At 68.8% G+C, this 57671-nt stretch carries 49 protein-coding genes (1 of these 49 running past the window's edge); 43 read left to right on the top strand and 6 right to left on the bottom strand.

Annotated features, from left to right (window positions below; genetic code table 11):
• The 6 genes from gltA to J1C47_RS24035 form a co-directional block, all read left to right on the top strand.
• Positions 1-613, top strand: partial view of a citrate synthase gene (gene gltA, locus J1C47_RS15440; RefSeq protein WP_207351676.1) — the end only. 680 nt of this gene lie to the left of the window's left edge; only the last 613 of its 1293 coding nucleotides appear in the window; its start codon lies beyond the left edge, outside the window; its stop codon occupies positions 611-613.
• 99 nt (positions 614-712) lie between these two features.
• Entirely contained in the window at positions 713-1330 is a 618-nt protein-coding gene (locus J1C47_RS15435) for a glutathione S-transferase family protein (protein WP_207351675.1), read from the top strand.
• A 65-nt stretch (positions 1331-1395) separates the two neighbouring features.
• The gene (locus J1C47_RS15430) at positions 1396-2082 is read left to right on the top strand and encodes a D-lyxose/D-mannose family sugar isomerase (protein ID WP_207351674.1); all 687 of its coding nucleotides are present in this window, start codon (positions 1396-1398) and stop codon (positions 2080-2082) included.
• A gap of 267 nt (positions 2083-2349) precedes the next feature.
• Positions 2350-3552 (top strand): tonB-system energizer ExbB, encoded by a 1203-nt coding sequence (gene exbB / locus J1C47_RS15425; protein WP_207351673.1) that lies wholly within the window; start codon positions 2350-2352, stop codon positions 3550-3552.
• Between the two features lie 5 nt (positions 3553-3557).
• On the top strand, positions 3558-4022 hold the full coding sequence (gene exbD / locus J1C47_RS15420; protein ID WP_207351672.1) for a TonB system transport protein ExbD: 465 nt from the start codon (positions 3558-3560) through the stop codon (positions 4020-4022).
• A gap of 2 nt (positions 4023-4024) precedes the next feature.
• Complete coding sequence (locus tag J1C47_RS24035) at positions 4025-5068, top strand: TonB family protein (RefSeq protein WP_207351671.1); 1044 nt, start codon at positions 4025-4027, stop codon at positions 5066-5068.
• 89 nt (positions 5069-5157) lie between these two features.
• On the opposite strand, the gene J1C47_RS15410 is transcribed toward J1C47_RS24035, so the two are convergent.
• A complete protein-coding gene (locus J1C47_RS15410; protein WP_207351670.1) occupies positions 5158-6957 on the bottom strand; it encodes a chloride channel protein in 1800 nt (599 codons plus the stop codon).
• Between the two features lie 516 nt (positions 6958-7473).
• Between J1C47_RS15410 and J1C47_RS15405 the strand changes: the two genes are divergently transcribed.
• The 10 genes from J1C47_RS15405 (at position 7474) to J1C47_RS15360 (ending at position 16932) form a co-directional block, all read left to right on the top strand.
• Positions 7474-8577: a PAS domain-containing protein gene (locus tag J1C47_RS15405; protein WP_207351669.1), complete on the top strand. Its 1104-nt coding sequence runs from the start codon at positions 7474-7476 to the stop codon at positions 8575-8577.
• 435 nt (positions 8578-9012) lie between these two features.
• Positions 9013-10092: an endonuclease/exonuclease/phosphatase family protein gene (locus J1C47_RS15400; protein WP_207351668.1), complete on the top strand. Its 1080-nt coding sequence runs from the start codon at positions 9013-9015 to the stop codon at positions 10090-10092.
• A gap of 139 nt (positions 10093-10231) precedes the next feature.
• Positions 10232-10672 (top strand): hypothetical protein, encoded by a 441-nt coding sequence (locus J1C47_RS15395; RefSeq protein ID WP_207351667.1) that lies wholly within the window; start codon positions 10232-10234, stop codon positions 10670-10672.
• Between the two features lie 43 nt (positions 10673-10715).
• Positions 10716-11396: a LysM peptidoglycan-binding domain-containing protein gene (locus tag J1C47_RS15390; protein ID WP_207351666.1), complete on the top strand. Its 681-nt coding sequence runs from the start codon at positions 10716-10718 to the stop codon at positions 11394-11396.
• A 297-nt stretch (positions 11397-11693) separates the two neighbouring features.
• Positions 11694-12557 carry a diaminopimelate epimerase gene (dapF, locus tag J1C47_RS15385; protein ID WP_207351758.1) on the top strand — a complete coding sequence of 288 codons (864 nt, stop codon included), beginning with the start codon at positions 11694-11696 and terminating at the stop codon, positions 12555-12557.
• Positions 12557-13882, top strand: coding sequence for a tRNA (N(6)-L-threonylcarbamoyladenosine(37)-C(2))-methylthiotransferase MtaB (mtaB, locus tag J1C47_RS15380; RefSeq protein WP_207351665.1), 1326 nt, complete (start codon positions 12557-12559; stop codon positions 13880-13882). Before dapF ends, mtaB begins: the two co-directional genes overlap by 1 nt.
• Positions 13875-14192 (top strand): hypothetical protein, encoded by a 318-nt coding sequence (locus J1C47_RS15375; protein ID WP_207351664.1) that lies wholly within the window; start codon positions 13875-13877, stop codon positions 14190-14192. Before mtaB ends, J1C47_RS15375 begins: the two co-directional genes overlap by 8 nt.
• Positions 14183-15598 carry a signal recognition particle-docking protein FtsY gene (ftsY, locus tag J1C47_RS15370; RefSeq protein WP_245396604.1) on the top strand — a complete coding sequence of 472 codons (1416 nt, stop codon included), beginning with the start codon at positions 14183-14185 and terminating at the stop codon, positions 15596-15598. Before J1C47_RS15375 ends, ftsY begins: the two co-directional genes overlap by 10 nt.
• Positions 15599-15811: 213 nt before the next feature.
• Positions 15812-16492, top strand: coding sequence for a septation protein A (locus J1C47_RS15365; RefSeq protein WP_207351663.1), 681 nt, complete (start codon positions 15812-15814; stop codon positions 16490-16492).
• A gap of 260 nt (positions 16493-16752) precedes the next feature.
• Complete coding sequence (locus tag J1C47_RS15360; protein ID WP_207351662.1) at positions 16753-16932, top strand: hypothetical protein; 180 nt, start codon at positions 16753-16755, stop codon at positions 16930-16932.
• 246 nt (positions 16933-17178) lie between these two features.
• Here the strand turns inward: J1C47_RS15360 and trhO are convergent, their stop codons facing one another.
• Entirely contained in the window at positions 17179-18057 is an 879-nt protein-coding gene (trhO, locus tag J1C47_RS15355; protein WP_207351661.1) for an oxygen-dependent tRNA uridine(34) hydroxylase TrhO, read from the bottom strand.
• Between the two features lie 233 nt (positions 18058-18290).
• Between trhO and J1C47_RS15350 the strand changes: the two genes are divergently transcribed.
• The 11 genes from J1C47_RS15350 to J1C47_RS15300 all read left to right on the top strand — a co-directional run bounded on the left by J1C47_RS15350 (position 18291) and on the right by J1C47_RS15300 (position 31432).
• The gene (locus J1C47_RS15350) at positions 18291-19664 is read left to right on the top strand and encodes a hypothetical protein (RefSeq protein WP_342591998.1); all 1374 of its coding nucleotides are present in this window, start codon (positions 18291-18293) and stop codon (positions 19662-19664) included.
• Between the two features lie 172 nt (positions 19665-19836).
• On the top strand, positions 19837-20295 hold the full coding sequence (gene rplS, locus J1C47_RS15345; protein WP_207351660.1) for a 50S ribosomal protein L19: 459 nt from the start codon (positions 19837-19839) through the stop codon (positions 20293-20295).
• Positions 20296-20476: 181 nt separating this feature from the next.
• Positions 20477-21298 carry a methyltransferase gene (locus J1C47_RS15340; protein ID WP_207351659.1) on the top strand — a complete coding sequence of 274 codons (822 nt, stop codon included), beginning with the start codon at positions 20477-20479 and terminating at the stop codon, positions 21296-21298.
• A 455-nt stretch (positions 21299-21753) separates the two neighbouring features.
• Complete coding sequence (locus J1C47_RS15335) at positions 21754-23385, top strand: ABC transporter ATP-binding protein (RefSeq protein WP_207351658.1); 1632 nt, start codon at positions 21754-21756, stop codon at positions 23383-23385.
• A 509-nt stretch (positions 23386-23894) separates the two neighbouring features.
• Positions 23895-24398, top strand: coding sequence for a MarR family winged helix-turn-helix transcriptional regulator (locus J1C47_RS15330; RefSeq protein ID WP_207351657.1), 504 nt, complete (start codon positions 23895-23897; stop codon positions 24396-24398).
• A 4-nt stretch (positions 24399-24402) separates the two neighbouring features.
• Positions 24403-25098, top strand: coding sequence for an SDR family NAD(P)-dependent oxidoreductase (locus J1C47_RS15325; protein ID WP_425354570.1), 696 nt, complete (start codon positions 24403-24405; stop codon positions 25096-25098).
• Position 25099: 1 nt separating this feature from the next.
• Positions 25100-26431, top strand: a complete 1332-nt coding sequence (locus tag J1C47_RS15320; protein WP_207351655.1) for an NAD(P)/FAD-dependent oxidoreductase — start codon at positions 25100-25102, stop codon at positions 26429-26431.
• A 36-nt stretch (positions 26432-26467) separates the two neighbouring features.
• Positions 26468-28135 (top strand): peptide ABC transporter substrate-binding protein, encoded by a 1668-nt coding sequence (locus J1C47_RS15315; RefSeq protein ID WP_207351654.1) that lies wholly within the window; start codon positions 26468-26470, stop codon positions 28133-28135.
• Between the two features lie 113 nt (positions 28136-28248).
• The gene (locus J1C47_RS15310; RefSeq protein WP_207351653.1) at positions 28249-29199 is read left to right on the top strand and encodes an ABC transporter permease; all 951 of its coding nucleotides are present in this window, start codon (positions 28249-28251) and stop codon (positions 29197-29199) included.
• Positions 29200-29209: 10 nt separating this feature from the next.
• Positions 29210-30097, top strand: coding sequence for an ABC transporter permease (locus J1C47_RS15305; protein ID WP_207351652.1), 888 nt, complete (start codon positions 29210-29212; stop codon positions 30095-30097).
• A 12-nt stretch (positions 30098-30109) separates the two neighbouring features.
• On the top strand, positions 30110-31432 hold the full coding sequence (locus J1C47_RS15300; RefSeq protein ID WP_207351651.1) for an NAD(P)/FAD-dependent oxidoreductase: 1323 nt from the start codon (positions 30110-30112) through the stop codon (positions 31430-31432).
• Between the two features lie 28 nt (positions 31433-31460).
• Here J1C47_RS15300 and ggt read toward each other — a convergent pair whose 3' ends face one another.
• Together ggt and J1C47_RS15290 are read right to left on the bottom strand one after the other, a co-directional pair.
• A complete protein-coding gene (gene ggt / locus J1C47_RS15295) occupies positions 31461-33113 on the bottom strand; it encodes a gamma-glutamyltransferase (RefSeq protein WP_207351755.1) in 1653 nt (550 codons plus the stop codon).
• A 160-nt stretch (positions 33114-33273) separates the two neighbouring features.
• On the bottom strand, positions 33274-33984 hold the full coding sequence (locus tag J1C47_RS15290; RefSeq protein ID WP_207351650.1) for a GntR family transcriptional regulator: 711 nt from the start codon (positions 33982-33984) through the stop codon (positions 33274-33276).
• 104 nt (positions 33985-34088) lie between these two features.
• Between J1C47_RS15290 and J1C47_RS15285 the strand changes: the two genes are divergently transcribed.
• The 9 genes from J1C47_RS15285 (at position 34089) to J1C47_RS15245 (ending at position 45936) form a co-directional block, all read left to right on the top strand.
• Positions 34089-36179 (top strand): hydantoinase/oxoprolinase family protein, encoded by a 2091-nt coding sequence (locus J1C47_RS15285; protein ID WP_207351649.1) that lies wholly within the window; start codon positions 34089-34091, stop codon positions 36177-36179.
• Positions 36176-37825: a hydantoinase B/oxoprolinase family protein gene (locus J1C47_RS15280; RefSeq protein WP_207351648.1), complete on the top strand. Its 1650-nt coding sequence runs from the start codon at positions 36176-36178 to the stop codon at positions 37823-37825. The genes J1C47_RS15285 and J1C47_RS15280 overlap by 4 nt, the downstream gene beginning before the upstream one ends.
• A gap of 135 nt (positions 37826-37960) precedes the next feature.
• Complete coding sequence (locus J1C47_RS15275) at positions 37961-39490, top strand: ABC transporter substrate-binding protein (protein WP_207351647.1); 1530 nt, start codon at positions 37961-37963, stop codon at positions 39488-39490.
• Positions 39491-39500: 10 nt separating this feature from the next.
• Positions 39501-40457 (top strand): ABC transporter permease, encoded by a 957-nt coding sequence (locus tag J1C47_RS15270; protein ID WP_207351646.1) that lies wholly within the window; start codon positions 39501-39503, stop codon positions 40455-40457.
• Positions 40458-40461: 4 nt separating this feature from the next.
• A complete protein-coding gene (locus tag J1C47_RS15265; RefSeq protein ID WP_207351645.1) occupies positions 40462-42372 on the top strand; it encodes a dipeptide/oligopeptide/nickel ABC transporter permease/ATP-binding protein in 1911 nt (636 codons plus the stop codon).
• Complete coding sequence (locus J1C47_RS15260; RefSeq protein WP_207351644.1) at positions 42369-43364, top strand: ABC transporter ATP-binding protein; 996 nt, start codon at positions 42369-42371, stop codon at positions 43362-43364. Before J1C47_RS15265 ends, J1C47_RS15260 begins: the two co-directional genes overlap by 4 nt.
• On the top strand, positions 43361-44080 hold the full coding sequence (locus J1C47_RS15255; RefSeq protein ID WP_207351643.1) for an SDR family NAD(P)-dependent oxidoreductase: 720 nt from the start codon (positions 43361-43363) through the stop codon (positions 44078-44080). The genes J1C47_RS15260 and J1C47_RS15255 overlap by 4 nt, the downstream gene beginning before the upstream one ends.
• Positions 44081-44119: 39 nt before the next feature.
• Positions 44120-44929 (top strand): creatininase family protein, encoded by an 810-nt coding sequence (locus tag J1C47_RS15250; protein ID WP_207351642.1) that lies wholly within the window; start codon positions 44120-44122, stop codon positions 44927-44929.
• A gap of 74 nt (positions 44930-45003) precedes the next feature.
• Positions 45004-45936 carry a 2-hydroxyacid dehydrogenase gene (locus J1C47_RS15245; protein WP_207351641.1) on the top strand — a complete coding sequence of 311 codons (933 nt, stop codon included), beginning with the start codon at positions 45004-45006 and terminating at the stop codon, positions 45934-45936.
• A gap of 57 nt (positions 45937-45993) precedes the next feature.
• Here the strand turns inward: J1C47_RS15245 and J1C47_RS15240 are convergent, their stop codons facing one another.
• Positions 45994-46338, bottom strand: coding sequence for a RidA family protein (locus J1C47_RS15240; RefSeq protein WP_207351640.1), 345 nt, complete (start codon positions 46336-46338; stop codon positions 45994-45996).
• 234 nt (positions 46339-46572) lie between these two features.
• A complete protein-coding gene (locus tag J1C47_RS15235; protein ID WP_207351639.1) occupies positions 46573-47370 on the bottom strand; it encodes an IclR family transcriptional regulator in 798 nt (265 codons plus the stop codon).
• Between the two features lie 134 nt (positions 47371-47504).
• On the opposite strand from J1C47_RS15235, the gene J1C47_RS15230 reads away from it, so the two are divergent.
• The 7 genes from J1C47_RS15230 (at position 47505) to J1C47_RS15200 (ending at position 57318) form a co-directional block, all read left to right on the top strand.
• Positions 47505-49049: an ABC transporter substrate-binding protein gene (locus J1C47_RS15230; protein WP_245396596.1), complete on the top strand. Its 1545-nt coding sequence runs from the start codon at positions 47505-47507 to the stop codon at positions 49047-49049.
• Between the two features lie 280 nt (positions 49050-49329).
• The gene (locus tag J1C47_RS15225) at positions 49330-50247 is read left to right on the top strand and encodes an ABC transporter permease (protein ID WP_207351638.1); all 918 of its coding nucleotides are present in this window, start codon (positions 49330-49332) and stop codon (positions 50245-50247) included.
• On the top strand, positions 50247-51146 hold the full coding sequence (locus J1C47_RS15220) for an ABC transporter permease (RefSeq protein ID WP_425354569.1): 900 nt from the start codon (positions 50247-50249) through the stop codon (positions 51144-51146). The genes J1C47_RS15225 and J1C47_RS15220 overlap by 1 nt, the downstream gene beginning before the upstream one ends.
• Positions 51146-52792, top strand: a complete 1647-nt coding sequence (locus tag J1C47_RS15215; RefSeq protein WP_207351636.1) for a dipeptide ABC transporter ATP-binding protein — start codon at positions 51146-51148, stop codon at positions 52790-52792. Before J1C47_RS15220 ends, J1C47_RS15215 begins: the two co-directional genes overlap by 1 nt.
• A complete protein-coding gene (locus tag J1C47_RS15210) occupies positions 52789-54378 on the top strand; it encodes a gamma-glutamyltransferase (protein WP_207351635.1) in 1590 nt (529 codons plus the stop codon). Before J1C47_RS15215 ends, J1C47_RS15210 begins: the two co-directional genes overlap by 4 nt.
• Positions 54375-55781: a M20 family metallopeptidase gene (locus tag J1C47_RS15205; RefSeq protein ID WP_425354568.1), complete on the top strand. Its 1407-nt coding sequence runs from the start codon at positions 54375-54377 to the stop codon at positions 55779-55781. Before J1C47_RS15210 ends, J1C47_RS15205 begins: the two co-directional genes overlap by 4 nt.
• A 46-nt stretch (positions 55782-55827) precedes the next feature.
• A complete protein-coding gene (locus J1C47_RS15200; protein ID WP_207351633.1) occupies positions 55828-57318 on the top strand; it encodes an amidase in 1491 nt (496 codons plus the stop codon).
• The last annotated feature ends 353 nt before the right edge of the window (positions 57319-57671 follow it).

Genomic DNA, 57671 nt, shown 5'->3' with positions numbered 1-57671 from the left:
CGCCGATCACGAGCAGAACGCCTCGACCTCGACGGTGCGCCTCGCCGGCTCGTCGGGCGCCAACCCGTTCGCCTGCGTCGCGGCCGGCATCGCCTGTCTGTGGGGGCCGGCCCATGGCGGCGCCAACGAGGCGGCGCTCAACATGCTGATGGAAATCGGCTCGAAGGACCGCATCCCGGAATTCATCGCAAGGGCCAAGGACAAGAACGATCCGTTCCGTCTCATGGGCTTCGGCCACCGGGTCTACAAGAACTACGATCCGCGCGCCAAGATCATGCAGCAGACCTGCCACGAGGTGCTCGACGAACTCGGAATCAAGGACGACCCGCTGCTCGAAGTGGCGATGGAACTCGAGCGGATCGCGCTGACCGACGAGTACTTCGTCGAGAAGAAGCTCTATCCGAACGTCGACTTCTACTCCGGCATCACGCTCAAGGCGCTCGGCTTCCCGACGACGATGTTCACGGTGCTGTTCGCCGTCGCCCGCACCGTCGGCTGGATCGCCCAGTGGAAGGAGATGATCGAGGATCCGCATCAGCGCATCGGCCGTCCGCGCCAGCTCTATACCGGCGCCCCGCATCGCGACTACGTCTCGATCGACGAGCGCGCCTGAGCGGGCCGAGACTCGCCTCTCGCACCGAACATCACGAGCCCCGCCTTTCCGGTGGGGCTCGTGCGTTTCAGAGACCGTAACGGCAAGGGAGGAGCCGCGATGAAGATCTGGGGCCGCAACAATTCCATCAACGTCCGCAAGGTGCTCTGGTGCGCCGAGGAACTCGGCGTCGCCTACGAGCGCGTCGAGGCGGGCGGCGCCTTCGGCGTCGTCGACACGCCGGCCTACCGGGCCCTCAATCCGAACGGCCGCGTCCCGACGCTTCAGGACGGCGAGCTCGTCCTGTGGGAATCGAACGCCATCGTCCGCTATCTCGCCCGCCGATACGGCGCCGGGCGCTTCGCGGCCGACGACCCGGCCGCCTTCGCGAGCGCCGACAAGTGGATGGACTGGGCCTCGACCAGCTTCGGCGGCCCCTATCGCGACGTCTTCTGGAACATGGTGCGGATGACGCCGGAAACCCGCGATGCGGCCGCGGTCGAGCGCGGCCTCGCCGAATGCGGCCGGCTGCTCGAAATCCCCGAGGCACAGCTTTCCCGCACGCCCTATCTGTCAGGCGAGGATCTCGGCATCGGCGACATTCCGCTCGGCTGCGCCGCCTATGGCTGGTTCGAGATGCCCATCGAGCGGCCGGATTTCCCCAATCTCGCCGCGTGGTATGAACGGCTGAAGCAGCGGCCGGCCTATCGCGCCGGCGTGATGACGCCGCTGACCTGAGTCGGCGGCGGCCAAGGCGGCCCGGCAGGTCTTCGCCGCGGCGTCGAGATTGGGAGGAACCAGCGATGAAGCGATCGACGATCAACCAGATCATCCACGAGGGCGACGCCTTCATCCGCTCCTTCGGCTATGTCCTGCCGCCCTTCGCCTATCTGTCGCCGGACGAGATGCGGGCGCGGCGGGGCGAGATCTCCGGCATCGTCGAGGCCGGCCTCGGCTGGGACGTCACCGACTACGGCCAGGGCCGCTTCGACGACCTCGGCCTCTTTCTCTTCACCGTCCGCAACGGCCGGGCCGAGGATCTCTCCCGCGGCCGCGGCATGCTCTACGCCGAAAAGGCGATGATCTCGCGCAGGGACCAGCTCTCGCCGATGCACCGGCACGTGGTGAAGGCCGAAGACATCATCAATCGCGGCGGCGGCAGTCTCGTTCTCGAACTCTTCATGTCGGACGAAAGCGGCGCCGTCGACGAGACCGCCGAGGTCCGCGTCCCGACCGACGGGGTCTGGCGGACGTTGCCGGCGGGCGGCCGCCTGAAGCTCGAACCCGGCGAGAGCGTGACGCTGCTGCCGGGCGTCTGGCACGCCTTCTGGGCCGAAGACGCGGACGTCTTCATCGGCGAAGTCTCGACCGTCAACGACGACCGCACGGACAACGTGTTCCGCGAACCGATCGGCCGCTTCGCCGAGATCGAGGAAGATGAGGCGCCGCTGCACCTCCTCGTTTCCGACTATGACCGGCTGCTCGGCTGAAGCTCGTCCATCCGGATCAGTCTAGAATTACTCCAAATTACTTGCGCCCTCTGGCTCGATTCCGGCGATGGTCAAAAATCATCGCGGGGATCGGCGACGATTTCTGGCGGAATCGTCCGGCAATCGTGCGGTATAAGTTGACGAAAGTCGTCATCTTTCCATAAAGGAGGCGAGACGACCGGGCGCGCCGGGGCCGGCCATGCCGCTGCCGGGGCGAGCGTCCGCCCTCCATGCCGCGCCGAAAGCCTCAGGGACATGCAGTCCGCCATGCGTATCGTATCGATTTCTCCGCTCCTGCGGGCCGCCCTGCTGGTCGCCGCCGCGTCATTCGTCCAAGACGGCGTCGCCCTCGCCCAGCAGCCGGCGCCGACCGCCGGCACCGCCGGCACCGCCGACGGGACCGCTCCCAAACCGGCCGCGACGGACGACACCCCGTCGCGCGGCGATGCCGCTCCGGCGGCGGCGAGCGACGCTGCCGGCGACACGGGGAGCGCCGGGACCACCGGCCGCGTCGTGCCGGGGCCGGACCAGGGCGCCGGAGCCGCGGCTGGAGCGGGTCAGGTGTCGCCGTCCGCTGCCGATGCCCGCACGACGACACCCTCCGTCGACGGCAGCGCACCCGCCGGGTCCGGCACACCCGCCGCCGGCACGCAGGACGCCGCGCCGGCGACGGCGGAGACGCCCGGAACAGGCGGAACGGCAGAGAATCAGTCGGCCGAAGGCCAGGCCGCCGAATTCCGCGAGCCGCGCGACGAAAAGCTGCCGCACGACCTCTCGCCGCTCGGCATGTTCCTCGCCGCCGACTGGGTGGTGAAGGGCGTGATGATCGCCCTCGGCCTCGCCTCGCTCGCCACCTGGACGATCCTTGTCGTGAAGGGCCTCGAAGTCTCCTCCGCCAAGTGGCGGGCGCGGCGCGGGGTGCGCCGCCTCGCCCGGGCTGATTCCCTCGGCGATGCGATCGGCGACGAACGCAGCGGGGCGAAATGGCGGGGGCCGGTCGGCGCCCTCGCCCGCGCCGCAGCCTTCGAATGGCGGCGCTCCACGGGCCTGTCCGCCGAAGGCGTCAAGGAGCGGGTGGCGATCGCGCTCGCCCGCATCGAGGCGAATGCCGGCCGCTCGCTCAATCGCGGCACCGGCCTCCTCGCGACGATCGGCTCGATCGCCCCCTTCGTCGGCCTGTTCGGTACGGTCTGGGGCATCATGAACGCCTTCATCGGCATCAGCGAGGCCAACACCACCAATCTCGCGGTCGTCGCGCCGGGCATCGCCGAGGCGCTGCTGGCGACGGCGATCGGCCTCGTCGCGGCGATCCCGGCGGTCATCGTCTACAACGTCTTCGCCCGCGCCATCGCCGGTTACCGCGGCATCCTGTCGGACGGCTCGGCGCTGGTCATGCAGCACCTGTCGCGCGACCTCGAACGGCGCCAGGCCGAGGCCGAACCCCTGCCCTTCGCCCGGGCAGCGGAGTAGAGCCGATGGCCGTGAAGCTCGACGGCGGCGGCGACGAGGGTCTCGGCGAAGTCTCCGAGATCAACGTCACGCCCTTCATCGACGTGATGCTCGTCCTCCTCATCATCTTCATGGTGGCGGCGCCGCTTTCGACCGTCGACGTTCCGGTCGACCTGCCGATGTCGAACGCCGAACCGCAGGAGCGGCCGGACGAGCCGGTCTATCTGACCATCCAGGAGGACCTCTCGCTCAGCCTCGGCGAAAGGCCCGTCGCGCGCGACGCCCTCGCAGCCGGCCTCGATGCGGCGACCAAGGGCAACCGCGACGAGCGGATCTTCCTGCGGGCCGACGGCTCGGTCCCCTATTCCGACATCATGGACGTGATGAACGCGCTCAGGAATGCCGGCTATCTGAAGATCGGGCTGGTCGGCCTCGAGGATCTCGGCAAGTCGGATCCCGAGGCGGGTTGCCCGGACGAAGCCGGACGGTAGAGATGGCGCGCCGGAACGATCTTTCCGCCGTTCCCTTCGCAGGGTCGCCGCGCGGCGTCCGCGGCGAGGTCTGGCTGATCGCCGGGCTCGCCGTCCTGATCGCTCATGGCGCCGCGGCCTATGCGTTGATGACCGCCGCCCCCGAAGCCCCGCCCCCCGGTGCCCAGCAGGCGCCGGTGCTGATCGATCTGACGCCGCCGGCCCAGTCGCAGGAATCGCGCGCCGTGGAGGATGCCGCGCCGTCGCCGGAAACCGTCGATACGCCCGAGGCGCAACCGAACGAGCAGCCGACGGAGGAGAGCCCGGAACCGGAGGCCGAGACGCCGCCGGAGCCGGAGCCTGAGGCCCCGGCGGAAAAGGTCGAGCAACCGGTCCCGGAAACGCCGGCTCCCGAACCGCAGGAACAGGCCGAGGAGCCGACGCCGGATCCGGAAGTCGCCTCCGCCGAGCCGCAACCCCTCCCCGAACCGGAGGAGACGACGCCGGAAATCCCGGATGCCGTGCCGCTGCCGAAGCCCGCGCCCGAGATCCCGGACGCGACACTGCTGCCCTCCGAGGTTCCGCTGCCGACCGCCCGTCCGGCGCCCCCGAAGGTGCGCGAGGCGGCGCGGGAGGCTCCGAAGCGCGAAACTCCGAAAAGGACGGTGCGCAAGACCCGCAAGACCGCCGAAGCGCCGGCGAAGAAGCCGCAGAAGGTGCGCCAGCGCCAGTCCGCCCGCCCCTCCGTCGCCTCGCGCGGCCAGGCGCGGCGCGAGGTCTCGCAGGGCGCCAGCGTCTCGCGCTCGCAGATCGCCCGCTGGCAATCGCAGGTCCAGGCGCGGCTGAACCGCTATTCGCGGAGCTTCTCCGGCCGGGGCTCCGGCACCACGCGGATCGCCTTTTCGATGGATGGCAGCGGCCGGGTGACGGGCGTTCGCGTCGTCGGCTCCAGCGGCAACGCCTCGCTCGACGGCCTCGCCGTCCAGCTGGTGCGGCGGGCGAGCCCCTTCCCCGCTCCGCCGTCCGGAAACCGCGTGTCGCTGACCGTGCCGGTGCGCATCCGCTGATCGTCCGAAGCAAGCGGCCGGACCGGCGTTCCGGAGCGCGGGCACGCAAATTCGCCCGGAACGAGTGGCGCCTTCTTCGGCCCCGGCCGTCAGGCCCGCTCCCCGAACAGATCCCGCTGGTTCTTCTCCATCTCCTCGGCGTAGCGCTTCCGGACGAAGCTCTCCGAAAGCAGCCCCAGAACCTTGCCGTCCGCCCCGATGACGGCGAGTTCGTCGGCGCTCGCCGCGTCGAAGGCCTCCATCACCTTGGCGATGTCCATCTCCGGCGTCAGCGCCGCATCGGCGAGGACGGCGAGGTCGGAGACCGGCGAGCCGGTGTCGACGCTGTCGGCATAGGCCGTCGGGGTGACGACGATGCCGGCATAGCGGTCGGCCTCGTCGACGAGGACGACGCGCGACGTCGAGCCGAGCGGATAGCGCCTGCGGAACTCGGCGACGGTGAGGCCGGCCGGCGTCGCCCGCGTCTCGCGGCGCATCATGCGGCCGGCGGTCAGGGTCTTCACCCAGCCGACGTCCCGCGCCGAGCGGATCGTCTCGCCTCTGAGATGCAGCCGCCAGGTCGAGAAGGAATAGCCGAAGAAGACCCTGACGAGGGTGCTGGCGACCAGCGCGCCGACGAGGACGACGCCGGTCAAAGAGAGGTTCTGCGTCGTCTCGAGGACGAGCATCGCCATGGTCAGCGGCCCGCCGATGACCGCGACGGCGAGCCCCGCCATGCCGACGAGCGCGGCGTGCGGCGTCTCGACGACGACGTGGCCGGAAAGCAGGAACAGCGTGTCGGCATAGAGCTGGCCGCACAGCGAGCCGACGAAGAGCGAGGCGAAGAACAGCCCGCCGCGAAAGCCGAAGCCGAGCGAGACGATCGAGGCGGCGGACTTCGCCAGGATGACGGTCAGGACGACGAGCGTCGGCAGGCCGCCTGAAATGTCGAGATAGAGTGCCGAATGCCCGGACGAGAGGACCTGCGGGGTGACGAGGCCGAGCGGCACCAGGAGCGCGCCGCCGATCGCCGGCCGCGCCCAGCGGGGAATCTTCAGCCGGCGCGTGACGTCCTCGACGACGGAGATGGTGCGCATCAAAAGGATGGCGAAGCCGGCGCAGAGCGCGGCGAGCGCGACATAGAGAAGATAGTGCGTGAGGTCGATGGCGCCGGAGCCGCCGGAGGCGATGAGATAGGGCGATTCGCCGAGGCTGCGGGCGGTCAGGACGGCCGAGACGCAGGCCGCCGCCACCGGCGCGATGGTCGAGGGCGTATAGGCGCCCATGACGATCTCGAAGGCGTAGAAGGCGCCTGCGAGCGGCGTGCCGAAGGCGGCGGCGATGCCGGCCCCGGCGCCGGCGCCGACGAGGGTGCGCAGGTCCGAGCGGCGCACCGCGAGCCAGCGCCCGGCAAAGGACGCAAAGCCCGAGCCCATCTGCGCATAGGCGGCCTCGAGCCCGACCGAGGCGCCGGCGCCGTTGGAGATCAGCGTCTGGCCGGAGACGATCAGGCTGTCCTTCATCGACATCTGGCCGCCATGCAGCGCATTCGCCTCGACCGCGTCGACGAGGGCCCGGCGGCGGGCGCGCACGAGGTAGGTGAACAGCGCGAGGACGGCGCCGCCCGCCGGCAGGGCGAGAAGCTGGACAAAGGAAAGATGCGGCTGCGTGCTGAGGCGGTCGGAGAGCGAGGGAAGCTGGTAGACAAGCCACTGGATCCCGTGCGCTGCGAGTTGCAGGCCGACGGTCATCGCACCGGCGCAGGCGCCGAGCAGCGCGGCGAGCGCGGTGAACCAGATTTCGCTGGAACGCAGTTCGGCGCGCAGGCGCTCGATCAGCCGCGACAGCCGCCCGCCCTCGTCGGGGGAGGCGTCGCCGGCGGCGGGAGAAGGAGTGTTGACGAGGGACATCGGAAGAACGGTTCGGGCACGCCGGAAGGACGCGCCCGCGGCTTGGCAGGGCGGAATGGATCGGCGTTCCGCGGGAAGGCACGGGCGCCGGCCCGGCATTCATGGCAAAAGCGCCGGCAAAGGTCGACTCCGCCGGACGTGTGCCGGCCGCGTGCCGGACGAGGGAGGATTATGGGCATCGGCGTCGAAGTTTCGAGGCGCGGGGTTTCGCGCGATCGCGTCGACCGGGTCTCCACCGCGGCGGGCCGGCCTGGCGGCCGCTGGCTTTCCTTCGGGCATGTCGGAAGTGAAGACGCGCCGGTATGACGCAGCGGCGTGGTTGAAGAACGGACAATCACCCGCTAGCATGACGGCCATGTCGACACGGCATGCGCGAAATCTTGCGGCGGGATCTTGCCTCATGTCCGACCAGCGTTGCGGAAGAATGAGCCCGATACTGCCCGGCCGGCAGCCACTTCATCCAAGGCCGCGGCGAGATCGGCGCTTCTCGTCCGGGCGCGGGGCATCCTCCGGCCGATGATCGACGTTTCGACGCGACTGACCGCGGCCCTCGACGGCCTCTATGACGCTCTCGCCTCTGGAAGCGACTGGCAGGAGGCCGTCCGTCACGGCTGCGAGGCGACCGGCGCCGACCGGTTCAACCTCATCACCGCCGGCAGCGACGGCACGGCCCGGCAGTTCTCCCACCCCTTCGACCCCGAATCGGCGCTCGAATATCTCACCGCCTATCTGTCGCGCGACGTCCGCTTTCCCCGGCTCCTCGCCCGGCCGAGCGGCCTCGTGACGACGGCGGAGCTGATGAGCCGGGAAGAGATCGCGCGCTGCCCGGTGCATCAGGAATTCTACCGCCGCCATCCGGAATGCTGGAACATGACGATGGTCTTCGGCCGCAGCGAGGGCGGCCTCGTCGCCATCGCCGCGCATCGCGGCGCCAACCGGCCGGAGCCCGGCCGGGAGGACGACGCGAGCCTCGCCGTCTTCGCCAATCACCTCGCCCGCATCGTCCATCTGAAGGACATGCTGCCGGGCGGCACCATCGCCCGCGACGGCGCCCTCGCGGCCTTCGACGGGCTCGACGACGCGATCGCGATCTTCGACGTCAACGGTCTCGTCGTCCATCTGAACCCGTCGGCCGAGAGCCATCTCGGCGCCCGCAGCGGGCTGCGGCTGGTCGGCCATCGGCTCGTCGCGGCCCAGCCGGAGGTGACCGAGGCGATAACCCGGGCCGTCGGGGCGACGATCCGCGTCCTCAAGGCGGAAGCCTCGATGCTGCCGCGGCCGGTCAAGGTGCCGCGACCGCACGACCGCCCGCTGTTCCTGCGCTTCTTCGCTGCGCCCGCCGGCGACGGCCCGGCCCGCTACGGCGTCGTCAAATTCGTCGATCCCACCGAAAGGCGCGTGCCGGAGATCGACTTCGTGCGAGCCGCGACGGGGCTGAGCAGGGGCGAGGCGGCGCTCGCCGTCGCGATCTATCGCGGCCAGACGGTCAAGACCTTCGCCGAGGCTGCCGGGCTGTCCGAGCAGACCATCCGCAAGCGGCTGAAGCACGTCTCCGACAAGCTCGGTGTGCGGCGGCAGGCCGAGATCGCCCTGAAGATCGCCGCCCTCGCCGCGGTATGAGCCGCCGCGTTTCTGCCGATTTCTGCAAGGCCGCGGAGCGCCGGCCGCAAAAATCGCTCAGGCCTTTCCACTGATCCGGCAAGTGACGGGGACGGGCGCTACCCCCGTTTGGGGGCTGGTCAAACCCCAAGGGCTGTCCATTGTGACTTCCCCCAAGACCACAAGTTCAGCGAACTCTTTCGCTCGCTTCAACGCCCCAAAAGCGAGCCGAAAGGTGGGACCAGCGCGGCCGCAAGGCCGCGCTGGCTCTTTTGCATCCGACCATCCCGAAAGAGCATCGCCCGACATGCCGCGGGACGAGACTTCTCACCGTCCCGCGCGGCGCGCCGACAAAATCTTCCCCGACAGCCATGGAAGGCCGTGCCCCGCCGGCTAGTTGAGCCGGTGAGCGCCCTTCAGTCCGCCGCCCCAAGCCAAACGGAGCCGACGCGCGACATGGTCATCGCCTTCGCCGCCCTCACCATCGTTCTTCTGGCCGCGACGGGGATTTCGTTTCTGCGCATTTCCCACGGCTTCGTCCGGGTCTTTTCGTTTCCGCGCCTGCAGATCCTGGCGATCGCGGGCATCGCGATCGTCGGCGCACTCTTTCTGCTGACCGGCGCGGCCCGCGACTGGATCGTTAGCGGCCTCTTCGTCGTCGCCGGCGTCCAGGCGGCCTGCATCGCCCAGTTCTCGCCCCTGCGATCCATCCAGTCCAAGCGCTACGAGGGGGACCCGGACGGGCCGGACTGCGTCTCGATTCTATCCTACAACGTCAAGATGTCGAACCGGCGCTACCGCGATGCCGTGGAACTGGTGACGCGGGAAGCGCCGGACATCGCGCTGTTCATGGAAGTCGACGAGGGCTGGGCGGAGGCGCTGGAGCCGCTCGGCAAGACGATGCCGCACGCCGTGTTGCGGCCGCTCGACAACAGCTACGGCATGATCCTCTATTCGAAGCTCGAGCTCTCGGACGTGCGGGTCGCCAATCTCGTCATGGACGACGTGCCCTCGATCATCGCCAGGGTGACGCTGCGCAGCGGCCGGAGCTTCTCGCTCTACTGCATCCATCCCGAGCCGCCGGTGCCCTACGCCGATTCCGCCGGCCGCGACGCCGAACTCGTCGAGGTGGCGCAGCTGGTCGACGCCGACGCGCTGCCGGCGATCGTCTGCGGCGACCTCAACGACGTCGCCTGGTCGCACACCACCCGGCATTTCCAGCGCATCTCCCGTCTCCTCGATCCGCGCGTCGGGCGCGGCTTCTACAATACCTTCGACGCGCGCTACCCGCTGCTGCGCTGGCCGCTCGACCATCTGTTCCACAATGCCCGCTTCGATCTCGTCAAAATGCGGCGGCTCGAGCACATCGGCTCGGACCATTTCCCGATGCTGTTCAAGCTTGCTCTGACCCGCAGCGCCAACGGCGCGGACTATCCCGAAGAGGCCGACGACGACGATCGGAGGGAGTGCCGCGAGATCGTCGAGGATGCGCGGCAGATCGAGCGCGAGGCGATCGGCACCGACTGGGAAAAATGACGTCGTCGGGGCGGCCTCGCCGCGGAACGATGAACGGGTCTCCGGCATTCTTGGCGTTGGAGGGACCGCCGCGCAATCGTCCACCTTGCACACGGATTGAGCTGCGACGAGGGGCGGCCGACGAAACGGAGATATCTTCATGAGCAATACCAACGGCCGCACGCCTGATCGCGACAGGGCGACGATCATCAACAACGACCGCGGCGGTGGCGGCGGCGGCGGTTCGGGCTGGCTGATCGCCGGCATCATCATCGTCGTGGTGATCGTCGGCGGCTACTTCCTGCTCAACGGCAACTATTTCGGCGGCACCGAGACCGCCACGACGCCGGCGCCCGCGACGACCGAGGGCACAGCTCCGGCAACGGGCACGGATACCGGCACCGCCACGACCGGAACCGCGACCACCGGCGGCGACACCGCCGGCACTGCCGGCTCCGCGCCGGCGGGCGGCGATACGGCCGGAACCGCTGGCGGCGCTGCTCCGGCGGGTGGCGACACGACCGGCGGTGCTGCTGGCGGCGGCGCCACCACGGGCGGCGATACCACCGGCGGCGGGACCGCCCCCGCGACGGGCAACTGACACCGCCGGACAGGCAAGCAGGCATTCGAGTAAGGAGAGCGTCATGCGCGCGAGCGGGATTGCACTCTCGGCCGCCCTTCTGGCCGCAGGCACGAGCGCGGCTGCGGCCCAGCAGGACTGCGGCAGACAAGTCGAGGTCAGGCCGGGCGACACGATCAGCGCGATCGCCTCGCGCTGCAACGTCTCGGAGGGGCTGATCCTGCGGGCCAATCCGCGCATCGACGGCTCGGCGGACCTTCGGGTCGGCGGGACGGTCAGTCTCGTCGGCCCGATGGACAAGCTGAAGTCGATGGCCTCGAACGCCGGGCAGGAACTGTCGCAGGCGGCCGACAACGTCGGTTCGAAGGTGAAGTCCTCCGTCCAGGGCTTCCTGAACGACAATCCGCAGCTTCAGTCGAACATCCGCGATCTCGGATCGAGCCTCGGGCTCTCGGACGGCCAGCAGCCGGCCGAGGTGACGCTCGATCCGGCGTCCCCGCAGCCGGGCGCGACCGTCACCGTCTCGGCGACCGGCCTTCCCAAGGACCAGCCGGTCGTCATCGGCGGCGGAAGTCCGGGGGCGGCCTTCGCCAAGCTCGACGCGGCGCGCACGACGCCCGAGGGGACGTTGCAGGCCGCGATCAAGCTGCCGGAAACGCTCGAGGGCGACCGCTACCAGATCTCGGTGCGGAGCGAAGACGGCAGCTGGAAGGCGGAAGCGCCGGCATTCTCCGTCGGCCAGTGACGGAGATGCCGCCCGCGATCGCCGCGATCGACACGAGCCGGACCGGGCACTTGCAACCGGCGTGAGACGAATACGGGTCCTGTCGCCTCGCAAGGGCGGCGGGGCTTTTTGCGCGATCAAGGCCCGCAGCCAGCCGCATCGGTTCGATCGCCCAGCCCGGCCCCGCCTTCGGGCGATCGCCTGCCTGCCACCCCGGGCGGTAGCAATCGGCGGCGTTTCTTGCCATATAGCCCGTGAATTCAGCCTCCAGCGTCCGGTCCGAAAGCCTTGGCGAACATCACTGCCCCCTTTGCCCGCATGAATGGCTGCGGCAACGAGATCCTCGTCGTCGACCTGCGCGCGGCGACCGGGCGGGTGCGGCCGGAGGCGGCGCGCGCCCTCGCGGCGCGGACGGAGACCCGCTTCGACCAGATCATGGCGATCCACCGTCCGGCGACGCCCGGCACCGACGCCTATGTCCGCATCCTCAATTGCGACGGTTCCGAGGCGGAAGCCTGCGGCAACGGCACGCGCTGCGTGGTCCAGGCGCTGTCGGCCGAGACCGGCCGGTCGCGCTTCACCTTCGAGACCCGGGCCGGCCTGATCCTCGCCGAGGAGCACGCCGACGGCACGATCAGCGTCGACATGGGAACGCCGCGCTTCGGCTGGCAGGACATCCCGCTCGCGGAGGAATTCCGCGACACCCGCGCCATCGAGCTGCAGATCGGGCCGATCGACGCGCCGGTGCTGCATTCGCCCTCCGTCATGTCGATGGGAAACCCGCATGCGGTGTTCTGGGTGAAGGAGGACGTCGACGGCTTCGCCCTCGACCGCTTCGGGCCGATCCTCGAGAACCACCCGATCTTTCCCGAGCGCGCGAACATCTCGATCGCCAGGGTCACCTCGCCCTCCTCGCTCACCATGCGCACCTGGGAACGCGGCGCCGGGCTGACCCGGGCCTGCGGATCGGCCGCCTGCGCCGCCGCCGTCTCGGCCGCGCGCACCCGCCGCACCGGGCGCGCGGTCGCCGTCACCCAGCCGGGAGGAACGCTGTCGATCCTGTGGCGGGACGACGACCACGTGATCATGACCGGCCCGGCCGAATGGGAATGGTCCGGCCGGCTCGACCCCGAGACCGGAGACTTTCAGCGCGATGCCGCCGAGGAGCGGGAGATCGGCTGATGGGCGTCGAAGTGGTGTCGTTCGGCTGCCGGCTCAACACCTACGAGTCGGCGGTGATGAAGCGCGAGGCGGAAGCCGCCGGGCTCGGCGAGGACGGGCGCGGCGCGATCGTCTTCAACACCTGCGCGGTGACCGCCGAGGCGGTGCGCCAGGCCCGCCAGCAGATCCGCAAGGCGCGGCGCGAGAACCCGGATGCGCGGATCGTCGTCACCGGCTGCGCCGCCCAAACCGAGCCCGGGCGCTTCGCCGAGATGGCCGAGGTCGATGCCGTCCTCGGCAATGGCGAGAAGCTCGTGTCGGGCAGCTATGCCCGGCTGCCTGACTTCGGCGTTTCGGCCGAGGAGAAGATCCGCGTCAACGACATCATGAGCGTCACCGAGACCGCGTCGCACATGATCGACGCGATCGAGGGCCGCTCCCGGGCGATCGTGCAGATCCAGAACGGCTGCGACCATCGCTGCACCTTCTGCATAATCCCCTATGGCCGCGGCAATTCCCGCTCGGTGCCGATGGGCGCCGTCGTCGACCAGATGCAGCGGCTGGTCGCGGCCGGCTATCATGAAGTGGTGCTGTCCGGCGTCGACATGACGAGCTGGGGCGCCGACCTTCCCGGCGCCCCGACGCTCGGCCGGCTCGTCCAGACGATCCTCGCCCGCGTCCCGGAGTTGAAGCGGCTGCGGCTCTCCTCGATCGATTCGATCGAGGCCGACGCGGCGCTGGTCGAGGCGGTGGCCTCGGAGAAGCGGTTCATGCCGCATCTGCATCTTTCGCTGCAGGCCGGCGACGACATGATCCTGAAGCGCATGAAGCGCCGGCACGGCCGCGCCGACTCCATCCGCTTCTGCGCCGAGATCCGGGAAAAGCGCCCCGACATCGTCTTCGGCGCCGACATCATTGCCGGCTTTCCGACCGAGACCGAGGCGATGTTTGAGAATTCGCTCTCGATCGTTGCGGAATGCGGGCTGACCTATCTGCACGTCTTCCCTTTCTCGCCGCGCGCCGGCACGCCGGCCGCGCGCATGCCGCAGCTTGAAAAGGCGGTGATCAAGCACCGCGCCGCGCGGCTGCGCGCCGCCGGCGAAGCGGCCCATGCCGCGCATCTCGCCCGCCTCGTCGGCAGCCGGCAGAGCCTCCTCGTCGAGCGCGAAGGACTTGGCCGGGCGGAGAATTTCACCCTGTGTCGCATCGACGCCGGCCTCCCCGGCGAGATCGTCGACGCTATCTTGACCGGTGTCGCCGACGGCATGGCGATCGCCCGGCCGGCGGATGCGGGCCGCGAGTGCCCTGCGCCGTCGGCCGAGGGAACGAAGGACGGGCATGGCTGAGAAAAAGGGCTTCTTCCGGCGGATCTTCTCCTTCGGCACGGCGAGCGAAGAGGCGCGCACGCCGGACCACGGCGAAACGCCCCGCCCCTCCGACACCGAACTCGGCCGGCCGGAAGCACCCGATCCCGAGGTCCGGCCGCAGGCGGCGGCGAGCTCCGTCGCCGACACCGAGGCGGGAGCCCCGCCGTCCGACGAAGGCGGCATCACCCCGCTCGGCGAGCGAGCCGCGCAGACCGAGGCGACGACCGGAACCGGCCCGGCCGGCGAGGCTCAAAAAAAAACTTCGGCGGTCCGCAGCCGCTGGAGCTAGCGCCGGCGGACATCGCCGCCCACCGGGCTGAGGCCGACCGGCCGGAAGACCCGGACGAGCCGGACGGCGACGCCGGGGACGACGACGACTTCTCCTTCCTCGATACGCGCGGCCCCATCGCCGAGAGCCCGGCCGACTTCTCCTTCCTCGACGAGCGCGTCGAACCCGTGGAGACCGCGAGCCGCGAACCCTCCGCGGCGGCAGAAGCCGCCGCGCCGGAAGTCGAGCCCGCCCGCGAGGAGGACCATGTCGGCATCCAGCCGGCGGAGCCCGGCGAGGAGGACGAGGCATCGGGCGGGGAGGACGACGCCGACTTCTCCTGGCTCGACGAAGATCTGCCGCCGGAGGAGGAGGAAGACCGTCGTACCGAGCCGTCGGGGCCGGCGGTTCCCGCCGCGCCGCCGCGGGCGCCGCTGCCCGGCGATTCCGGATTTCGCCTGCGCGAGCGGGCCGCGCCGCCTCCGGCCGCCGCCCCGGCGCCGCGGATCTCCTGGGCCGAGCGGCTGCGCCTCGGCCTGTCGCGCTCCTCGAGCCAGCTCACTGATTCGATCACCTCGCTGTTCACCAAGCGCCGCCTCGACGAGGATACGCTGCAGGACTTCGAGGACGTGCTGATCCAGGCCGATCTCGGCGTCGAGACGGCGATGCGGATCACCGACCGTCTGTCGGAAGGCCGCTTCGGCAAGGAGATCGCCGGTGCCGAGGTTCGCCGCATCCTTGCCGAGGAGATCGAAAAGACCCTCGTGCCCGTCGCCCTGCCGCTGGAACTCGACCTCGAGAAGAAGCCGCACGTCATCCTCGTCGTCGGCGTCAACGGCACCGGCAAGACGACCACCATCGGCAAGCTCGCCGCCAAGCTGACCCGCGCCGGGCTGAAGGTGACGCTCTGCGCCGGCGACACCTTCCGTGCCGCCGCCGTCGAGCAGCTGAAGATCTGGGGCGAGCGGACCGGCTCGGAGGTCGTTGCCAAGCAGATCGGCGCCGATGCCGCGGGCCTCGCCTTCGAGGCCTACGACCGGGCGCTGGAGAACGATTCCGACGTTCTCATCATCGACACCGCCGGCCGGCTGCAGAACAAGGCCGAGCTGATGGCCGAGCTCGAAAAGATCAACCGGGTGCTGTCGAAGCGCGAGCCGGACGCGCCGCACACGGTGCTCCAGACCCTCGATGCGACGACCGGGCAGAATGCGCTCAGCCAGGTCGAGATCTTCCGCAACGTCTCGGGGGTCAACGGCCTGGTGATGACCAAGCTCGACGGCACGGCGCGCGGCGGTATCCTCGTCGCCATCGCGGCAAAACACCGCCTGCCGGTCTATTTTGTCGGCGTCGGCGAGGGGATCGACGACCTCGAACCCTTCAAGGCGAAGGATTTCGCCGGCGCAATCGCCGGGCTGCCGGTGACCTGAGCCGGCGCCCCGGCGGCATCGTCATAAAACCACCGGCAAGTTCACCGAGGTTCGTCACCCCGGCCTTGAGCCGGGATCCATTCCAAGCCATGTCAGCGGTCTGGCCGTTCAAGACCGTGAGCCCGCGTCGGCCGAGCGGCCTTCGTTGCCGATCTGGAACGGATCCCGGCCAAAGCCCTGGATGACGATACTGAAAAAGGCGATCATCGCGACATGTCCGAACACATCATCGAAGACGCCCCGAACGAGCCCGGCCGCAAGGAGATGAGCCCGTTCCTGAAGTTCGCGCTGGAGCTCGGGCCGCTGCTGGTCTTCTTCTTCGCCAATTCGAAGGGCGAAGAGCTCGCGCACGCCTTCCCCATCCTCGCCGATCTCGGCGGGCCCTTGTTCATCGCGACGGCGCTGTTCATGGCAGCGATGGTGATCGCGCTCGCCGTCTCCTGGGTGGTGACGCGGACGCTGCCGATCATGCCGCTGGTCTCGGGGTTCGTCGTCCTGGTCTTCGGCGGACTGACCCTCTGGCTGCAGGACGAGACCTTCATCAAGCTGAAGCCGACCATCATCAACGCCCTCTTCGCCGGGGCGCTGCTCGGCGGCCTGCTGTTCGGCAAATCCTTCCTCGGCTACGTCTTCGACCAGGCCTTCAAGCTCGACGACGAGGGCTGGCGCAAGCTGACCTTCCGCTGGGGGCTGTTCTTCGTCTTCCTCGCGATCCTCAACATCGTCGTCTGGCAGGTCGCCGATGCCTATTACGGGCCGGGCCAGACCGCCGACGACGTCTGGGTCGACTTCAAGGTCTGGGCGGTGATGCCTTTGACGGTGATCTTCATGATGACCCAGCTGCCCCTGATCAAGCGCCATGCGACGGAGCCGATCGGCGGAAAGAAGGAATAGCGGCGACGGGCCGCGACAGCCGATCGGAAGCTTTCGGCGTCGATGAGCCCAGCGCCGGCCGTGCGTTTATTCACCTCTCCTGTGCTGCGGGACATTTCCCCAGCGAGGGCGCTTCGAGACGGAAGAACGACGGCTTCGGCGGCGATGCCGTCCGGGTCCGACGCATGAACGACCATCGGGGCGGGGCAACGGCGTCTGACCCCTCCCGCAGCCAGGAGTGTCCTGCGACACTCGGCATTTGACGCGACGGGGATTGCGCCATGGAGCCTGAAGAGAAGTATCCGTCGCGTCGAAAGCGCCGTGAAACGCGCGGCTATGTGCTGCTTGCGATCGTCGCGATCGGGATCGCGATCGGCATCGTGCTCCTGCAGGGCGATCGGACCCCTTCGGACGGCGTCGAGCCGTTGCAGCAGGGCACGGAGCAGGGCGGCGGCAGTTAGGGCAGGATATCGAACCTCACGACCGCTTTCGTGCAAGAGATCAGGCCAAGACGAGACGGTGAGGCAGGATGAGGAGCAAAGCTCGTTCCATGCTGCATGTCCTATGACCTTCCGGGCCGATCAAGCGATGACGGGCCGCGCCAAGCAGGAGACTGCTTCCGGCCCGCGGCGCGCCGGTCGAAGCCTTCACCCCGGGGCAGAATGGAACGCCTCATCGACGGCAGCGGAGAACGGCGCGCTCCCGTCCTACCCCTCGCCCGCCGTCATCCGCCGATGCCGCTCGCGCAGCGCCGCGACCTCGCTTTCAGGCCGCTCGCCCGCGCAGGCAGCACACGACACGCCCTCCTCGAACTCCGGCGAAGCGCGGTCTGCCTCCGACAACGGCGCGCCGCAGGCAAAGCAGGCGGTCCAGCCCGTCTCGGCGAGGCCGTGGCCGAGTGCCACACGGCCGTCGAAGACGTAGCAGTCGCCGCGCCAGCGGCTCTCCGCCGCGGGCACCGTCTGGAGATAGGAGAGGATCCCGCCCTTCAGCTGGTAGACCTCGGCAAAGCCCTTCTCCAGCATGAAGGCCGAGGCCTTCTCGCAGCGGATGCCGCCGGTGCAGAACATCGCCACCCTGGGCGTTTTCCCGGGATCGAGCCGCTCCTCGACGAAACGCTTGAAATCGGTGAAGCGGTCGATCTCCGGATCGACGGCGCCCGCGAAGCTGCCGACCCGCGTCTCGTAGCGGTTGCGGGTGTCGAGGAGAACGACGCCAGGATCGGCGACGAGGTCGTTCCAGTCCTGCGGCGCGACGTGGATGCCGGTCTTCTCCAAAGGGTCGCCGCTCTCGTCCCGGAGCGTGATGATCTCCGGGCGGATGCGCACCTTCATCCGGGCAAACGGCCAGTCGGCCGCCGCCGACATGCGCAGGTCGTCCTCGGTCAGGCCGAAGCGGGAGGAAAGCCCGGCGAGGAATGCCGCCATCGCCCGCTCCTCGCCGGCCACCGTGCCGTTGACGCCCTCCGGCGCGATCAGGATCGTGCCGCGCAGCCGGTACGTGCGACAAAGGGCGGAAAGCTCCGCCCGGTGGGTGGCGAGGTCGGCGAGCGGCAGGAAGCGGTAGAAGGCGGCGACGGTGAGCATCGCGGCGTGATAGCCCCGCCCCGGCCCTCCCGCAACGCCGATCGCGATCGCAGCGCCTCGCCGCGCCTCGCAGCGCCGCGCCGCGCCGCGCCGAAGAAGAAGCCATGCACGAGGCGGGCGACAGGCTCCCTCGGGCGTTTCTTGCGCGGCCCGGCAACGGCGTTATGTAACGGCTCTCAGACATCGCCGGCGGTCCCGCCCGGCCATCCCGTCCCGCCCGCCTGGTCCAGCCCGTGCTCGACAAGACCCTCGGCAGCCTGCTCGTCCTCCTCTGGCTGGCCGTCATCATCCACGAATGGTTCGGCGTCGGGCCGGCCGCCCCCGTCGCGGCCGTCGGCCTCCTCGCCTTCATCGTCGTCGCGACGCCCTTCGCGCCGTTTTCCCGCAAGGCCTTCGTCGGGATCGGCCTCGTCCTTTCGGCGGCGGCCGTCGCGCTGCTTCCCGACTGGCCGGACGTGCTCGAAAAGGCGGCGACGCAGGGCGCCTTCATCGCCACCTTCTTCGTGGCGCTGGCCAGCCTGCGCAATCCCGCCTCCGCCTCGCCGGCGATCGAACGCTGCGGCCAGTATCTGGCGAGCCAGCCGCCGGGCAAGCGCTATGCGGCCCTGACCGTCGGCGGGCACCTCTTCGCGCTGATCCTCAACTACGGCTCGATCACGCTCCTCGGCGGCCTGACCGAGGCGATCGCCGGCAAGGAGGCGAATGCCGAGATCCGCGAGATCCGCAACCGCCGCATGCTGCTCGCCGTGCAGCGCGGCCTCTGCGCCTCGCTCTGCTGGTCGCCGCTGGCCTTTGCCACGGCGATCACCACCACGGTCGTCGCCGGCTGCAGTTGGGGCGGCCTCGCCCCCTACGCCCTCCTCGTCGCCGCCCTCTTCATGGTCACCGGCTGGGCGCTCGACACGATCCACAAGCCGAAGCTCTCTGGCCCGCCGCCGCCGCGCACCGACCCGATCGGCAGCTATCGCGACCTCGCGCCGCTCGTCGCACTGCTGGTCCTGCTCTTCGCCCTCGTCGGGAGCTTCGAATATCTGACCGGCCTTGCCGTCACCTCGATCGTCACGCTGTTCGTGCCGCTGATCTCCGTCGCCTGGATCGCCCATGTCAGCGGCAACCTTTCCGAAACCGCGCGGCGCGTCCGCCGGCTCGCCTTCGTCGAGCTTCCCTCCTACCGCTCCGAACTGGTGCTGCTCGTCATGGCCGGGGTGATCGGCACGCTCGGCGCGGCGCTGATCCAGCCGCTCGCCTCCGGCCGCGCGCTCGATCTTTCGAGCGTTCCGACCTGGCTGGTGCTGGTCGCGCCGGTCTTCGTCGTGCCGATCCTCGGGCAGCTCGGCATGAACCCGATCCTCTCGGTCTCGATGCTGGCGCCGCTCCTGCCGGCGCCCGCCTCGCTCGGCATCGCGCCCAATCTCTTCGCCGCCGCGATCACCGCCGGCTGGGCGCTCGCCGGCGCCACCTCGCCCTTCACCGCGACGACGCTGCTGGTCGGCCGGCTCGGCCATACCAGCGCGCTGACCGTCGGCCTCGTCTGGAACCGCGCCTTCACGCTGTGGGTGATGGCGGGCGTCTCGCTGCTCCTTCTCGGCTTTGCCGGCCTCGGATGAGCGCCGTGCCGGCGGCGCGGCGACGCACCCGGCAAAAACGGGGCGCCCTGGTAGTGACAAACCGGCCGAAGCCGTATAAGAGCGCAGCCGATTTCCTCAGAATAACCTGACCGTCACGGCGGCCATGTCGGGTTGCGAGTTACCCCGGCGTGAAACGAATTGAGGCTATGCCATGAACATCATCTCGGAACTCGAGGCCGCCGAGGCCGCCCGCATCGAGGCCATCCGCAGCATTCCGGCGTTCTCCGCCGGCGACACGGTGCGCGTCAACGTGCGCGTCACGGAAGGCACCCGCACCCGCGTCCAGGCCTATGAAGGCGTCTGCATCGCCCGCTCCGGCTCGGGGCTGCAGGAAAACTTCACCGTCCGCAAGATCTCCTACGGCGAGGGCGTCGAGCGCGTCTTCCCGGTCTATTCGCCGATGCTCGAATCGGTCGAGGTGGTGCGCCGCGGCAAGGTCCGCCGCGCCAAGCTCTATTACCTGCGCGATCGCCGCGGCAAGTCGGCCCGCATCGTCGAGGCGACCAACGCCCGCGCCCGCAAGCTGAACGACGACGCCCGCCAGGTCGCCGCCGAGGAGCGCGACCGCATCAAGGCCGAGAAGGAAGCGGCCAAGACCGCCGCCGAATAAGTTCGGCGACGGCGAAAAGGTTTTCGAAAGGCGGCTCCGGCCGCCTTTTCTGCGTTTGGGGCTGTGGCCTTTGTCGGGCCGGGCGGCGGCGGGGAACGACAACGCGCACCGCGTCGGCAGCCGGCTTCAGTTCCCACCGGCCCCGTGCGATCTTCCGGCGATCGCCACCGGAGCGCCCGCCGTGCAGAGCTTCTTCGACGAAAATCGCGCCAACTGGGACGAGCGGGCAGCGCTTCATTCGACGGACACGACCGGCTCATACCGCATCGCCGCGGTGCTCGCCGGCGGATCGAGCCTGCATGCGATCGAGGCGGAGGAGATCGGCGATCCCGCCGGTCTGGACGTCGTCCACCTGCAGTGCCACATCGGCCTCGACACGCTGTCGCTGAAGCATCTCGGGGCGAAGAGCGTCACCGGCCTCGACTTCTCGCCGAAGTCGATCGCCGCGGCGCGGGAGTTCGCGGAACGGGCCGGCACGAAGGCGCGCTTCGTCGAGGCTTCGCTCTACGACGCGCCGGAAGCGCTCGGCGAGACCTACGATCTCGCCTTCGTCACCTGGGGCGCGATCAACTGGCTGCCGGACATCCGCCGCTGGGCGAAGGTCGTGGCGGCGCTGCTCAGGCCGGGCGGGCGCCTCTATCTCCTCGAAGGCCATCCGGTGATGAACCAGATGGAGTTCGAGGACGGACGGTTGGTCGCGACCTTCGACCGCGCGACGCCGGCCGATGCCCCGCTCGTCTTCGACGCGGAGACGACCTACACCGGCGACGGCCGCCGGCTGGAGAACAGCCGAAACTACGAATGGCTGCATCCCGTGTCGGAGGTGGTTTCGGCGGTGCTCGGCGCAGGGCTCCGCCTCGACTTTCTCAACGAGCACGACCGGCTGGCCTGGCGGGCCTTTCCCGGCATGGTCGAGGCCGGCGACGGCCTCTACGCCCTGCCGGCGGGCGTTGCGAAGATCCCCCTCGCCGTCTCGCTCGGCGCGACGAAGCCTGCGGCCTGATCGCCGGCCGGCGCGCGACGGGTCCGATCCGTGCCCCCGCCCGAAGCGCCGCATCGAGGCGCGCGCCCGCCTCGACCAGGGAGGAGGGCCCGCTGTCCGATCTCGACGTGTTGTCGGCCGTGACCGGTCCAGCCGTCGCGAACGCAGGCAGCCTATGCATAAACTTTGGGCTTTCCGGATGCGTGCCTGACGGATACGCTTCGCAAGGACCAGCCAGGCGTTCGGCGGCATGTCCTCGACCGGATTGCGATCCGACCGGCGACGCGACCGTCTCCTTCGCGCTGCGCCGGCCGGTTCTGGTATCCGGCTTCGAGCGGTCGCCCTGCCACGGCCTGTCCGGCGCTTGCGGGCCCTGGCCGGCCCTTGCCTGCCTGGGCCGGCCTGCGCCCTCAAACAACGAATGGCTTGCGGCCTCGCCTTTCCGGAGAGGCTGCGGCGAATGGACGGAGAGTACGATGTCGCAAACCCCGACGGCCGACGCGCCCCTGCTTCGCGTGGAGGGACTGACGGTCTCGCTGCCGGCGGGAATGGACCGGGACTTTGCGGTCGAGGACGTCTCCTTCGACCTCGCCGCCGGCGAGATCCTCTGCATCGTCGGCGAGTCCGGCTCCGGCAAGTCGGTCACCGCCAACGCCATCATGGGGCTGCTGCCCGAGGCGCTGACGATCACCGGCGGGCGCATCCTCCTGCGCGGCAAGGATCTTCTCGGCATGGCCGCGGCGGAACTCCGGGACATTCGCGGGCGCATCGTCTCGATCGTCTTCCAGGACCCGCTCTCGGCCCTCAATCCGCTGATGACCATCGGCGACCAGATCGCCGAGGTGATCGACGCGCACCGGCTGCGCGGGACGATCGACCCGAAGGCCCGGGTCGTCGAACTCCTCACCGAGGTCGGCCTTCCCGACCCCGAGGTCATCCGCCGGCAGTATCCGTTCCGGCTTTCCGGCGGCCAGCGCCAGCGGGTGATGATCGCCATGGCGCTGGCGCTCGAGCCGGCCGTGCTGATCGCCGACGAGCCGACGACGGCCCTCGACGTCACCACCCAGGCGCAGATCCTCGATCTCATCCGCGAGATCCAGCGCAGAGAGGGCATGGGGGTGATGTTCATCACCCACGACTTCGGCGTCGTCTCCGACATCGCCGACCGGGTGATCGTCATGGAGAAGGGCCGGATGGTGGAAGAAGGGCCGGCGAACCGGGTCCTCGGCGCGCCGAGCCATCCCTACACCAAGCGCCTCATCGCGGCGGTGCCGCGGATGGGCGAGGCGGAGGCGCTCGCCGCGACCCAGGCGCCGGTCGTCATCGCCGCGAGCGGCCTGAAGAAGGTGTTCCGGCTGCCCGGCGCCTTTCTCAAGCCGGCGCGCACCGTCAAGGCCGTCGACGACGTCAGCCTCAGCGTCCGCAAGGGCGAGACGGTCGGCATCGTCGGCGAGAGCGGCTCCGGCAAGTCGACGCTCGGCCGCCTCCTGATGAAGATCCTCGACGCCGACGGGGGCTCGATCACCTTCAACGGCCAGGAGGTCGCCGGCATGCCGGAGGCCGAATTCCGCCGCCATCGCCCGCTGATCCAGATGGTGTTCCAGGATCCCTTCGCCTCGCTCAATCCGCGCCAGACTGTGGGGCGCATCCTGACCGCCGGCCCGATGGCGCACGGCGTCTCCTATCGCGAGGCGAAGTCGCGGGCCCACAAGCTGCTCTCGCGGGTTGGGCTCGATCCCTCGGCATTCGAGCGCTATCCGCACGAATTCTCCGGCGGCCAGCGCCAGCGCGTCGGCATCGCCCGGGCGCTGATGTTCGATCCGCAGCTGATCATCGCCGACGAGGCCGTCTCGGCCCTCGACGTGTCGGTCCAGGCCCAGATCCTCGATCTCCTCGCCGAGGTCCAGGAGGAGATGAAGCTCGCGATGATCTTCATCACCCACGACCTGCGCATCGCCAGCCGGATCTGCGACGAGATCGTCGTCATGCAGAACGGCCGGATGGTGGAGGCGGGACCGCCGGCGCAGGTCTTCCACGATCCGCAGCACGACTATACGCGGACGCTGGTCGCCGCGATCCCGGGCGGACGGTGGGAAAACGCCGCCTGACCGCCAGACGACCGCCCGGCCGGCGGCGGATAGGAGGCCCGAACCGTCCGCGCATCCACGGGTCGATGAGCGGGACGCCCGCCTGAGCCTGCGCGGAGCCCCGTCGGGGCCTCCTTCGGGACGCGGCGATGGCGCTGCAAACCGTTCCATACCGCACGGCGTTACGACCGAATCCAGTCCCGGCTTTCGGCAGGTGCCGTCGCCCCGGTGCGGCCGCGGATGGCCGCGGATGGCCGCTCGGGCGGCCGCCTTTTTGCGGCGCAACCGCCGGCCATCCATTTCCCGGCATCGTTTGTCGCGGCGCGCCTGAGCACGTGTGCGCAGTTGTTTCCTGCCCGCCAGAATACCGCAATGCACAAAGATTTGGCATTTTGAGAAACGCCGAAATCGCAAGCAAAACTGATTGACATCGTCCATCATATTTTCGATAGTCGGCGTCGATAGCAAGCCAGTCCGGGCGCTGCCGGGCGGGCACACCGGCACACCCTTTCCAAGCTTCCGGAGCCGCGATGACGGCTGGCAAAAGCGATCCGAGCGCTGCGGTGACGCGTGTCGAAGATGTCGATCTCGGCGTCCTCGACGACACGCTGAGCTTCTTCATCCGCTCCCTCAACCTCGCCGTGACCCGCGATCTCGAGGCCCGGCTCGAAGGGCTGGAGGTGGCGCACGGCACCGGCAGGATCACGGCGCTCTTCCTGATCGGCCGTCATCCCGGCATCCGACCGTCGATGATCGCCGCCGCGGCGATGAAGGACCGCTCGGCGATGGCGCGGGTGCTCGGCGACATGGAAAAGCAGGGCCTCATCCGCCGCGAAGCCGACGTCGCCGATGGCCGCGTCCAGGCGCTGCACCTGACCGAAAAGGGCGAGAAGCTGGCGGACGAGGTGCGGGCGATCGTCCGCCAGTCCCGCGATTTCTTCCACGACATCTCCGACGAGGAATATGCCCAGGTCATCGATCTCCTGCGCGGGATCTACTGGCGCGTCGTCAAGAGCAACCAGCAGAAGGGATGACGGCGTGTCGGCAAGACCGGTCGCGATGATCTCTGGCGCCAGCCGCGGCATCGGCCTCGCCGTCGCGCGGCGGCTGTCGCGGGACGGCTGGGCGCTGTCGCTCGGCATGCGCGATGCCGCGATGCCTCAGGGCGTCGATCCCGGGCAGACGCATCTCTTCGCCTACGACGCGCTGGCGGCAAGCGAGACCGCCTGGGTGGCCGAGGCGATGCAGCGCTTCGGCCGCATAGACGCGGTGATCGCCAATGCCGGCGTGATGATCCCGAAGTCGGTCGTCGAGGCCGAGGACGAAGACCTCGACGCGATGTTCGCCGTCAACGTCAAGGCGCCCCGCCGCATGGTCAAGGCGGCCTTCGAGCCGCTGGCCGCCGGCGGGCGCGGCCGGGTGATCATCCTCGCATCCTTGTCCGGCAAGCGGGTGAAATCCGCAAAATCCGGCCTCTACGCGATGACCAAGTTCGCCGCCGTGGCGCTGTCCCATGCGATCCGCCAGGCGGGTTTCGACCGGGGCATCCGCGCCACCGCCGTCTGCCCCGGCTTCGTCGCCACCGACATGGCCCGGCAGATCACCGATCTCGGCGAGACGGCGATGACCGATCCGGACGAACTCGCCGGCATCGTCGCCATGCTGATCGGCCTCTCCAACACGGCGAGCGTCGCCGAATTCGCCGTGAACTGCCAGCTCGAGGAACAGTACTGAAATGCCCGGTCCTTTCGTAACACCCGTCCATGGCGATCTCGACCTGCCCGAGAAGGTCGACGTCGTCGTCATCGGCGGCGGCATCGTCGGGGTCTCGACGGCGCTCGAACTCGCCGAGCGCGGCGTCAGCGTCGCGCTTTGCGAGAAGGGCGGCATCGGCCAGGAGCAGTCGAGCCGCAACTGGGGCTGGGTGCGCATCTCGCGCCGCGATCCGCGCGAGGTGCCGCTGATGGCGGAGGCCCTGCGCATCTGGCGCGACCTCGACCGGCGCACCGGCCGCGCGACCGGCTACACCCGCTCCGGCATCGTCTTCACCTGCGCGAACGACAAGGACGTTCAGAACTACACGAACTGGATCCGCCATCTCGAACCCTGGCAGATCGAGTCGCGCATGCTGAGCGCCTCCGAATTCGAGGCGATGTTCCCGGAGGCGCAGTTCAAGGTGAAGGGCGCGCTCTACACCCCCGCCGACGGCCGGGCCGAGCCGCAGATCGCCGCCCCGGCGATCGCCGAGGCGGCCCGCGACAAGGGCGCGGCGATCCTGACCGAATGCGCCGTCAGGGGCATCGAGACGAGCGGCGGCAGGGTCTCGGGCGTCGTCACCGAGCGCGGCCGCATCGCCTGCTCCTCGGTGGTGCTCGCCGGCGGCGCCTGGTCGAACCTCTTCTGCGGCCGCTACGGCCTCGACCTGCCGCAGCTGACGGTGCTCGCCTCGGTCATGCGGACGAAGCCGCTCGAGGGCGGCCCCGACCAGGCGATCTGGGCGAAGGATTTTGCCTGCCGCAAGAGGAAGGACGGCGGCTACACGATCGCCTGCGGCCACGAGAACGTCGTCGACATCGTGCCGAATTCCTTCCGCTACGCCCGGCGCTTTCTCCCGGCGCTGCGCGAGGACTGGAATTCCCTGAATTTCCGACTCTCCACGCGCTTCTTCGAAGAGGCGCGCATGCCGAAGACCTGGTCGCTCGACGAGGCGAGCCCCTTCGAATATTGCCGCGTGCTCGATCCGAAGCCCGAAAAGCGCCTGACCCAGAAGGCGCTCGCCGAGCTGAGCCGGGCCTTTCCGGCCTTCGCCAAGGCCGAGATCGCGCAGCACTGGGGCGGCCGGATCGACGTCACCCCCGACGCCATCCCGGTGATCTCCGCGATCGACGAGATCCCCGGCTTCCACGTCGCCACCGGCTTTTCCGGCCACGGCTTCGGCATCGGCCCCGGCGCCGGCCGCCTGATGGCCGACATCGTGACGAACCGCACCCCGGTCGTCGACCCGGGCGAGTTCCGCTTCTCCCGCTTCACCGACGGCTCGAAGGTGCGCCCGATCAGCGGGTTCTAGGATCGCAGGCAGACCCCCAACGAAAGGATCAAGCAGATGGCAGACGATCATACCCCCTCGTGGTTCCGCCCGTCGCGGCGACGCGTCCTCACGCTGATGGGGGCATCGGCCGCAGGCCTCGTCGCGCCGGGGCTTCTCGGCAGGGGCGCGGCCTTCGCCGCGCCGCCCTCCGAGCCGACCGGCCAGGTGATCATCGGGTTCTCCCAGGAGCCGACCGTCTTCAACCCGCACATGCCGCATATCGAAGTGGACGAGGGCATCCACTTCTCGATCTTCGACCCGCTGTTCATCGTCGACGAGAAGGGCGAGTTCCAGCCGGCGCTGGCGACGGAAGTGCCGAGCGTCGAGAACGGCGGCATCTCCAAGGACGGCCTGCACTGGAAGATCAAGCTGCGCGACGGCGTCAAATGGCACGACGGCGAGCCGTTCACCGCCGAGGACGTCAAGTTCACCATCGAGCTGCTGGTCAATCCCGACTTCAAGAGCTGGCGGCGCGACGGCCACGAGCTGGTCGAGAACATGACCGTCGTCTCGCCGACGGAGCTGACCTTCGACCTGAAGAGCCCCTATGCGCCCTATCCCTCGATCCTCGCGGCGACCTTCATCGTGCCGAAGCACGCCTTCAAGGACATCGATCCGAACAACGCGCCGTTCAACAACGCGCCCATCGGAACCGGCCCGTTCAAATGGGCCGAGCGCATGGCCGGCGACCACATCACCCTCGACGCCAACAAGGATTATTTCGGCAAGGGGCCGTATCTCGAACGGGTGATCTACAAATACATCCCCGATCTCACCGTGCTCTACACCCAGTTCAAGACCGGCGACATCGACGTCGTCGGGCTGCAGTGGATCACGCCGGACAAATACGCCGAAGCCAAGGATCTGCCCGGCAAGAGCGTCGCCGTCGTTCCGGCCGCGACGGTGGAGTCGCTCTCCTTCAACATGGGCCGGCCGCAGTTCCAGGATCCGAAGGTCCGCCAGGCGCTCTATTACGCGCTCGACAAGCAGACGATCATCGACGCGCTCTATTACGGCCTGCCGACGCCGACCGAGACCTTCATGCCGCAGCAGTCGGCCTACTACAACGCCGACCTGCCGAAGCACGAATACGACCCGGAGAAGGCCAAGAGCCTGCTCGACGAAGCCGGCTGGAAACCCGGCGGCGACGGCATTCGCGAAAAGGACGGGGTGAAGCTCGCCTTCACCAACTCGACCACCGCCGGCAACCACATCCGCGAACAGGCCCAGCAGTTCATCCAGCAGTCCTTCAAGGACATCGGCGTCGACATGTCGATCTCCAACCTGCCGCCGGCGGTCATGTGGGGCGAATACTGGATGATGTCGAAGTTCGACTCCGTCGTCGTCGGCATCAACTTCCTCACCGGCTCCGACCCGGACGTGTCGAACTATCTCGCCCCGACTTCGATCCCCGCCAAGGGCGGCGCCGGCCAGAATACCTGGCAGTACGAGAACGAGGAGGTCGGCAAGCTTCTGAAGCAGGGCGGCTCAACCTTCGTCACCGAGGAGCGCAAGGCCGCCTACGTGAAGCTGCAGGAGGTGGTGCGCAAGGACCTGCCGTTCCTGCCGATGTTCCAGTACGCCACGGTCCGCGGCCACAAGGACGGCGTCGAGGGCGTCGTGCCGAACGTCAACGTGCGCATCGACAGCTGGGACGTCGGCACCTGGTACTGGGACAAGTAGGCATGTCCCGCCACGGCCGATGACCCCGTCGGCCGTGGCTCTTTCGTCAATCGTCCCACCCCGCCCTGTGGCGCCCGCGCCCCGAGGCCGATCCTGCGGAAGCGAACCCGACGATGCTGCGCTTTCTTTTCGGACGGCTCTGGCAGAGCCTCGTACTCCTCGTCATCGTCTCGGTGATCGGCTTCGCCGTCCTCAACCTCGCGCCCGGCGGACCGCTGTCGCAATTTGCCCTGACGCCCGGCATGACCCAGGCGCAGCTTGCCCGCATCGCCCACCAGATGGGTCTCGATCGGCCGCTCCCCGTCCAATACTGGGAATGGTTCACCCGGCTGCTGCAGGGCGACTGGGGGCGCTCCTACCGCGACAACCAGCCGGTGCTCGCGGTGATCGGCAGCCATCTCTGGGCGACGCTTCTGCTGATGGGCACCTCGACGCTCATCTCCGTGCTGATCGGGACGTGGGTCGGCGTCCTCGGCGCCATCCGCCGCTACTCGATCTTCGACTATGCCGCGACCGTCGGGGCGATGGTGGCGCTGTCGATCCCGACCTTCTGGTTCGGCCTGATCGCCATCTATCTCTTCTCGCTGCGGCTCGGCTGGCTGCCGGCCGGCAACATGTACACGATCGGCGACGGCTCGGTGCTCGACTATGCCGTCCACCTGATCATGCCGAGCCTCGTCCTCGCGCTGGTCAACGTCGCCGTCTGGAGCCGCTACATGCGCACGGCGGTGCTCGACGTGATGAACCAGGACTTCGTCAGGACCGCGCGGGCCAAGGGCCTCACCCGCTTTGCCGTGCTGATGCGCCACATCCTGCGCAATGCGCTGGTGCCGATGATCACGCTGCTGGGCCTGCAGCTGCCGACCATTCTCGGCGGGGCGCTGGTGACGGAGACGGTGTTCACCTGGCCCGGCATGGGCCGGCTGTTCCTCGATAGCCTCGGCTACAGCGACTATCCGGTGGTGATGGGTCTTTTGATGCTGTCGGCGATCCTCGTCCTGATCGGCAATCTCATGGCGGACATCGCGGTGGCGGTCATCGATCCGCGCATCAGGCTCGGTTGAGGGGATCGACATGACCGACATGGCTTTCAAGATCGACCCCGCCCCCGCCCCGCGCTGGTGGCAGCGACGCGCCGTCAGGCGCTTCCTGCGCCACAGGCTGGCGCTGTTCGGCCTGGCGATCATCGTCATCCTGGTGCTCGCCTGCGTCTTCGGGCCGTATCTCCTGCCCTTCGACGACCTCTACATCGACCTGCGGGCGCGGTTTTCCCCGCCCTTCTCGGGGCCGCACATCTTCGGCACCGATCCGCTGGGACGCGACCTCGCCGCACGGCTGTTCATGGCCGGCCGCATCTCGCTCCTCGTCGGCTTCGCCGCGATGCTGATCTCGACGGTTTTCGGCAGCCTGATCGGCATCGTCGCCGGCTATTACGGCGGCAAGATCGGCGCCGTCCTGATGCGCTTCGTCGACGCGATGCTGTCGTTTCCGAGCATCTTCCTACTCCTGGCGCTCGCCGCCTTCATCAAGCCGAGTCCGATGATGATCACCCTGATCATCGCCGCGACGAGCTGGATGGAGATCACCCGGATCGTCGAGGCGGAGATCAAGTCGCTGCGCGAGCGCGACTTCATCCTGGCGGCACGCACCCTCGGCCTGTCGAACAGCCAGATCATGTTCCGCGAGCTGCTGCCGAACGCCATCGGGCCGATCATCGTCGCGGCGACGCTGACCGTGGCCCGGGCGATCCTCCTCGAAGCCTATGTCAGCTTCCTCGGCTACGGCATCCAGCCGCCGCTGCCGAGCTGGGGCAACATGCTCAACGGCGCCCAGCAGTATCTCGCCTCGGCGCCCTGGCTGGCGATCGTGCCGGGCGTCGCGATCACCCTTGCCGTCACCGGCTTCAACTTCGTCGGCGACGGCCTGCGCGATGCGCTCGACGCCCGCAGCGACATCAGCTGAAAGAGCGCCGCCATGAGCCGCTTCTCGCCGTTCGAGACCTCCCTCTGGTACGCCACGGCGGAGCCGGCGCCGAAGACCCGCGCGCTCGACGAGAGCATCACTGCCGACGTCGCGATCGTCGGCGCAGGCTACTCCGGCCTGACGACGGCGCTGGAGCTTGCCAGAAAGGGCGTCTCCGTCGTCGTGCTGGAAGCCATGGAAGCCGGCTTCGGCGGATCCGGGCGCAATGCCGGCCACTGCACCCCGACCTTCACCCATTATTCGCTCGGCGAACTGCGCAAGATGCTCGGCGAGCCCTGGGCCGAGCGGCTGATCCAGCGTCAGACCCGCGCCAACGACCGGGTCGGGGCGATGATCCGCGACTATCAGATCGCCTGCGAGTGGCAGCAGAACGGCTACGTGATGGGGGCGCTGCAGCCCTCGACGGTCCGCAGGCTCGAGGAAAAGGTGGACGAGTACAACGCCGCCGGCGCCCGCACCCGGCTTCTCGATGCCGACGAGGCCCGCGAGATCACCGGCTCGCCGCGCCTGATGGCCGGCTGGCTGCACGAGGAGGGCGGCCACCTCAATCCGCTCGGCTATGCGAGAGGGCTCGCCCGCGCCGTCATGCAGGAGGGCGCACGGCTCTATACGAGTTCGCCGGCGAAATCGGTCGAGCGCGAGGGCGGCAGGTGGCGGGTGGCGACGCCGAAGGGCGCGGTGAGTGCCGAGAAGGTGATCTTCGCGACGGGCGCCTACACCGTCGACGGATGGCCGAAGCTCGACCAGACCTTCAAGATCATGCGCGTCTTCGTCGCCGCGACCCAGCCGCTGTCGGAGGAGACGCGCCGCAAGGTGCTGCCGCGCAACACGACGATGCATGACGGGCGCGGCGACATCTATGTCTACAAGTACAATCGCGAGGGGCGGATCGTCGCCTCGATGTTCCCGATGGGCCGCCGCGGCAGGGACCTCGCCTATACGCGAAAGGTGCTCGGCGACCGGCTGACCTGGCTGCACCCCGACATCGCTGAGGAGATTCGCTGGGAATATCTCTGGTTCGGCGAACTCGACATGCAGTATCGCACGGTACCGCGGCTCTACGACCTCGCGCCCGGCGTCGTCGGCCTGACCGGCCTTTCCGGCCGCGGCGTTCCGACCGGCTCGATGCTCGGCGGCATCCTCGCCGAATGGGCGATGGACGTTCCCGGAAAGGATCTCGCGCTGCGGCTCGAACCGCAACGCGCCGCGCCCTTCTACATGGGCTTCGGGCCGCAGCTCTCGCTGCGCTATCACCGCGCCAGGGACTGGCTGGAGGCAAAGCGCGCGGGAGCGGCATTGCCGCCGCATGCCTGACGCGCACCGGAAATGCGGCGCGGCGTGATCAGCCGGCGACGGGCGGCGTGCGGTCCGGCCAGAAGCGGATCCCGGCCTTCGTCAGACCGCCGCCGAGCGCCGCGACTGTGCCGTCGGCCCGCCAGCAGGCGGCGCCCGTCATCGCGCCGTCGGCGGCGAATTCGATCGCGTTCATCCCGCCGCCGACATGCGGCACCGGCTTGACCAGATGGCCGCGCCGGGTGAGCTCGGATTGCATCGGGCGAAGCGCCGGCTCGATCTCGAGCTCCTGCCCCTCGGTCCAGATGCGCGGCGCCTCGATGGCGCTCTGGACGTCCATGCCGTGGTCGATCAGGTTGACGATCGCCTGAAACGCCGAGGGGAAGATCCTCAGCCCGCCGGGAAGGCCGAGCGCCCAGCGGATGCGGCCGTCCTTCAGCACCATCATCGGCGCCATCGAGGTCGGCACGCGCTTGCCGGGCTGGACGGACAGCGCCTTGCCCGGATGCGGGTCGAAGTTCATCATGTAGTTGTTCGGGATGATGCCGGTGCCCGGCACGACGAATTTCGCCCCGAAGAGACCGTTGATCGTGTGGGTCGCGCTGACGACCAGGCCGTCCCTGTCGGCGACGGTGACATGGGTGGTGTCGGCGGATTCTCTCCCCTCGCCCGAAGCAGAGCCCGGGCCGCCACGCCGGCGCAGCCGCGCTTCGCACTGCCGGGCATAGTCCTTGGAGACGAGCTTTTCGACGTCGATGTCGACGAATTCCGGATCGCCGCTGGCGGCGCGGCGGTCCTCGAAGCCGATGCGGATCGCCTCGGCGATCAGATGCAGCGTATCCGGCGTGCCGAATCCCATCGCGCCGACGTCCCGGCCCTCGACGATGTTCAGCATCTGCGTGACGTGGACGCCCGAGGAGGCCGGCGGCGGCGGGCCGAAGACCTGGTGGCCGCGATAGCTGCCGACGATCGGCTCGCGCTCGCGCGGGAGATAGCGACGCAGATCGTCGAGGGTCAGCCAGCCGGCGTCCTCGCCGCCGGTGGCGATGCGTTCCGCGAGCGCCGCTCCGAGTTCGCCGCCATGCAACGCCGCGGCGCCCTGCCGCGCGACGATCCGCAGGGTTTCGGCGAAATCGCCCTGCACCAGCCGGTCGCCGGGAGCGAGCGGGACACCGTCCGGCATCAGCAGCGTGGAGATCGCGCCGTCGCGGGCAAGGTCGTCGGCATTCTCGCCGATCGCACCGGCGAGATAATGGGTGATGGCAAAGCCGCGCTCGGCGAAACGGATGGCCGGTGCGAGGACGTCGCCGAGGGGCAGCCTGCCGAAGCGCCGGTGCGTGTCGCACCAGCCGGCGAGGTTTCCGGGCACCGCCACCGCGGAAGGGCCGAGGGCGCTGCGCCGGTCCTTTGTCTCCATGTAGTCCGGCGGCGCGTCCGAGACCGGCGTGTAGATCCCGGGATGGGCGGCGGCGGGCGCATGGGCGAGTGCGTCGACGATCAAGTGCCGGCCGTCGGCGTCCCTCAGATGCATGATCCCGCCGCCGGCGATACCGACCATCATCGGTTCGACCACGCAAAGCGCGAAGAGGGCCGAGACCGCCGCGTCGACGGCGTTGCCGCCCGCCGCCAGAATCTCGAAGCCGGCGGCCGAGCCGAGCGGATGGTTCGTGACGACCATGCCGCCGGTGCCCGTCGCCGGCATCTTGGAGGTGGTGAAGAGAGGAGAATTCACGGGGCGAACGCCTTGTCTCGGGATGTGGCCTGCAAAGGCGGGGCGATACCGGCCGGGCAGCGGATGGCGGGCGACCGGCCCGGTCGACGGACCGTTTCACAGGCCTTCGCGCGGTGCCGTCGCATCGTCGTCACGGCAGCGCCGCCATCAGATGCGGAATCGGCCGCAGGTGACGCTGGAGAATGGCGAGCGCCAACTCGGCGTCGTGCACCGACAGCGCGTCGAGCAGCTCCCGGTGTTCGACGTCGATGAGGTCGGTATCGCCGAACTTCAGCTGCAGGGACAGCATGCTGGCGCGGCTGAGACTGGCATGAAGCCCTTCATAGGCCTTGGTGAGGACGCTGTTGCCGACGGTCTCGACGATGCCGTGATGGAATTCCGTGTTAATCTCGACATTGGTCAGGAGATCGTCTGCGGGTGCGGCCTCCCGGGTCGCGCAGATGGCGTAAAGCCGGCGGGGAATGCGGCGCCGATCCTCGCAGATGCGTCGGATGGCATGGCTTTCGATCATCCAGCGCACCTCGTGCAGGTCGCACAGTTCCGAGCCCCGCAGCGACCGCACCATGGCGCCGCGGCGCGGATGGATCTCGACGAACCCCTCGCTCGCCAGGCGGGTCAGCGCCTCGCGGACGGGCGTGCGCGAGACGCCCGTCAGTTCGCATGCCTGGCCTTCCTCGATGAAGCCGCCGGGCGGGAAGGTTCCGCCGAGGATGCCGGCACGGATCGCCAGATAGGCCCTCTGGCCGGCCGTTCTGGCCGGGTTGCCCCTGTTGTTTCCGCTTTCCGCCACGACCGCCACGCCTGCGCCATCTCCCACGCCGTTCGGCGACTGCTCACTCATCGGTCAGATTCCGTCCCTGCCCACTTTTTGCAAACCACAGGATTGCGAAGCCTCCGCAAGTGGTGTGTTATACGCCAAGTATACACGAGTGGGACGAGGCTTAAATGGGTGACGTCGGAACCGGGGCCGCAAGCTGGCGCGTCGGCGTGGATTCCGGTGGCACCTTCACCGACGTCTGCATGTTCGACGAGGCCACCGGCGACATCCGCGTCTGGAAGGTCTCCTCGACGCCGGACGACCCCTCCCGCGGCATCTTCGAGGGCGTCACCGAGGGCATGCGGGAATGCGCCGGCGCCGTCGACGCGCCCGGCGCGGCGATCTCCTATCTCGGCCACGGAACCACGGTCGCGACCAATGCGCTGATCACCCACCGCGGCGCCAGGATCGGCCTCATCACCACCGAGGGGTTTCGCGACCTTCTGGAGATCGGCCGCCAGAAGCGGCCGGACCTCTACGACCTCTTCGCCGACAAGCCGCCGACGCTCGTGCCCCGCTCGCTGCGGCGCGAGGTGCCGGAGCGCATGCTCCATACCGGCGCGGTCGAGAGGCCGCTCGACGAGGAGGCGGTGCGCCGCATCGCCAGGGAATTCGCCGAGCAGGGCGTCGCCGCCGTCGCGATCTCGTTCCTCTACGCCTTCGTCAATCCGGCCCACGAGAAGGCGGCCAAACGCATCGTCGCCGAGGAACTGCCGGACGTCTTCGTTTCCACGAGCCACGAGATCGCCCCGGAATTCCGCGAGTTCGAGCGGCTCTCGACGACGACGGTCAACGCCTATCTCGGCCCGATCATGCAGCGATACATCCGCCGGCTGACGGGGCGGCTGGCGGAGATCGCGCTTTCCGTCGATCCGCATCTGACCCAGTCGAACGGCGGCGTCGTCGGCTTCGAGGCGGCGGCGGAAGCGCCGGTGCGCACGGTGCTTTCCGGCCCCTCCACCGGCGTCGTCGCGGCCGAGGCGATCGGCTCGCGCTCCGGCCATCCGGACGTCATCACCTTCGACATGGGCGGCACCTCCACCGACGTCGCGCTGATGACCGGCGGCCGCATTGCCGAGACCAACGAGAGCGTCGTCCACGGCTATCCGATCAAGGCGCCGATGCTCGACATCCACACGGTCGGGGCCGGCGGCGGCTCCATCGCGGTCATCGATTCGGGCGGTCTCCTCAAGGTCGGTCCGCAAAGCGCCGGCGCCGATCCCGGCCCGGTCTGCTACGGCCGGGGCGCCGGCGAGCCGACCGTCACCGATGCCAACATCGTCCTCAAGGTGCTCAATCCGACCCACCTCCTCGACGGACGGATGGCGGTGCGGCGCGATCTCGCCGTCGAGGCGATCGGGAGCCTTGCAAAGAAGCTCGGCCTCGAGGTGATGGAGACGGCCCAGGGCATCATCTCCGTCGTCACCGCCAACATGGCCAAGGCGATCCGGGTGATCTCGGTCCAGAAGGGGCACGATCCGCGGGACTATGCCCTGATGGCCTTCGGCGGCGCCGGCCCGCTGCATGCGGTGAGGCTCGCGCAGGAACTCGACATCGCAAGGGTGATCGTGCCGCGCAATCCGGGCATCCTCTGCGCCATGGGCCTTCTGCTGACCGACCTTCGCGCCGATTTCTCCGCCACCCGGCTGGTCCCGCTGGAGGCTGGCCGCATCGACGCCATCGGCGAAGCGGTGCAAAAGGTCGCCGCCGAGGCCGAGGGCTGGTTCGAGGCCGAGGCGATCGCCCCCGCGGCGCGCCGGATGAGCCTGAGCGTCGACCTTCGCTACGAAGGCCAGAACTACGAGCTGACGGTTCCCGTCCCGGCCGGGCCCCTCACCGGCAAAAGCCTCGAAAGGCTGAAGGAGGAGTTCGTCGCCGCCCACGTCCGGATGTACGGCTTTGCCGTCCCCGACGAGCGGATCCTCTGCGTCACCTTCCGCGCCGAGGCGCTCGGCCTCGTCCGGAAGGCCGAGCTTCCGGTTCGCGAACTCGGGCCAGCGGATGCCTCGGGCGCGGTGACCGGCCGGCGCGAGATCTGGTTTCCGGAGACCGGCGGCTTCACCGACAGCGCGATCTACGCGCGCCCGGCGCTTCGCCCCGGAATGGCGTTTTCGGGCCCCGCGATCGTCGAGCAGATGGACACCACCACGCTCGTCCCGCCCGGCGTGACGGCCAGCGTCGACGGGCTGGAAAACATCATCCTGGAGCTTGCGCGATGACCGTCGATCAAGCGACGCCCGGGCCGATCGCCCTCGATCCGATCACCCTCGATCCGATCACCGTTGAGGTGATCGGCGCGGCGCTCTCGTCGATCGTCGAGGAGACCGGCGAAGCGCTGGTGCGGGCCTCCTATTCGACCAACATCAAGGAGCGGCGCGACTGTTCGACCGCGCTGTTCGACCGCGAAGGCCAGACGCTCTGCCAGGCCGAGCACATCCCCGTGCATCTCGGCAGCTTCCTCGATTTCATTCCCATGGTGCTCGCCGAGCACGACAGCGCCGACATGCGGCCGGGCGACGTCTTCGTCGGCAACGACGCCTACAAGGGCGGCGGCACGCATCTTCCCGACATCGTCCTCGCCGAGCCGATCTTCATCGACGGCGAGCTTGCCGCCTGGACCGTCAACCTCGCCCATCATTCCGACTTCGTCGACCGGGCGCATGCCCACATCTACCAGGAAGGCCTGCGCATTCCGCCGATCCGGCTCTACCGGGCCGGGGTGCTGCAGAAGGACGTGCAGGAGCTGATCCTGCTGAACTGCCAGGTGCCGCGCGAGCGGCTGTCCGACCTCAGGGCGCAGATGGCCGCCAACCGGGTCGGCGTGACGCGCTTCACCGAGCTCTGCGCCAAGCACGGCGTCCGGACGGTGCTCGCCTCGGGCCGGGCGCTCCTCGACTACGCCGAACGCAAGATGCGGGCGGGCATCGCGGCGCTGCCGGACGGCTCCTGGCGCTTTGCCGACGTCTTCGACACGCTCGACTTCGACGAGCCGATCCCGCTGGCGGTGACCGTCACCATCGCCGGCGACGAGATTGCGCTCGAATTCGAGGCGCCGCCGCAGGTGCGCTCGGGGATCAACATGACGCGGACGGCGCTGCTCGCGACCGTCTACTACATCGTGAAGTCGGTGGTCGATCCGACCGTTCTCCCGAATGCCGGTCTCGCCCGCCCGATCAGCGTCTCGGCGCCCAAGGGCAGCCTTCTCTCCTGCAGCCATCCGGCCGCGGTCAACGGCCGCGTCCAGACCTGCCAGCGGGTCGCCGACCTGATCCTCGGCGCCCTGGCACAGGCCGCGCCCCGAAAGGTTTCGGCCTGCACCAACTCGTCCTGCGCGGTCGCCGTCTTTTCCGGCACCCGCAAGAGCGGCAGCGAGGCCGGCAACTACTGGGTCTATCTCGAGACGATCGGCGGCGGCGGCGGCGCGCGTCCCGGCGCCGACGGCCTCGACGGCATCCACGTCCACGCGACCAACACCTCCAACCTGCCGGTCGAGGCGCTGGAGGTCGAATATCCGCTGATCCTCGAGCGCTACGAACTCGTCGACAGCTCGGGCGGCGCCGGCACCCATCGCGGCGGCATGGGCCTGCGGCGGGTCTACCGGGCGACCGAGGACTGCATGGTGCGCGTCGACATCACCCGGATCTTCTCGACGAACTGGGGGCTGTTCGGCGGCGAGGCGGGCAGCGGCGGCAGTTTCGCGGTGTCTCCCTCGGCAGCGCCCTTCGAGCGCGGCCAGGGGACGCTGCGCGCCGGCGAATGGCTCGAGATCGTCACCCCCGGCGGGGGCGGCTACGGTTCGCCGGCCGAGCGCCTGCCGGCCGCCCGCGACGCCGACGGGCGCAACGGCCGGGTCGCGGCGGAGTGACGGGATGGTCCGGCACCGGCATCGGGTTTCCCCCCCATCGAGATTTCCGGGCAAGGCAGCGGACGCCGCTCCGCTGCCGCCGCGATCGACAGCAACCGACAAATCGAAACTGGCCTTGAGCATGGAGACAGCGAAATGACGATGCGTTTGACCCGCCGCACTTTCCTCGCCACGAGCGCGGCCGCCGGAAGCCTGACCTTCCTCGGACCACGAAGCCTCCATGCGGCCACCAACGGCACGCTCCGCTTCGGCCTGTCGGCCTATCCGCCGAGCTTCGACGCCTGGGCCTCCTCCGGCACGGCGGCCGGCACGGTCAAGCTGCTGATCCACCGCGGCCTCATGAGCTTTGCCCCGGACGGCTCGCTGCGCGGCGAACTGGCCGAGTCCTGGGAGGTCGACGATCAGGGAGCCTGGGTCTTCAAGCTGCGCGACGCCACCTGGCAGGACGGCTCGCCGGTGACCGCCGAAGACATCGCCTGGAACGTCGCCGAGGCTTCCAAGCCGGATTCGACCGCCTTCCTGCGGGGCCAGCTGCAGACCATCACCAAGGTCGAGACGCCCGACGACACGACCGTCCGGATGATCACCGAGGAGCCCTCGGCGGTGCTGCCGGGCTGGTTCGCGCATTACAACATGCCGATGATCAAGAAGGGCGAAGCCGTCGACACGACGATGGGCGCCGGTCCCTTCAAGCTCGACGCGACCGACCGCGGCGTCTCTCTGACCTTCAGTGCCTTCGACGGCTACTACAAGAAAGGCCTGCCGAAGCTCGCCGGCGTCAAGGCGACCGTCTATGCCGACGAGAACCTGCGCGTCGCGGCGCTGCAGGCCGGCGACATCGACCTCATCGAATACGTTCCCTGGCAGGCGATGGAGCAGATCGAGCAGAACGACCAGCTGAAGCTCGACGCGGTCGACGGCCCGTTCATGTATCTGACCTTCAACGGCAAGCGCGCCCCGTTCGACGATCCGAAGGTGCGCCGCGCCGTCGCCCACGCCATCAAGCGCGAGGACATCGTCGCCGCCGCCTTCTACGGCCGGGGCGGAACCCTGGCGCATCTGCCGATCGCAGACGGATCGGCCTTCTACAATCCCGATCTCGCCGACGGCTGGGCCTACGATCCGGACAAGGCGAAGCAGCTTCTTGCCGAGGCCGGCCATCCGGACGGTTTCGACTGCACGATGCTCTCGACCGCCCAGTACGGCATGCACCAGAGCACGGCGGAGGTCTGCCAAGCCTACCTGTCCATGGTGGGCATCAACGTCAAGCTCGACCTGCCGGAGTGGTCGACCCGCGTCCAGAAGGGCAATCAGGGCGACTACGACCTCGCCGTCATGGGCACCACCGCCGCCAACAACGATCCCGACGGTCTGAGCGACATCATCGACGGCTCGCTGCCTGCGAGCTTCGTGCGGAGCTACGGCCTCGAGACCCCGGAAATCTCCGGCTACCTGAAGAAGGGCCGCACGACCTTCGACGAGCAGAAGCGCAAGGAGATCTACGCCGAGATGGAGAAGGTCGCCATCGAGACCACGCCCATCGTCGGTCTGTGCTGGCGTTCCCAGGGCTATGGAATGAAGCCGAACGTGACCGGCTTCACCAACATGCCCGGCCAGCTGACGTTCTATTCCGGGGTGACCCTCGAAGAGACGGCGCTCGGCTGAGACGCGCTTCATGCTGCGTTACGTCGCCTATCGGAGCATCGTCGCCATCTTCCTCGTCTGGGTGGTGGTGACGCTGGTCTTCCTGCTTCTCCACCTCGTGCCGGGCGACCCGGCCGAGCTGCTTCTCAGCCAGGGGGCGACCGCCGCCGACCCGCAGGCGGTCGCCAATCTGCGCGAAAGACTCGGATTGAACGATCCGCTCTGGCTGCAATACGCCCACCATATCGGCGGCATCCTGACCGGTGATCTCGGCACCTCGTTCCGCGACGGGGCATCGGTCGCGGGCCAGATCGTCCAGCGGCTCCCGCGGACCCTGGAGGTCATCATCACCGCGGCGCTGATCGCCGTCGCCGCGGGCGTGCCGGCGGGCACCCTGGCGGCGATCAGGGCCGGCGGCTGGGTCGACAACGTCATTTCCTTTCTGTCCTCCCTCGCCTTGTCGACCCCGGTCTTCGTGGTCGGCTCGGTGGTGATCCTCGTCTTCGCCCAGGAGCTGCGGATCGTGCCGGCCGGCGGCTACGTCGCCTTCGCCGTCGACCCGCTGCGCCATCTCATGCTCCTGCTGCTGCCGGCCGGGACCGTCGCGCTGGCGCTGTGGGCGGTGATCGCCCGCATGTCCCGCGCCTCGGTGCTCGACGTTCTCGAACGCGACCACGTGCGCACCGCCCGGGCAAAAGGGCTCTCCCGCAGACGCATCCTCACGCGGCACGTGGTGCGCAACGCGATGATCCCGGTCCTCACCGTCCTCGGCCTCGAAATGGGCACGCTGATCGGCGGCACGGTGCTGGTCGAGTTCGTGTTCAACTGGCCGGGGCTCTCCGGCTACCTCGTCAGTGCCGTCGATGCGCGCGACTACCCGGAAGTGGTCGGCATCGTCATGGTCATCTCGATCCTCTTCGTCTTCCTCAACCTCGTCGTCGACGTCGTCTATGCGGTGCTCGATCCGCGCATCAGCCTGGCCCGGTGAGCCGATGCGCAAGCTGGTCCTTCCCGTCTCGATCATCGCCGTGATCCTCGCGCTCGTCCTCCTCGCGCCGGTGCTGCCCCTCGCCGACGTCAGGGCGATGGACATCCCCCACCGCTTCGCCGGGCCGTCGATGCAGCACTGGCTCGGCCAGGACGAGTTCGGCCGCGACGTCTTGACCCGCCTGATCTTCGGAGCGCGGGCCTCGCTGTCGATCGCCATCGGTTCGGCCCTCGCAGCCGCAGTGATCGGCGCGGCGCTCGGTCTCCTCGGGGGCTATTTCCGCGGCCTCGTCGAGATCCTCACCGTGCGCGCCGCGGAAGTGATCCTCTGCCTGCCGCCGCTCCTCCTCGCGCTCCTCGTGGTGACGATCCTCGGAGCCGGCTTCTGGCCGCTGATCCTGGCGCTCACCATCCTCTACACGCCGAACTACGCCCGCATCGTCTACGCCGCGACCCTGCAGGTGCGCGGCCTCGACTACGTCACCGCCCAACGGGCGCTCGGCACCCATCCCCTGAAGATCGTCCTGCGCACGCTGCTGCCCAACGTTTTGCCGCCGCTGCTCGTGCAGATTTCGCTGGTGATCGCTTCCGCCATCGTCATCGAGAGCGGGCTCAGCTTCCTCGGCCTCGGCGTCGTGCCGCCGACGCCTTCCTGGGGACTGATGATCCGCGCCGCGCGCGGCGCGATGGAACAGGCGCCGATGCTGCTCGTCTGGCCGTCCCTCGCCCTCGCCGGCACGATCCTGACCTTCAACCTTCTCTGCGACCGGCTGCAGAGCGTCCTCGATCCGCGCGCCGTTCCCGCCGGCGGGGCGATCTGGCTGCGCCGGCGCAAGCCCGCCGCGTCGCCGCCGCGGGCGGTCCTTGCCGGCGAAGATCCCGTAAATCGGCGTGCAGTCGCGGGCACCCCGCCGGCCGCGGGACCGGGCGATCTGCTGGCGATCGACGGTCTGACCATCGCCCTTCGCCGGGCCGGCGGCATCGGCTCGGGCATGGAACTGGTGCGCGACGTCGCGATTTCCGTCCGCCCCGGCGAGACGCTGGCCATCGTCGGTGAAAGCGGCTCGGGCAAGACCCTGACCAGCCTCGCGCTGACGGGCCTTCTGCCGGACGTTCTGGAGGTCACCGCCGGCTCGGCCGTCTATGTGGCGCGCGACGGCCGCAGGCTCGACCTTCTCGCCGAGGACGAAGACGGCCACCGGCGCCTGCGCGGCGACGAGATTTCCATGGTGTTCCAGGATGCCAACGCCGCGCTCAATCCCGTCCAGCGGATCGGCGAACAGCTGAGCGAGGTCATCCGCGCCCACCGGCCGGCCGGCGCCGCCGAGGCGGGCCGGGAGGCGGTGGACCTCCTGCGCCGGGTGGGCATTCCCGATCCAGATCGCCGAGCCCGCGCCTATCCGCACGAACTTTCCGGCGGCCAGCGCCAGCGCGCGATGATCGCCATCGCCGTCGCCAACCGGCCGAAGCTTCTCCTCGCCGACGAACCGACGACGGCGCTCGATCCGACGATCCAGGCGCAGATCCTGGCGCTGCTTTCGGATCTGAGACGGGACAGTCCCGAGATGGGGGTGGTCTTCGTCACCCACAATCTCGCCGTGGTCGCCGAAATCGCCGACCGGGTCGCGGTGATGTATGCCGGCGAACTGGTCGAAGAGGGACCGGTGGCGGAGATCTTCGCGCGCCCGCGCCACCCCTACACCGCCGCGCTGATCGGCTCGGTGCCGGAGGGCGGCGCCGAGCGCCTCGTCGCGATCCCGGGAACGGTGCCGCCTCCGGGAAAGATGCCGCCGGGATGCCGCTTCGCGCCGCGCTGCGATCACGCCGAAAAGGTCTGCCGGCAGGCGTCGCCGCCGGAATTCCGGCCGCAGCCCGACCGGCGCACCCGCTGCCTGCGCTTCGAGGAGGTGACATGACCTTGACGCCGCTCGTCGAGGCCGAAGGCCTGTCGCGCAACTTTCCCCTGCGCAGCGGCTTTTTCGGCGCCCACAGGGACGTTTTCGCAGTTCGCGACGTTTCGCTTTCGGTCGACAAGGGCGAGGCGGTGGGCGTCGTCGGCGAGTCCGGCTGCGGCAAGTCCACCCTCGGCCGCATGATGCTCGGCCTCGAGCGGCCGACGGCCGGGGCCATACGGTTCGACGGGCGCGATCTTTCCGGCGTCTCGGGCTCGAAGCGCCGGGCGCTCGCCCGGCGCATGCAGATGGTGTTCCAGGACCCGTTCGGTTCGCTCGATCCGCGCCGCAGCGTCGGTGCCCAGATCGCCGACGGGCTGCGCGTCCACCGGATCGTACCGGGCTCGAAGATCGACGCCGAAGTCGCCCGGCTGATCGATCTCGTCGGCCTGCAGAGGAATGCCGCCGGGCGCCGCCCGCACGAATTTTCCGGCGGCCAGCGCCAGCGCATCGCCGTGGCCCGGGCGCTGGCGACGCGGCCGGATTTCATCGTCGCCGACGAGCCGGTCTCGGCGCTCGACGTGTCGATCCAGGCCCAGGTGGTCAATCTCCTCGCGGATCTCAGGCGCGATCTCGGCCTCGCCATGCTGTTCATCGCCCACGATCTTCACGTCGTTCGCCATCTCTCGACCCGCGCCGTGGTGATGTATCTCGGCCGGATCGTCGAGGAGGGCCCGGCCGACAGGGTCTTCGGCGCGCCGGCCCATCCCTATACCCGTGCCCTCATGGCCGCGACGCCGTCGATCTCCGCAGGCAGGGCAAAGGACCGTGACGTCCTTTCCGGCGAGATGCCGAGCCCGGCCGACCCGCCCTCGGGCTGCAGCTTCCGCACCCGATGCCCGCTCGCCTCGGCCGAATGCGCCGCCGCCGTGCCGGAGCTTGCCCCCTACGAACCCGGCTGGAAGGTGCGCTGCATCAAGGCCGGCCCGAGCGACGAAGCGGGAGCCCGCCCATGACCGAACAACCCGTTGCGATGATTTCCGGCGCCAATCGCGGCATCGGCCTTGCGATCGCCCGCGAACTCGCCGGGCGGGGCTACCGGCTTTCCCTCGGCCTTCGCGATCCTTCGACGCTGCCGGAGGAGCTGAAGGCGGCCGATCCGATCGTGACGGCCTATGACGCCGGCGACCCGGCCGCGGCGCGGCGCTTCGTGGAAACGACGCTGGAGGCGGCCGGGCGCATCGACGTGCTGGTCAACAATGCCGGGATCTCCCGCGACCTGAAGCTGATGCCGGAGCCTGCCGAGGACGACGCCGAAATGGAGGCCGCTCTCGACGCCCTGATGGAGATCAACGTCAAGGCGCCCTTCCGTCTGACCCGCGCGGCGCTTCCAGCCCTCTGCCGGTCCGGACGCGGCCGCGTCGTTACCTTGGCCTCGTTGTCGGGCAAGCGGGTGCTCGGCCTCGGCGCCGGCTACCAGATGACCAAGCACGCCGCCGTCGCGCTCTCCCATGCCGCGCGCCGTGCCGGCTGGGACCAGGGCGTGCGGGCCTGTGCCGTCTGCCCCGGTTTCGTCGCGACCGACATGACCAGCCATCACGACGAACTGCCGCGTCACGAGATCACCCAGCCGGAGGATCTCGCCCGCCTCGTCGCCGAGGTGGTCGCGCTGCCCAACACCGCCAGCGTCGCTGAGCTTCACGTCAACTGGCGCTACGAGCCCGGCCTTTAGGAACATCCGCCGGCAGTCTTCCCCATGCAAGGACCCGCAATGACCGACAAGATCCGCATCGCCCATCTCACCTCCCAGGAAGCCCGCGAGGAACTGACGGGCGAGGCGGTCGTGCTGCTTCCGATGGGATCGCTCGAGGATCAGGGCATCCATGCGCCGATGGGCGACTACATGGCCGCCGAGCTGATGGCCGACGAGATGGCGAAGGCAGCCCGCGCCGAGGGGCTGAAGGTCTTCACCGCCCCGGTGATCCCGTTCGGAGGGAAGGACTATTTCGAATCCTCCCATGGCGGCATCTCGATTTCCCACGCGACGCTGGTCGCCGTCCTCGACGACATGTTCGCCTGCCTGGAGCGCCACGGCATCAGGAAGCTGATGATCGTCAACGGCCATGGCGGCAACGTCCCGGCGATCACCGAGGTCGCCCTGCGCTGGCGCCAGAAGGCCGGCCTGTTCGTGCCGTCGATGTATCTGTGGAAGGTCTCCTACGGGCTGCTGCCCGACATCCTCGGCAAGGAGACGGCCGCCAGGAGTTCCGGCCATGGCGGCGACCCGCTGACCTCGATCGGCCTGCACTTCTACCCCGATCTCCTGCGCCCCGACCTGATGCGGCCGGCGCCGACGGGTGCGACGGTGAAGGGCATGGAGGTCTCCGGCTTTTCCTCGGTCCGCTATGCCGGCGCCGACATCCAGGTGCCGATCGAGGCGCTCGAGGCGACCGAAACCGGCGTCTATGGCTGCGATCCGGCGCTCGCCAGCGCCGAGACCGGCAAGAAGCTGACCGAAAAGCTCGTCGCCATCGGCGTCGGCCTGATCCGCGACCACGTCGCCCCCGGCCTGCACGGCTGACGGCACGGCCGGAGCAGTTCCGATCCCCACCGCCGAAGCTGGACGAGGGAGAAAGCCGTGAAACGAGGCAAAAGATGAATGTCGCCGTCTATCTTCCGGACATCGACAAGACCCGCTGGTGGTGCGAGACGCTGTCCGGGCTGCTGCCCGGCTGGACGGTCCGGCCGCTGCAGGAGATCGAGGATCGCGACGCGGTGCGCTACGCCGTCGTCTGGCGGCCGCGCACCGGCGATCTCGCGCAGTTTCCTAACCTGAAGGCGGTCGTCTCGATCGGTGCCGGCATCGACCATGTCCTCGCCGACGCCGAACTGCCGAGAAACCTCCCGATCATCCGCACCGTCGGCGCCGACCTCACCCAGCGCATGCGCGAATACGTGGCGCTGCACGTCCTGCGCCATCATCGCGACATGCCCCGCCAGCTCCAGGCCCAGCGCGAAACGGACTGGCATGCGATCGTCGTGCCCGTCGCGCCGAACCGCAAGGTCGGCGTGATGGGCCTCGGCAATCTCGGCGCCGAGGCGGCCCGCACCCTTGCAGGTCTCGGCTTTGCGACCCGCGGCTGGGCGCGCACGCCGAGGATCATGGACGGCATCGAGACCTTCGCCGGCGAGGAAGGGCTCGCCGGTTTCCTCGACGGCCTGGAGATCCTCGTCAACCTGCTGCCCCTCACCCGTGAGACGACGGGCATCCTCGATCGCCGGCTGTTTGCGCGTCTCGCCCCCGGTGCCTGCCTGATCAACTGCGCAAGGGGCGCCCATCTGGTCGACGAGGACCTTCTCGCGGCCTTGGACGAGGGGTCGCTCAAGCAGGCGACCCTCGACGTGTTCCATCAGGAGCCGCTGCCTTCCGACCATCCGTTCTGGAACCATCCGGCGATCACGGTGACGCCGCACATCGCCTCGCAGATCGACGCAGCGACCGGCGGCCGGCTGATCGCGGCCAATCTCCGGCTGTTCGAGGCCGGCGACCCGGTTCCCGACCTCGCCGAGGCCGCCCGCGGCTACTGATCGAGCCGCGGGGGCGATGGCGGGGCCGGAGAAGATCGGCAGCGCGGCCGGCTGCCGTCACGCAGCGGCGACGGCGGTCATCTCGACCTTCAGATCGGGATCGGCCAGCCGGGCCTCGACGCAGGCGCGCGCCGGCGGATTTTCCCGATCGACCCATGCGTCGTAGACCGTGTTCATCTCGTCGAAGTCCGCGATGTCCGGCAGAAACACGGTCACCGCCAGAAGCTTCGCCTTGCCGGACCCGGCCTCTGCCAGGAGAGCGTCGATCTTGGCGAGGACGCTGCGGGTCTGGTCCTTCAGTCCGGCTGCCGGATCTGCGGCCACCTGTCCGGCGATGTAGACGAGCCCGCCATAGCTGACCGCCTGGCTCATTCGCGCGCCCTTTTGGTAGCGTGTGATCATCGTCGTTCCTTTCCTTGGTTTTTAAGGGTTTATCCGCGTTCCGGGACTCGCCTCCGGAACGGCGGGATGCCGCCCGGGACGGCGGCATTTCGGGCGGTCCGGTCCCGCCGACGTCGCAGGCGGGACCGGACCTCATACGGTTTCCGGCAGATCACTTGGTGATGCCGCAAACAAAGACGCGCATTCGCCGCGCGGGCTTGATACGAGCCCCGCTCTGATCGAGCGGATCTCGTCTCACATGTCCTCGGACAGACGGGGTGCCTCGATCGAATTGGCCACCTCGATGATCTTCGGGGCGATCGCGGTCCGGATCTGCGCGTCGGTGAGCTTGCGGCTCGAAACCGAACACTGCACGCAGGCGACGGGGCGTCCGTCGCCGTCGAGGATCGGCGCCGCCACGGCGATTTCGTTCATCATGTTCTGGCTGTCCGTCAAGGCGTAGCCGTCGGCGGCCGCCCGCTCGATCTCCGATGAAAGGATCGTCCTGTCGGTGACCGTCTTCGCGGTCCGCGCCTCCACCCGCCAGGTCGCGATCGCGGCCTCGCGCTCCGCTTCCGGCAGTGCCGCGATCATCGCGCGGCCGCCGGCCGTCGAGAGCGCCGGGATGCGGCGGCCGGTGATCGTCGCGCCGAGGGCGGTCAGCTGGGTGGGGATCCGGATGATGTAGACGATGTCCTCGCCGACGAGGCGCGCGCAGTTCACCCGTTCGTCGAGCAGGTGGCTGAGTTCGATCAGTTTCGGCATCGCGAGCTGCAGGAGCGGATCCGCCCACAGATAGGCGCTTCCCAGTTCGAGAAGCCGGATCGTCGGCCGGAAGCGCCGCGTTTCGCGATTCTTGGCGAGATATCCGGTCTTGTGCAGCGTGTTGGTCAGGCGCTGGGCGGTGCTCTTGTCGAATCCCGTCAGCGCGGCGATGTCGCCGAGACCGAGCTCGGTGCGCCCCTCGCCGAAAACCGACAGGACCTTCAATCCCTTGGCCAGCGAGTTGACGAACAGTGTGTCCTGTCTCCGGGGCGACGGCTCGATGCCCATTTTCCGTTCAATCTCCGAACATGGATGTTTTCTCGCCAGCAGCGCTTGACACCCATCAGATATAAAATACGCTGAATGCAGATAACATACAAAATATCATAATGTAATACAACCCGTCATCTGCGAGGCGCTCCATGTCCCTTATGCGAATTGCCAGTTCGAAGTGCGTGCGGCCTTTGACGGCCTGCGCGGCGATCCTCTCGGCCAGCCTCTTCGCCGGAACGACGGCCGATGCCGGCCAGGCGGACGACACGTTGAACGCCGCCTTCACCAAGGAAGTCGAGAACGTCGACCTGTATTACACGACCGCCCGCGAGGGCCTGATCCTCAGCCATTCCGTCTGGGACGGGCTGACCTATCGCGATCCGGTCTCGGGCAAATACGTCGGCAACCTCGCGACCGCCTGGCGCTGGATCGACGACACCACCCTCGAATTCGACCTGCGCAAGGGCGTCAAGTTCCACAACGGCGAGCCGTTCGACGCCGACGACGTGGTGGCCACCGTCAACTACGTGGTCGATCCGAAGAACGGCGTGAAGGCCCCGCAGAACGTCAACTGGATGAAATCGGCCGAGAAGGTCGACCCCTACAAGGTCCGGATTCATCTCGTCGCGCCGTTCCCGGCGGCGCTGGAGTTTCTCTCGAGCGTCGTTCCGATCTATCCGAACGAGTACTACGCCAAGGTCGGCCCCTCCGGCATGGCGACCCATCCGGTCGGCACCGGGCCGTACAAGGTCGAGTCCGTCGAACCCGGCCGGCATTTCGTCCTGAAGAAGAACGAGGACCACTTCAAGGGACCGAAGGCCGACGCCACGATCGGGACCGTGGACATCCGCACCATTCCCGAGGTCAACACCCAGCTGGCGGAACTCGCGACCGGCGGTCTCGACCTGATCTGGGGCGTTCCGACCGACCAGGCGGAGATGCTCCAAGCCCAGGGCGGGTTCCAGGTGATGAACAAGGAGACGATGCGGGTCGGCTACATCACCATGGATGCCGCCAAAAGGACCGGCGATACGCCGATGGCGAACAAGAAGGTCCGTGAGGCCATCAACTACGCCATCGATCGCAAGGGCATCGTCGACGCGCTGATCAAGGGCTCGGCGCAGGTCATCGACAGCGCCTGCTCGCCGATCCAGTTCGGCTGCGATCAGGACGTCAAGACCTACGACTACGACCCGGAAAAGGCCAAGGCGCTGCTGCAGGAGGCCGGCTACGGCGACGGGTTCAGCGTCGAATTCTATGCCTATCGCGATCGCTCCGCGGCCGAGGCGCTGATGAACAATCTGAGCGCCGTCGGCATCCAGCCGCATCTGAACTACCTGCAATATGCCGCTTTGGCGGACAAGGTTCGCCAGGACGGCATTCCGGTCGGCTTCATGACCTGGGGCTCGAACTCCATCGCGGACGTGTCGGCCATCCTGCCGGAATTCTTCGGCGGCGGCGGCCAGGACCAGGCCCGCGACAAAGAGGTGATGGAGGCGATCGAGACCGGCGACACGTCGATCGACGAAGAGGTTCGCAAGGAGAGCTACGGCAAGGCGCTGAAGCGCATCGCGGACGAGGCCTATTGGGTGCCGCTCTGGACCTACGGCACGAACTACGCGATGTCGGAGGAGACCGATTTCGAACCGACGTCGGACGAGATCGTCCGCTTCTTCGACGTGAAGTGGAAGTAGGCGACTTCGCCGCATCGGGCGGCGCCGCGCCACGGGCGCGGCCTGCGCGAGCGCGGCTGCGGCGGACGGCCGATCGGCCCGCAGCGCGCCCCCCCCGAAGGTCTTCGGCCGGTCACGCCGGACGAGGGCCGGCCGCACCGGCGGGCGGCCAGGGCGCGGGGCCGATCCTTGCCAGGGGCCGATGCCGGTTTCGGCGCGAGGCGGCCCCGGGCGAACGGACATCCTTTCAGAGACGGCGGGCCGGTCGTGCCGATCGGCCCCGCCATTCGGGCGAAGCATCATGCTCAGATTCGTCGTCGGCAAGATCGTCATGGCCGCATTGGTTGCCCTGACCGTCTCGATCATCAGCTTCAGTCTCCTTCACCTGTCGGGTGATCCCGCCGTGGCGATGGCCGGCGAGAACGCCAACGACGCCGCCATCCAGGCGATCCGGGAGACCTACGGTTTCGATCGGCCGCTGATCGTCCAGTATGGCGACTGGCTGTTCAGCGCCCTGCGCGGGGATTTCGGCGAAAGCTATTACTTCCGGATGCCGGTGACGCAGATAATTGCCGATCGTCTGCAGATCACCATGCTTCTCGGGCTTCTCTCCATCACCTTCGCCCTCGTCCTCTCGATCCCCCTCGGGGTCGCGGCGGCACTCAGGCCGAACTCGCTCGTCGATCGCGCCGCGCTCTTCGTCAGCGTGGTGGGTCAGGCGATCCCGAGCTTCTGGTTCGGGCTGATCCTCATCGTCGTCTTCGCGATCGATCTGCGGCTTCTGCCGGCTTCCGGGGCCAAGAGCTGGACGGGCTTCGTGCTGCCGACGATCGTGCTCGGCTACTATGCGACGCCGGCGATCATGCGGCTGACCCGCACCGGCATGCTCGACGTGCTTTCGGCGGACTACGTGCGGACCGCCCGGGCCAAGGGACTGCCGGCCCGCAAGGTGATCTTCAAGCATGCGCTGCGCAACGCCATCATCCCCGTCGTCAGCCTCGCGGCGGTGCAGATGGGCTTCATGCTCGGCGGATCCGTGGTGGTGGAATCCGTCTTCGCGCTGCACGGCGCGGGCTACCTCGCCTGGGAGTCGATCTCCCGCAACGACCTGCCGACCATGCAGGCCCTGGTTCTGATCTTTTCCATGTTCTACATCGCCTTCACCGTCCTGGCGGACATCCTGAACGCCTGGCTCGATCCCCGCCTGCGGGTCGCGTGATGGTCGAGATGTCCGTGACCGCACCCGGCTCCGCACCGCTTCGCCTGACCCCTCGCCAGCGTGCGTGGAAGCGGGCACGACGCCATCGCGGCCTCGTCTTCGGCGGCGCCGTCCTCGCAGTCATCGTCGCGCTGGCCATCTTCGCGCCCCTCCTCGCGCCCTACGACCCGTATCTCCAGACCCTGTCGGAGCGGATGAAGCCGCCCGTCTTCCTCGGCGGCAGCTTTGCCCATCCGCTGGGCACCGACGCGCTCGGCCGCGACTATCTCTCGCGACTGCTCTACGGCGCGCGCGTCTCCCTGTTCATCGGCCTCGTCGCCGCCACCATCTCGGCGCTGATCGGAACGACGCTCGGCGTCCTCGCCGGCTATTTCGGCGGGCGCGTCGACACGGTCATCACCTTTCTCATCAACGTCCGTCTCGCCTTGCCTGTGGTGCTGGTCGCGCTGGCGGTGGTGGCGCTGCTCGGGGGGTCGCTGACCGTCGTCGTGTCGGTGCTCGGGCTGCTTCTGTGGGACAGGTTCGCCGTGGTGCTGCGAAGCGCGACCCGCCAGGTCCGGACCATCGAATACGTCGCGGCGGCCGAGGTGCTCGGCGCCAGCCTGCCGCGCATCCTCTACAAGGACATCATGCCGAACGTCGCCAACCAGCTGATCGTCGTCGCGACGCTGGAAATGGCGCATGCGATCATTCTGGAGGCGGCGCTGTCGTTCCTCGGCCTCGGCGTCCAGCCGCCGACCCCCTCCTGGGGCCTGATGATCTCCGAGGGAAAGGCCATGCTGCTGTTCCAGAGCTGGCTGATCACCATCCCCGGCGTCGCGCTGTTCCTCCTGGTGCTGGCGATCAACATGGTCGGCGACGGCGTCCGCGACGTCACGACGCCCGAAGGTCGCGACTGATGCTCGATCCCTCACCCATTCTTTCCATCCGCGACCTCTCCGTGGCCCTGCCCGAAGGCGGCGATCGCCCGCATGCGGTGACCGGCCTTTCCATCGACGTGAGGCCGCGCGAGATCGTCTGCATCGTCGGCGAGAGCGGCTCGGGAAAGTCTGTCACCGCCTTCGCGACCATGGGGCTTCTGCCGAAAGCGCTCCGTCCGACCGGCGGCGAGATCCGCGTCGACGGCCGCGATCTCCTGTCGATCTCCGCGAAGGACCATGCGGCCATGCGCGGCAGGACGCTCGCCATGGTGTTTCAGGAGCCGATGTCGGCGCTCAACCCATGCTACACGGTGGGCGAGCAGATCGAGGAGGTCTTCGCCGCCCATACAGCGATGTCGCGGGCCGAACGACGCCAGCGCACGCTGGCGCTGATGGAGGAGGTGAAGCTGCCCGATCCGCAGCGCATCCACCGCAGCTACCCGCATCAGCTCTCCGGCGGCCAGAGGCAGCGGATCGTCATCGCCATCGCCCTCGCTCTCGATCCGCGCCTCCTGATCGCCGACGAGCCGACCACCGCCCTCGACGTCACCACCCAGGCCCAGATCCTCGCGCTGTTCCGCCAGCTTCGCGAGAAGCACGACGCCGGCATCCTGTTCGTGACGCACGATTTCGACGTCGTCGCGGAGATCGCCGACCGCGTCGTCGTCATGCAGAAGGGCAGGATCGTCGAGGAGGGATCGGTCGATGCGGTGCTGAACCGCCCGGAGCATCCCTATACGCGGCATCTGATCTCGGCCGTGCCGCGGCGGCATCCGCAAGCGCGGGACACCGCGCCCGCAACGCCGGTCGCCCTCAGGGTCGAGGGGCTCGAAAAGTCGTTCCAGACCCCCGGCACGATGTTCCGGCCCGGCACGCCGATCCGGGCGCTGGCGCCGGCGAGCTTCAGCGTCGGCGAGAACGAGACGCTCGGCATCGTCGGCGAGAGCGGCTCGGGCAAGTCGACGCTGGTGCGCTGGCTGGTGCGGCTGATCGAGCCGAGCGCCGGCAAGGTCGAGATCGGCGGCGTCGACGTCGCGGGCCTCGACCGGCGGGCGTTCCGCCCGTACCGCAAGGACATCCAGATCATTTTCCAGGATCCCTACGGCTCCCTCAATCCCCGGCGCACGGTGGGCGACCAACTGATCGAGGGGCCGGTGAATTTCGGCGTTTCCCCGAAGGCGGCGATGGAGCGGGCGCGCGAACTGATGCGGATCGTGCGCATGGACGAGGACGCCGTCGAGCGCTACCCCGTGCAGTTCTCCGGCGGCCAGCGCCAACGGATCTGCATCGCGCGGGCGCTCGCCGTCGAACCGAAGATCCTGATTGCCGACGAAGCCGTTTCGGCACTCGACGTCTCGGTGCAGAAGGAAGTCCTCAAGCTGAACGACGTGAAGACCCGGCTCGGCCTGACGCTTCTCTTCATCACCCATGACCTGCGGGTCGCCGGGGAAGTCTGCGACAACGTCATGGTCATGGAAAAGGGCGAGATCGTCGAAACCGGCAGCGTCGTCGAGGTCTTCGGTCATCCGCGCCACCCCTACACGCGCTCGCTTCTCGACGCGATGCCAGGCAAGGGTTGGGACGTCCCGGACCTCGGAGCGATCGCAGAGCAGGAACTTTCATGAAGAGCGCATTGTCGCGATCGCAGACGGTTCGAAAGACCGTCTGCCGGTCGAAGGGAGGCGTCGTCGCCGCCCAGAACCGGCTCGCCGCCGAGATCGGTGCCGAGGTTCTCGCGGCGGGCGGCGACGCCGCCGATGCCGCGGTCGCCGTCTCTTTTGCGATCGGCGTCCTCGAACCCTGGATGAGCGGGCCGGGCGGCGGCGGCGCGCTGGTCGTCTGGCGGGCCGGGGAAGACCGGGCCCATGCCTTGAACTACGGCATGCGCTCGCCCCGCGAACTCCGCGTCGAGGATTACCCGACCGCCGAGGGCGAGACGGCCGGCGACCTCTTCCCCTGGAAGATGGTCGTGGGGAACCGCAACGTGCGCGGGCCGCTGGCGATCGCCGTGCCGGGCACCGTCGCGGGCGCCGGCGCGCTTCACCACCGCTTCGGCCGGATCGCCTGGAGCGACCTCCTGGCGCCTGCCGTCGCCGCGGCCGAGGACGGGATGCGGGTCGACTGGTACGCCGCCCTCCACATCGCTTCCGTGGCGCGCGACCTGGCCGCGGACCCCGACGCGGCGGGGCTTTTCCTCGACGACGGAACCTGGCCGAAGGGCTCGGGCTGGACGGCTTTGTCCGACCTCCGCCTCGACCAGTCGCAGATGGCGAAGACCTTGCGGGCGATCGCCGCCGAGGGGCCGGACAGCTTCTATCGCGGCGCCGTGGCCGCCGATCTCGTCGCCGATCTTCGCGCCAAGGGCAGCCGGATCTCGATGGATGATCTCTCGGACTACCGCCCGGAATGGAGCGACGCCCTCGAAATTGGCTATCGCGACGCCATCGTCCATGCCCTTCCCGGCCTCACCGCCGGTCCGACGCTCGCCCATGCACTGTCGGAGCTCGAGCGAGGCTGGCAGCCCGGTGCGGCGCCCGATGCCGCAACCTATAGGGCCTATGGCGATGCCCTGGCGACGGCCTATCGGCATCGGCTGTCCACCATGGGCGACCTCGGCGAGGCGGCGGAGGCGTCCGGCTGCACGACGCATTTTTCCGTCGTCGACCGCGCCGGGAACATGGTCGCGATGACCCAGACGCTCCTGTCGAGCTTCGGCTCCTGCGTGGTGTCGCCGTCGACAGGCCTGTTGATGAACAACGGCATCATGTGGTTCGATCCGGAGCCGGGGCGGCCGAACTCGCTCGCCCCCGGCAGGCGCTGCCTGATGAACGTCTGCCCCGTCGTGGTCGGCAAGGGCGGCCGACGCTGGGCGCTCGGTGCGTCCGGCGGCCGCAAGATCATGCCCGCCGTGATGCAGCTGGCATCCTTCCTCACCGACTTCGACATGACGCTGGAAGACGCGTTCCATCAGCCGCGCATCGATCGTTCCGGCGGCGATGCGCTCGTCGCCGACGACGCGCTCGCGCGGCCGATCCTGAACGAGCTTTCCAGGACGACGACGGTCGTTGAAACCCGGCGCACGGTGTTTCCCTACGCCTTTGCCTGCCCGGCCGGCGTCGGCCGCGATCCGTCCGGCGCGAACGAGGGTATGAGCGAGATCATGTCACCATGGGGCGACGCGGTCGCGGAACCGGGAGACGACGTTTCGTGAAACGGATCGCGGCCTTGGCGAAAGCCGAGGAGTATGTCGCAGGCGGCGGCTTCACGGCCGATCTCGCAACGCTCGTCCGGCGCCGTTCGGTCAGCCAGGACGCGTCGTTCGATGCCGAACTCTCCGCCTATCTTCGCGAGGACATGGAGCCGCGGCTGCGGGCGCTCGGCTTCGACACCCTCCTGCACGAAAACCCCAAACCGGGCGGCGGCCCGATCCTCACCGCCAGCCGCATCGAGGCGGACGATCTTCCCACCGTCCTGATCTACGGCCACGGCGACGTCTGCATGCCGCAGGAGGACAAGTGGCGGGACGGGCTCTCGCCGTTCGACCTCGTCGCCGAGGGCGAGCGTCTTTACGGCCGGGGCACAGCCGACAACAAGGGCCAGCATCTCGTCAATCTGAAGGCCCTGGAATTCTGCCTCGCCGCGCGCGGCAGGCTCGGCTTCAACGTCAAGATCCTTCTGGAGACGTCGGAAGAGACGGGCTCGCGGGGCCTGAAGGCGTTTGCCGAAGGACATCGCGACCTTCTGGCCGCGGACGTGCTGATCGGTTCGGACGGGCCGCGGCTGGCCGCCGATACGCCCACCATGTTCATGGGCTCGCGCGGCGGCCTGAGCTTCGACCTCGTGGCGGATTTCCGCGAGGGAGTCCACCATTCGGGAAATTTCGGCGGGCTCCTCGCCGATCCCGCCATCGTGCTCGCCCATGCGCTGGCGACGATCACCGACGCGCGCGGGCAGATCCAGGTACCCGAATGGCGGCCGACCTCGCTGACGCCGGCGGTCCGCGCGGCGCTTGGCGATCTTCCGGTCGCAACGACGGGGGCGGCGATCGACGCGGACTGGGGCGAGGACGGCCTGACGCCCGCCGAGCGGGTCTTCGGCTGGAACTCCTTCGCCGTGCTCGCCATGACCTCGGGCGTGCCGGAAGCCCCGCAAAACGCCATTGCCGGCCGGGCGACCGCCCGCTGCCAGCTGCGCTACGTCGTCGGCACCGACCGTGACGACATCCTGCCGGCCCTGCGCCGGCATCTCGACCGGAACGGCTTCGAACGGATCGCCGTCCACAGCGCCAGGGACGACGAGTTCGTCGCGACCCGCTTCGATCTCGGCCATCCCTGGGTCGCCTTCGTTGCCCGCTCGGTCGAGACGGCGACCGGCAAACGGCCGCACATGCTGCCCAATCTCGGCGGCTCGATCCCCAACGACGTCTTCGCCGACACCCTCTCGCTTCCGACCGTCTGGCTCCCCCATTCCTATGCCGGCTGCTGCCAGCACGGCCCGAACGAACACATGCTGCTGCCGGTCGCACGCGAGGGGCTCGAGATGATGATCGGCCTGTTCTTCGACATCGGCGACGGCGACGGCCTGCCCGGCCTCAAGCCCCGCGGCGGCCGGTGATCCCGCCGCGGACGATGAACGACGGTTTGAACGCGAAAGGCCGACGATGAACCCTTGCGACCTCACCGCCATCGAAGCGCGCGACGCGATCCGCCGCAGGGATCTGTCGCCGGTCGACTATGCCCGCGCGCTGATCGAGCGGGTGGAGCGCGTCGACCACGCGGTCAACGCCGTGGTGGCCGCCGATTTCGACCGGGTCCTCGACGATGCGCGCGAGGCGGAGGCGGCGCTGGCGAGCGGCGCCGAGCTTCCGCCGCTGCACGGCCTCGTCTTTGCCGTCAAGGACATGATCGACGTCGCCGGACTGCCGACGACCTTCGGCTCGCCGCTCTTTGCCGAAAACGTCGCGACGCGGGACGATCCGATCGTCGCGGCAATGCGCCGCGCCGGCGCGATACCGCTCGGCAAGACCAACGTTCCCGAATGGAGCGCCGGCGGCAACACGCGCAACGTGGTCTACGGCGTCACCGCCAATCCGTACGATCTCGCAAAGACCTGCGCCGGCTCGTCCGGCGGCTCCGCCGTGGCGCTCGCCTGCGGCATGGCACCGCTCGCCACCGGCTCCGACACCGGCGGCAGCCTGCGCAATCCCGCGGCCTTCTGCTCCGTCGTCGGGTTTCGTCCCTCGCCCGGCGTCGTGCCGGGAGGCGACCGCGGCATCGCCGCGCTTCCCCTGCCGACCTCCGGTCCGATGGCCCGCACCGTCGCCGACGCGGGACTGATGCTCGGCATCCTCGCGCGCCCGGACCGGCGCGATCCCTATACGGCGGTGATCGACGGCAGGACCCTCTGGGCGCCGGAACGCTTCGCCTCGCCCGGACGAGTCGACCTGGCGACGCTGAAGATCGCCGTGACGGAGGATTTCGGCTTCGCGCCGACGGAAGCCATCGTGCGCTCCGCCTTTCGCCGGGCGGTCGCGGCGATCTCGCCGGCGCTCGGCGCCGTCGACGAGACCTCGCCGGACTGCAGCGGCGCCGACGACATCTTCTCGGTGCTGCGCGCGGTGATGTTCCTCGGCAGCCACCATCGCAGGGTGGTCGAGACCCCGGACCGGGTCGGCCCCAACGTCACCGCCAATGTCGCGGAGGGGCTCGCCCTCGACGCCGTCGCGATCGCCGACGCCCTCACCCGCCAGAGCGCCTATTACCGAGCGTGGCAGAGCTTTTTCGAGACCACCGACTACATCCTGTGCCCGGCGGTCACCGTGAGCCCCCGGCCCTGGCGCGAACTCTATCCGGCGGAGATCGACGGGCGGCCGACCCGCAGCTACTATCACTGGCTCGCAATGGCCTATGCCGCGACGCTGGCGGGCCATCCCGCGATCACCATTCCCTGCGGCCGCGACGCGCTCGGCATGCCGTTCGGCCTGCAGATCGTCGGGCGCCGCCACGACGACGCCGGGGTCCTGGCGGTCGCCGCCGAACTGGAGCGGGTGATCGCGGGTACGAGCGGACTCGAACCGCCGCAGCCGGACCTCGCCGCACTGGAGAACGCCCCGCCGTTGAAGGACGCGGAAGGGTTCCGGGATTTCGGATGATACGAGATCCGCTCGATCAGAGCGGGGCTCGTATCAAGCCCGCGCGGCGAATGAGCGTCTTTGTTTCCGGCATCACGAAGTGATCTGCCGGAAACCGTATAATACCGAATTCGGGGGATTGATTCAGAGGATTCCCGCTTGGGCTCGAATTTCATAGGCTTGATGGGAGCGATTTGAAGGAGGCCTTTGATGGCGTTCAGTCCCGAGCCGCTGACGATCGATGAGCTTGAACGGCGATTTCGCGACGCCGCCGACGTCGTCGAGCGCAACCATTTCCAGACGATCCTGCTTCTGGCGAAGGGTCGATCGCGGGCAGAGGTGGCGGAGATCCTGGCCTTTTCGGAACGCTGGGT

Source organism: Jiella sonneratiae (genome assembly GCF_017353515.1).
Lineage (GTDB): Bacteria > Pseudomonadota > Alphaproteobacteria > Rhizobiales > Rhizobiaceae > Jiella > Jiella sonneratiae.
The sequence above is the reverse complement of the archived record's forward strand: the minus strand, read 5'-3'. Positions and strand labels throughout refer to the sequence as shown.

Excerpts from the sequence above, each read along its gene's own strand:
- J1C47_RS15435 (WP_207351675.1), top strand. The coding sequence starts at position 713 with ATGAAGATCTGGGGCCGCAACAATTCCATCAACGTCCGCAAGGTGCTC.
- J1C47_RS15430 (WP_207351674.1), top strand. The coding sequence starts at position 1,396 with ATGAAGCGATCGACGATCAACCAGATCATCCACGAGGGCGACGCCTTC.
- exbB (WP_207351673.1), top strand. The coding sequence starts at position 2,350 with ATGCGTATCGTATCGATTTCTCCGCTCCTGCGGGCCGCCCTGCTGGTC.
- exbD (WP_207351672.1), top strand. The coding sequence starts at position 3,558 with ATGGCCGTGAAGCTCGACGGCGGCGGCGACGAGGGTCTCGGCGAAGTC.
- J1C47_RS24035 (WP_207351671.1), top strand. The coding sequence starts at position 4,025 with ATGGCGCGCCGGAACGATCTTTCCGCCGTTCCCTTCGCAGGGTCGCCG.
- J1C47_RS15410 (WP_207351670.1), bottom strand. The coding sequence starts at position 6,957 with ATGTCCCTCGTCAACACTCCTTCTCCCGCCGCCGGCGACGCCTCCCCC.
- J1C47_RS15405 (WP_207351669.1), top strand. The coding sequence starts at position 7,474 with ATGATCGACGTTTCGACGCGACTGACCGCGGCCCTCGACGGCCTCTAT.
- J1C47_RS15400 (WP_207351668.1), top strand. The coding sequence starts at position 9,013 with ATGGTCATCGCCTTCGCCGCCCTCACCATCGTTCTTCTGGCCGCGACG.
- J1C47_RS15395 (WP_207351667.1), top strand. The coding sequence starts at position 10,232 with ATGAGCAATACCAACGGCCGCACGCCTGATCGCGACAGGGCGACGATC.
- J1C47_RS15390 (WP_207351666.1), top strand. The coding sequence starts at position 10,716 with ATGCGCGCGAGCGGGATTGCACTCTCGGCCGCCCTTCTGGCCGCAGGC.
- dapF (WP_207351758.1), top strand. The coding sequence starts at position 11,694 with ATGAATGGCTGCGGCAACGAGATCCTCGTCGTCGACCTGCGCGCGGCG.
- mtaB (WP_207351665.1), top strand. The coding sequence starts at position 12,557 with ATGGGCGTCGAAGTGGTGTCGTTCGGCTGCCGGCTCAACACCTACGAG.
- J1C47_RS15375 (WP_207351664.1), top strand. The coding sequence starts at position 13,875 with ATGGCTGAGAAAAAGGGCTTCTTCCGGCGGATCTTCTCCTTCGGCACG.
- J1C47_RS15365 (WP_207351663.1), top strand. The coding sequence starts at position 15,812 with ATGTCCGAACACATCATCGAAGACGCCCCGAACGAGCCCGGCCGCAAG.
- J1C47_RS15360 (WP_207351662.1), top strand. The coding sequence starts at position 16,753 with ATGGAGCCTGAAGAGAAGTATCCGTCGCGTCGAAAGCGCCGTGAAACG.
- trhO (WP_207351661.1), bottom strand. The coding sequence starts at position 18,057 with ATGCTCACCGTCGCCGCCTTCTACCGCTTCCTGCCGCTCGCCGACCTC.
- rplS (WP_207351660.1), top strand. The coding sequence starts at position 19,837 with ATGAACATCATCTCGGAACTCGAGGCCGCCGAGGCCGCCCGCATCGAG.
- J1C47_RS15335 (WP_207351658.1), top strand. The coding sequence starts at position 21,754 with ATGTCGCAAACCCCGACGGCCGACGCGCCCCTGCTTCGCGTGGAGGGA.
- J1C47_RS15330 (WP_207351657.1), top strand. The coding sequence starts at position 23,895 with ATGACGGCTGGCAAAAGCGATCCGAGCGCTGCGGTGACGCGTGTCGAA.
- J1C47_RS15320 (WP_207351655.1), top strand. The coding sequence starts at position 25,100 with ATGCCCGGTCCTTTCGTAACACCCGTCCATGGCGATCTCGACCTGCCC.
- J1C47_RS15315 (WP_207351654.1), top strand. The coding sequence starts at position 26,468 with ATGGCAGACGATCATACCCCCTCGTGGTTCCGCCCGTCGCGGCGACGC.
- J1C47_RS15310 (WP_207351653.1), top strand. The coding sequence starts at position 28,249 with ATGCTGCGCTTTCTTTTCGGACGGCTCTGGCAGAGCCTCGTACTCCTC.
- J1C47_RS15305 (WP_207351652.1), top strand. The coding sequence starts at position 29,210 with ATGACCGACATGGCTTTCAAGATCGACCCCGCCCCCGCCCCGCGCTGG.
- J1C47_RS15300 (WP_207351651.1), top strand. The coding sequence starts at position 30,110 with ATGAGCCGCTTCTCGCCGTTCGAGACCTCCCTCTGGTACGCCACGGCG.
- ggt (WP_207351755.1), bottom strand. The coding sequence starts at position 33,113 with ATGCCGGCGACGGGCACCGGCGGCATGGTCGTCACGAACCATCCGCTC.
- J1C47_RS15290 (WP_207351650.1), bottom strand. The coding sequence starts at position 33,984 with ATGAGTGAGCAGTCGCCGAACGGCGTGGGAGATGGCGCAGGCGTGGCG.
- J1C47_RS15285 (WP_207351649.1), top strand. The coding sequence starts at position 34,089 with ATGGGTGACGTCGGAACCGGGGCCGCAAGCTGGCGCGTCGGCGTGGAT.
- J1C47_RS15280 (WP_207351648.1), top strand. The coding sequence starts at position 36,176 with ATGACCGTCGATCAAGCGACGCCCGGGCCGATCGCCCTCGATCCGATC.
- J1C47_RS15275 (WP_207351647.1), top strand. The coding sequence starts at position 37,961 with ATGACGATGCGTTTGACCCGCCGCACTTTCCTCGCCACGAGCGCGGCC.
- J1C47_RS15270 (WP_207351646.1), top strand. The coding sequence starts at position 39,501 with ATGCTGCGTTACGTCGCCTATCGGAGCATCGTCGCCATCTTCCTCGTC.
- J1C47_RS15265 (WP_207351645.1), top strand. The coding sequence starts at position 40,462 with ATGCGCAAGCTGGTCCTTCCCGTCTCGATCATCGCCGTGATCCTCGCG.
- J1C47_RS15260 (WP_207351644.1), top strand. The coding sequence starts at position 42,369 with ATGACCTTGACGCCGCTCGTCGAGGCCGAAGGCCTGTCGCGCAACTTT.
- J1C47_RS15255 (WP_207351643.1), top strand. The coding sequence starts at position 43,361 with ATGACCGAACAACCCGTTGCGATGATTTCCGGCGCCAATCGCGGCATC.
- J1C47_RS15250 (WP_207351642.1), top strand. The coding sequence starts at position 44,120 with ATGACCGACAAGATCCGCATCGCCCATCTCACCTCCCAGGAAGCCCGC.
- J1C47_RS15245 (WP_207351641.1), top strand. The coding sequence starts at position 45,004 with ATGAATGTCGCCGTCTATCTTCCGGACATCGACAAGACCCGCTGGTGG.
- J1C47_RS15240 (WP_207351640.1), bottom strand. The coding sequence starts at position 46,338 with ATGATCACACGCTACCAAAAGGGCGCGCGAATGAGCCAGGCGGTCAGC.
- J1C47_RS15235 (WP_207351639.1), bottom strand. The coding sequence starts at position 47,370 with ATGGGCATCGAGCCGTCGCCCCGGAGACAGGACACACTGTTCGTCAAC.
- J1C47_RS15230 (WP_245396596.1), top strand. The coding sequence starts at position 47,505 with ATGTCCCTTATGCGAATTGCCAGTTCGAAGTGCGTGCGGCCTTTGACG.
- J1C47_RS15225 (WP_207351638.1), top strand. The coding sequence starts at position 49,330 with ATGCTCAGATTCGTCGTCGGCAAGATCGTCATGGCCGCATTGGTTGCC.
- J1C47_RS15220 (WP_425354569.1), top strand. The coding sequence starts at position 50,247 with ATGGTCGAGATGTCCGTGACCGCACCCGGCTCCGCACCGCTTCGCCTG.
- J1C47_RS15215 (WP_207351636.1), top strand. The coding sequence starts at position 51,146 with ATGCTCGATCCCTCACCCATTCTTTCCATCCGCGACCTCTCCGTGGCC.
- J1C47_RS15210 (WP_207351635.1), top strand. The coding sequence starts at position 52,789 with ATGAAGAGCGCATTGTCGCGATCGCAGACGGTTCGAAAGACCGTCTGC.
- J1C47_RS15200 (WP_207351633.1), top strand. The coding sequence starts at position 55,828 with ATGAACCCTTGCGACCTCACCGCCATCGAAGCGCGCGACGCGATCCGC.